A 57,671-nucleotide genomic window follows, 5' to 3' on the forward strand; every position below is an offset into this window, starting at 1 on the left:
TTAGTTTAAATATAGTTATCTAAATCCATTAATCGAAAGCGTAGTTTATCTTTGATGGGCATTCAAGCTTTATGTTTAATATTAGAAATAAATATTATTATTGTTAAACTAATTTATTGTTTATTCATCTAAATTTAATTGGACGGTTTTGGGGGGCTGTGCTCTTTAGGGTAGCGATGATAAAAGCGATACCCACAGCATTGCTTTTTTGTAAGGGGTTATTGTTTCAATGATTAAACTCGGTCCAACCGCTACATGGGCTTAAGCATTAGCAACAAATAAACGCAAATTTAATTGGCAGAATAGAATCAACCTTTCTCATAAAAAAGGTATCAAGTGAAGTGAAAACATTCTGTACGCTTAGCTTTGCTAGTGCTGATTTTAGTGGTTAATATCTTGGTTCGAATTTGGCTTAACGAATAACCCTTTAAAAACTATCTGAAATACCAATTGAGGTATGATCCAAACTAAATTGTTTTTCGCATTTAGAAAAATGTAAAACCTATATTGGCACGCTCAACCTTAGCTATGGTATAAATATCAAAAAATGACATAACTCACTAGCGATAGTGAGTATTTTTATAAAGTAGTTTGACATAATTTCCATCAATAGACCTTATTAAAGGTTATAAAATCATTGTATTTTGTCTGTAATTAATTAAATGTTAATACCAATATTCATGGCTTTTGCTTTGCAATAAATATCATAACCAACATAGACATCTAATATTGCCGTACCCACACTTTTAAAGAGTGTAATTTGCTGATCATTTTGCCGCCCATATTGTCTATTTAATACTAATTCTCCTAGTTCGATAAATTCTTCAGGTTTAACGAGGTTAGCTTGTATTGGGTCAATAATATCACCGGCTTCGCTAAATACACCTTCTTTCGTATCTAGGACTTTTAATGATGCTTGTTTAACAATGTTTTCCGGAATTTCATGCATTTCGGGTGTGTAAGAACCGATTCCATTAATATGTGTACCTGCTTGTACTAATGCACCATTAAAGGTTGCTTGATGTGATGTTGTAACAGTTGTAATAATATCGGCTTTGGCAATGTCTGCATCAAGATTTTGGGAATAATACATATTAGCACCAAAATGGGCAAATCGATGATTCATATCATAGATAAATTGCTGAGCTTTAGCTTTATTTAACCCATAAATTGCCACATTTTTCAATTTTCTTACGGTTAGCATGGCTTCTAACTGTGAGGCAGCTTGCCCACCAGTACCAATTAATACTGCGTTATCGCACTCTTTTTTAGCCAATAATTCGGTCGCGGCACCTTGTACGGCTCCGGTACGTAGTTGTGTTAAATAAGTACCGTCAATCATTGCACAGACTTCACCTGTTTGTGGCTCAAGGATAAAAACTTGTGCGGGAACGGCTGGTTTGCCTAATTGTGGATTAGCTGGGAAAATTGATACGACTTTTAAACCACAAATATCTAAATCTTTGATGTGGGCTGGCATAATCAGTGTTTGCCCATGCTGTGAACGGAAATGGTTACGTAAGGGGACATCACTTTGTCCTTCAGTGTAACTTTTCAAAGCTTGTTTATCCGCTTCGATAGCATCGCGCATAGTATAAATTTGCTGAATATCATTGGCACGGAGTATTAACATAGTTTTTCCTTGCTAAACGTTAGTGGTATCAGATAATAATTAATATGAAGCTATTTTTTATTTATAGGCAAATACTAACTTTAAGGTTTAAAGCTAAATTGCTACCAAAGCATATGCTAGGTTAAATTGAACGTCAAATAATAGTTTTTGCTGAAAAGTAATCTGATAATAAGTCATGATTTATCATTCACTTCACTGAAGAGATAATTTAAATTTTAACCATTTTCATTTATACTAATGCTCTATTTTCAGTTAGCCGATTATAATCTTAATAAAAGAGAATTATTATGGAAATCTTACGTGGCTCACCTGCATTATCGACCTTTCGTATAAATAAATTGCTTACTCTTTGTCATAATCAACACCTCCTTATTGAAAAAATTTATGCTGAATATGTACACTTCGTTGATTTATCTGCGCCATTAGAACGTGATGAAAAGTTGACCTTAAATCAGTTATTAAGCTATGGTCCTCATGCTGAACAACAGGAATTAACTGGACAGATTTTTGTGGTGATCCCAAGAATTGGTACAATTTCACCATGGTCTTCAAAAGCCACCGATATCGCACATAATTGTGGTTTAAAACAGATTAGACGAATTGAACATGGGATTGTTTACTGTATTGAAGGTGAATTGTTAACAGAGTCTCAATTCACTGAGTTCAGTGCATTAATTCATGACCGTATGATGGAAAGTGTATTAACGAATTTAGCGGATGCTGAACAATTATTTTCCTTACAGCAGCCAGCGCCATTAACTACAATTGATATTTTAACGCAAGGTCGCCAAGCATTGGAAGAAGCCAATAAACAATTGGGATTAGCGCTAGCAAGCGATGAAATTGAATACTTATTGGAAAGTTTTAATCAATTACAACGTAATCCGAGTGATATTGAACTGTATATGTTTGCGCAGGCAAATTCTGAGCATTGTCGGCATAAAATTTTTAATGCTGATTGGATAATTGATGGAAAACCGCAAACGAAATCATTATTTAAAATGATTAAAAATTCCTTTGAAAAAACACCAGAGTTTGTCTCTTCAGCATATAAAGATAATGCAGCGGTGATGGATGGCTCAATGGTGGGGCGTTTTTTTGCTGATAGTGATAATAATAGCTATCGATTTCATCAAGAATATGCTGATATTTTGATGAAAGTGGAAACACATAACCATCCGACTGCTATTTCACCTTGGCCGGGTGCGGCAACGGGGAGTGGGGGTGAAATTCGTGATGAAGGTGCAACGGGTCGAGGAGCGAAGCCAAAAGCGGGCCTAGTCGGTTTTTCCGTATCTAATTTACGGATCCCGAATTTTGAGCAACCATGGGAAGAGGACTTTGGTAAGCCTGATCGTATTGTTTCGGCATTAGATATTATGCTTGAAGGTCCTTTAGGTGGTGCAGCATTCAATAATGAATTTGGTCGTCCGGCATTGCTTGGGTATTTCCGCACTTATGAAGAAGAAGTGCAAAGTCATAATGGTAAGGAATTACGCGGTTATCATAAACCAATCATGTTAGCCGGTGGTATAGGTAATATTCGTAAGGAACATATTCAAAAAGGTGAATTTCCACCCGGATCAAAATTAATCGTATTAGGTGGTCCATCGATGAATATTGGTTTAGGGGGGGGAGCTGCCTCATCAATGACTTCCGGTCAATCAGACGAAAATTTAGATTTTGCCTCCGTACAACGTGATAATCCCGAAATGGAACGACGCTGCCAGGAAGTAATTGACCATTGTTGGCAATTGGGCGAAAACAATCCAATTTTATTTATTCATGATGTCGGCGCTGGGGGATTGTCTAATGCTATGCCTGAACTAGTGAGTGATGGCGGTTGTGGCGGACAGTTTGAATTACGCAAAATATTAAACGATGAGCAGGGAATGTCGCCGTTACAAATTTGGTGTAATGAATCTCAAGAGCGTTATGTATTAGCGATTGCACCCGAAAGTTTATCATTATTTGAGGCATTATGCCGGCGAGAACGGGCGCCTTATGCCGTTATTGGTGAAGCGACGGCTAAGCAAGATTTAGTCTTGCATGATGAATATTTTAACAATAATCCCATTGATTTACCGCTAGATGTGCTACTAGGTAAAACGCCTAAAATGTTACGTAATGTCACCTCACAACAGGCTACCGGTGATCATTTGGCGCTAGAAAAAATAGATATTGCTGATGCGATTAAACGAGTCCTTCATCTACCCGCTGTGGCAGAAAAAACCTTTTTAATTACCATTGGTGATCGCTCGGTAACTGGGATGGTAACGCGTGATCAAATGGTTGGACCTTGGCAGATTCCGGTTGCCGATTGTGCTGTTACATCTGCTAGTTTAGATAGTTATTATGGTGAAGCAATGGCGATGGGAGAACGAGCACCGGTAGCCTTACTCGATTTTGCTGCCTCTGCCAGATTGGCAGTTGGTGAGGCATTAACTAATATTGCAGGCAACCAGATTGGTGATATAAAACGGATAAAATTGTCGGCTAATTGGATGGCGGCGGCCGGTCATGCAGGTGAAGACGCAGGGTTATATGCCGCAGTAAAAGCCGTTGGTGAAGAACTTTGCCCTGCTTTGGGGTTAGCCATTCCAGTGGGTAAAGACTCCATGTCAATGAAAACAACATGGCATGAAAATGGTATTCAAAAAGAGATGACAGCACCATTATCTTTAGTGATTTCAGCATTTGCGCGCGTTGAAGATGTGCGAAAAACGGTTACACCGCAATTAACGACATCGGCTAATCGTTTATTGTTTATTGATTTAGGTTGTGGACAGCAAACCTTAGGAGCTACTGCATTAGCACAAGTTTATCGTCATTTAGGTAATCAAGCTGCCGATGTCCGAAATGTGGAAGTATTGGCGAACTTTTATCGAGCAATGCAACAGTTAGTGGAAAAAAGTCAGATTGTTGCTTATCACGATCGTTCTGACGGGGGATTGATTGTCACATTATTAGAAATGGCTTTTGCAGGGCATTGTGGTTTAGCCATAGATATTTCAGCTTTAGGCGATAATCCAATCACCGCATTATTTACTGAAGAGCTTGGTTGTGTTATTCAGGTTGCTGATAACGCTCTGAGGGATGTCAATCATTGTTTAGCTTCTTTTGGGCTGGCTGATTATGTTTATGATCTAGGTCAGGCAACGGTGGGCGATCAGATAACCATTATTCATAATCAGCAATTGATTTACCAACAAAAACGCAGCCTGTTAAGAACTGTATGGGCTGAAACAACGTGGCAAATGCAACGGTTACGAGATAATCCAGAATGTGCTGATGATGAACACTTTGCCAAACAGCGTGAAGAGGATCCAGGATTGAACGTTAAATTGACGTTTGATATTCATGAGGATATTGCTGCACCTTATATTGTAAAAGGTATTAAACCTAAAATTGCGATATTGCGTGAACAAGGTGTGAATTCTCATGTTGAAATGGCTGCTGCATTTTATCGTGCTGGATTTGCTGCGTTTGATGTTCATATGACGGATCTCTTATCAGACAGAACGCAATTAGATGATTTTCAAGCATTAGTTGCCTGTGGTGGTTTCTCTTATGGTGATGTTTTAGGTGCAGGTGGTGGTTGGGCTAAGTCAATTTTATTTAATCCTGCAGTGCGTGATGCCTTTGCGAGATTTTTCCAACGTTCAGATACCTTATCATTAGGAGTATGTAATGGTTGCCAAATGATGTCACACCTCAAAGAGTTAATACCTGGCGCTGAGTTATGGCCACGTTTTGTTCGTAATTTATCTGAACGTTTTGAAGCACGTTTTAGTTTAGTGCAAATTCAAAACAGTCCATCACTCTTTTTTGATGGTATGGCTCAATCGCATATGCCTATCGCGGTATCACATGGTGAGGGACGTGTTGAGGTTAAGGATAATGCACATTTAAATGCATTGGAACAATCACAGTTAGTCGCCGTGCGCTATATTGATCATTTTGCAACTGTTACCGAGGATTATCCAGCTAATCCAAATGGTTCGCCACGCGGTATTACAGCCGTCACTACGCCAGATGGTCGAGCAACGATTATGATGCCACACCCAGAGCGGGTGTTTAGAACGGTGAGCAATTCATGGCATCCTGATAATTGGGGCGAAGATAGTCCGTGGATGCGAATGTTCCGTAATGCGCGTAAACAATTAAATTAAAAATGGTAGTAAAAATAAAAGGGGCATCATTAAGATTAGCCCCTTTTTAATTGTAATCACCATGATTTGATAACAATCACTATTTACTAAAGGTAACTTCATGGCCATAGCTTTGGATAATTTGTTGAATACGATCCATAGTTTCACGTGGTGGTGGTTCGACTCCTTCCAACATATATTTATCGCCTAAGGTAGCCCATTTGTATGCCCCCATTTTGTGATAAGGAAGCATTTCGACTTTTTCAATATTTTGCATACCTTGAATAAATTTACCTAGACGATGGGCTGAATCATCATCATCAGACCAACCCGGTACAACCACATAACGAATCCATGTGCGTTTATTAATTTTTTGCAAATATTTGGCGAATTCTAAAACACGTTTATTCGATACGCCGACTAGTTTTTGATGAATATCATCGTTAAGTTGTTTAAGATCAAGCATAACTAAATCAGTTTGTTCCATTAAAGCATTGGTCGTTGCATCAATATTACGTGCATAACCATTAGTATCTAAACAGGTGCCAATACCTTGCTCATGACAGGCTTTAAACCATTGTGTTACAAACTCGGCTTGCAGCATGGCTTCACCACCTGAAGCAGTAACCCCGCCGCCATTGGGAATGATGAAATGTTTGTAAGTTACAATCTCTTTCATCAGCTCATCAACGGTAACTTCACGACCTGCTTTAAGATCCCAAGTATCGCGGTTATGGCAATACAGACAACGCATTAGGCAGCCTTGAAAAAAAACGATAAAACGAATACCGGGACCATCCACCGTACCAAAGGATTCATAAGAGTGAATCCGACCCTTTATCGCTTGTTTGGTTGTCATAATAATATTTTGTTGCTCCATAAATAATCTCTAATAATTGCTCACATTGTTGTAACTGAGACATTTTAACCTAGATAACTTTCGATATATATCAATTGTAACAATTAAATATGGGTTTTATTTTTCCCATACAATCTATTTTAAATGATCAATGTGGGATTTTTAACGCAGCCAATTGGGTTAAACAATAGATAACGTGAAGGTAAAATACATAATAGAGGAATAAAAAATAGTGCCCAAAAGGACACTATTTTGCTTTTTAATTACTTTATTGCAACGTTTAATAAAATGTTAAGTCAATTTATAGGAAAACCTAAAAAGTAGACTAATTAATATTTTATTCGTTTACATGCTGTGAAAAAGGTTAAATGGAAACACCATAGTTTGCAGCAACGGCAGCTAAACCACCGGCAAATCCCTGACCGACGGCTTTGAATTTCCATTCAGAACCATGGCGATATAGTTCACCGAATATCATAGCGGTTTCTGTTGAAGCATCTTCTGACAGATCGAAACGCGCTATTTCAACACCAGTATCATTATTAAAAATGCGAATAAAGCTATTACTTACCATACCGAAGTTTTGCTTACGCTTTTCAGCATCATAGATAGTTACACTAAATACCAGTTTTTTTACATCAGCTGGCACTTGCGTTAAGTTAATTTTAAGTTGTTCATCATCGCCGTCACCTTCACCAGTTAGGTTATCGCCCTGATGCTCAACTGAGCCGCACGGGCTCGTTTTGTTATTAAAGAAAATAAAATGAGAATCTGACAAGACTTTATCATTCTCGCTAACCATAAATAAGGAAGCGTCTAAATCAAATGCTTGTCCGTCTGTAACTCTTGCATCCCAACCTAAGCCAACCATAGCTACAGTCATAGTAGGTGCTTCTTTAGTTAATGATACATTGCCACCTTTAACTAATGATACTGCCATTTATAATACCTCCAGATTAAGATGCATTAATACCATATTGTTGACATACTGAAGCTAAACCACCGGCATAGCCTTGTCCAACAGCGCGGAATTTCCATTCACCATTATGACGATAAAGTTCACCAAATAACATTGCTGTTTCAGTAGAAGCATCTTCGGTTAAATCGTAACGAGCAACTTCAATTTGAGAATCATCATTAACTAAGCGAATAAATGCCCCTGTAACTTGACCAAAGCTTTGTTTACGAACTGTAGCATCGTGAATGGTTACCACAAACACTAATTTAGCAACATCAGCGGGAATTTTATCCAGTTTGATTTTAATTGATTCATCATCACCTTCACCTTCACCGGTTCTATTATCACCCGTATGTTCGACAGAACCATCAGCTGAACGTAAGTTATTATAAAATATGAAGTCTGAATCACTACGCACTTTGCCATTGTCAGCTAAAAGGAAAACTGAAGCATCAAGGTCATAATCTTGACCATCGGTAGCACGTACATCCCAACCTAATCCAATTAGGACATTCTTCATACCTGGATCAGTTTTACTTAAAGAAACATTACCACCTTTAGAAAGTGAAACACCCATTTTAAACTCCTTGTATTATTAAATTACATTTACTTATTTTCATCTTCTTGTTTAGAAGGGAATAAAAAACTGGCAATAATACCGATAGCTAATACAACTAATATGATAATTAGGCTTGCTGTAGCTGAAATACTATAACCATGATGCCATAAATGCTCTGAGGCATTTAAAAATAATTTAAAAGCAATAAAAAATAATATGACAACAACGGATTTTTCGAGATGCACTAAAAATCGTTTTAATGCTTCTAAAACAAAATATAAACTACGTAAGCCAAGAATGGCGAACATCATTGCGCTATAAATTATCAATGGTTCGCGACTTACCGCAATAACAGCTGGCACTGAATCAAATGCAAACATGACATCGGAAATTTCAATAACTGCTAAACATAAAAATAGAGGCGTGGCATAGATGGCAGATTTTGCTGTGCGATTTACCACAAGATCTTTATTTTCGGGTTTAGTTAATTCTTCATCGACATGTTGCCGATTAATAAAGAAATTGTGACCATATATTTTTGGCCAAACGGGGAAAAATCGTTTAACTAAACGATAAGCCAAATGTTGAGAATAATCTTCGATTTCTTCTTCATTATCATTACTTTTTAGCATCATTACTGCAGTCCACCCGACCACTAGTGCAAACGCTAACTCAACATATGAACCTAAACTAAGTAATCCCGTTCCTATAACTACAAAAATACCTCTAAATATAATGGCGCCTATAATGCCCCAATACAAAATTCGATGCCAGTATTTGCTTGGTATGGAAAACCAAGAGAAAATGGCCATCATCACAAAGAGATTATCAACTGACAACACTTTTTCTAAGGCATAACCGGTTAAAAACAAACTTCCGACCTCAGAACCAAAATCGTAAAAAAGATATGCTGCAAATAGCATGGATACGGCAATCCAAAACACAGACCAAAGTGCAGCACTTTTTAAACTAATTACACTATCTTTACGATGTGAAAAGAGATCAATAAAAAGGGCACCAACCAATAAAACTACAAATACAATGGCGGTTTGAATTGGGAAACCAAGAAATGTTGTTGTCATTTTCATCCTAACTTATTTATAAATTTATTTATTAGCTCTAAAACATCATATAGTTTACTATAATATTGTTTTAGAACGACTTTCTTACTTCTATTTATATTTTAATGATTTATAGGGATTTTAACACAATTAATTACTTAATTTATTTTCTCCCTGCACTCCATCTAAAACCCCAACCATAGGCATAATCTAATTCTCTTTGGCTACGAAAATAGCGATTAATACGTTCGACGTTTATTGCCCCATTATCATTTTTTAATCGTGCTATAGCACATAAGACATTGCTGTTATTGCCATCGGTGAGAAATGTTTCAATGATAGGTTGATCAGGTACATGAATGCGGACGACACCATCGGCTTGGCTCCAATTAGGCAGTCCTTCGTAAATAAAGGTGTAAATTAACACTTCATCAATATTATTCCAATGTGAGCCATTAATGTATATCCATTCACCATCTTGATTTGCACCAGTACGATCATCACCCATAAGTTCAACATAACATGGGGATTGAAATGAGCCAAAACAATTACCAAGCGCTTGAATCACATGAATACTCTGATCTTTTAACCTTACAAAGGCCGCTAAATCTAAGTCAATATTTGGAGATCGATTAAATAACTCTGATAAGAATCCTTTTTTCGTTGGCTGTTCTTGTTTGTTCCAGTTTAAGTTTATGCCAATTTTTCCATAATCATTTCTTTTCGAAAGACTGACGGATGTTCTATCTTTAGATAATGAAATTTTATTTAAATTTACACTACTGCTTGTGGTGGTATTATTTACTGTAGAAGTAGGAACGGGAGGCGTCGGTTCATCGATGACATTGACACCAAAATGTTCGGCTAAAGGTTTTAATCCACCATTGAATCCCTGTGCAATAAATCTAAATTTCCATTCGGTATTACGACGATAAATTTCTCCCATAATCAGCGCTTTTTCTTGTCGGTTGTTGATATCAACTTCACCAAGTGCGATGACTTCATTATTACAATCGAGTTGAATCGATAAATTTTTTAATTGACTAATTGGCGAGTATTGATCACAAGTAATAGTAAAAGCAATTTTTTGTACTTCGGCAGATAACTTTGTCAAGTCAACCCGAAACTCATGATTATTATTATGGGTTTGTTGCCAAATAATAGAAGCATCTTGATTTTTTGGTTGACCGTAAAAGATCATATCTAAATCATCTTTAACTTTATCATTGGCAAATAATCGAAATGCTGAGGCATCAACAGGTAAGCCAGAATTGATTTTAATATTGATTACACCTTGATTAAGGACTATATTAGCACCTAAAGATAGATTAATCATTGTATTACCACCTTTTTAATAATTTCTGAATACATATCTTCAACGGTTTCACCTGTACAAGGATAACCTTGGGCGATAAAATCCCATGAACCACCATTACGTTTTAATGTGGCAATAATAATTCCAGTATGCGGACCTTGCTCCGTTAATTGATAACGTGCTAATTCTTGATTATTTTGATCTAACACCCGACAAAAGGCATTATCGACTTCATTAAAAGTTTGCCCCCAGTAACTATTTACAGTAAATACCAAATATTCAACATTAAAAGGTAATCTCGCTAGTTCGACTAAAATAACTTCATCATCACCTTCACCTTCACCTGTTAAATTATCGCCAGTATGGATGACAGAACCGCATTCTGATTCGAGGTTATCAAACCATACAGAATCGAGCACATTTCCCATAACATCTATCATTACGCAACTAGCGTCTAAATCAATATCGATAACATCATAAGTATCATTGTTATCGTTATTATTTTTTGTGCCAAACAATTTAGTAAAAAAACTTTTGTTTACTGTTGTTATTGGCGTTACCGACTTTAGTGATTTTGCAGGATCCCAGCCAAGACCAAAATGGAGTCTATTTAATGTGGGTGATTGTTTTTTAAGCGAAACAGCTTGATTCTTACTTAGTGATACCATGTAAATTTCCTCTATCCCTAAAGTTTTCTGATTTTAATAGTATTTAAAATGATTATTTGCTGATGATAACATTTGATTAATAAATTCCAAAATATTTTGCTCGTTCTAAAATATCGGCTGCCCAACGGTGTTGGGTCGTCGGTTCACACATTGAGCCATTTACTTTGAAAACACCTTGTGTGGTGGCTAATATTTGTTGTGCTTCTGTGAATTCTTGTTGTGAAACACGATAGGCCTGATCAATGACTGTGAGTTGTGAAGGGTGGATAATGGTTTTTCCAATTAGACCATGGTTAATATCTAAGATCACCTCTTGCCTTAATAAATCATTATCGGAAAAATGTTCACAAACCGGGGCAGTGAGATAAAAATTATTTTGCGCAAAGACTGTCACTAACATTTTGATTAGGTAACCAATTGGTCCATCATAAAGCGTCATATTGCGATGACGGCGTAAACGCAGACCATTCATCAAATCATTTCCACCAATACGTAATACTAGAATTTTATCTCGACAGGGGTGAGCATTTAAAGTATCAGATAATTGCTGCATTTTGATAATATTATAGACATCTTGTGTTTCAAGCGTTGGCATCCAATAGAGTGATGTTGTGCGCAAAGCTTGCCACCAATCATCTAGACAATTTGCATCAAATTTTGGTAATACAAAACCCACCATATAGCTTAGGTTAACATTGGTAATAATCCATTTTGCCATGGCAATATTTCTGGGGCGTACAAAAATAAGCGGTAACTGATTACCAGATGGGTTATTTGTATAAAAACTGGCGACTTGTAACATGGTTTGCTGTAAATTGTGTTTAGCAAACAAAATATCTTCACTTTTAATCGCATCTTCTAGACAAATTATTATTGATTTAAGAGTCGGATATTTATTATTAATAATAATTTTTGTCAGATCGGGATGATTTGCCGGAATATATAAACTGGAACCAATATTCCATGGTGATATCGTCTTATTCATTAAGTAACCTTTTTTATAATAGTGACTGCACGATAATTACCCAATTGACTCTTATCTTCAATAATTTCAATATTTTTATTCTTAGCTAAATAAACTAAGAGTTCAACATCAGGATCATGAATATCTCGAACGAGGACATGATCGGGCACACGTCTAAGTACTGCTCTTGTTGCTTCAGCAATACCAGGTTTAATTCGGTTTAAATTTGAAATATGATATTTATCGGCTAAATGATGAATAACTTGTTGACTTTTTAAGCGTAATTTTTGTTTTTCATCTGGATTAAGGCTTAAAACAGGTAGTTGTTTTAAATCCATCTGGGAACGATGTTGATCAACGATATCGGCTATATATTGGCTGCATTCAAATCGAGTTAAATGATGGCATTCAATACAACCGTGTAAACCTTCATTCAACCAAATAGAACGAGAAATCATGCCCGATACGGGAGCACCCATGATTCCAAATGGGATAAGCCAATCATCATCACTGGCAGATGCCCAGGCATAACCACAGGGATCAGCTAAAACGACCAGTTTTGGACTGCCATGATAACCCGGTCTTTCGGCTAGTGATTGTTGTAATTGTTGGGTAATTGCACCTTTACCGGTCCAGCCATCTACAAAAACAATGCCTGCATGTCCATGTTTTTTTTCAATCCAATCCATTGCGGTGGTATCAATACCACGATCACGAATAATGCTAACACCATAATGATAGCTGGTTTTTCCCAGATCATTTAATGCTCTTTGCAACATGACACCAAGTGGCACACCGGCACGAACTAAGCTAACTAATACGATAGGTGTCGATATGTGTTGTGCTAAGAAAATGGCAAGTTGTAACACTTCTTTGGCTAATCGCGACCCTTCTTTTTGGATCGCTTTTTCAAAGAGATCTAAATGCCAACTGGTTGGTTCAGGTTCATGACTGATCATCTCTGAATAGTGCTTTTTGCCAGATTGGATTAATTTTTCTTTAAGTTCTACCGGTGTCGTTGCCATTTCCACACGTTTAAGTAAGAATTGTACGTCTTGTGTTTTATATGAACCAGAAAAGGGTTTAATATTCTCCATCATCACGCTTTCCCAAAAATTGATTGTTTAATGGTGTCACAAAACTGGCTTTTTTGTGGAATACAAAACCAATTGCATAATTGCATAAAACTAAAATCGCTCAAGCTATCTCCCATACCCAATATTGGGAAAATGCCTCTTTCACGTTTTAATTTATCGAGTAACCAAGCGGTTGCTTTACCTTTTTCTATTGGGGTGGGGATCCACGCAATGTTGTTACCATTGCGATGAATATAAAATCCTTCACTATCCAAAAGGGTTTCTAGCTCATCAGCAAATTGGTAAAGTTCTGCAATGTGATTACTATCACGATGTTTCATTACAAAATAGATAGGTACATCATCATATTCATAATTAATTCTTACCCATGCATTGAGTTTTTGTTGTTGCATCATCTGCTCAATCTGTTGTTGTAAAGTGATTAAACGCTGACGGTAAGGGTGCATGGCGTGGCAAATTTGTTGTTGCCAAGCTGTATCACAATGTCCATTGGGATCTATGATTACCGCGCCATGGGTGGTTATTGCCCAAGAACGAAACGGTAATTTGACCCGTTTTATTTCTTCAGTACCACGTGCTGTAACGGGAATAACATCAGCATATTGTAGTAGCCATTGTACTAATAAAAATTGCTCTTCGGTCATAAAACTGCGAGGCATGAGTGTTCGGTCAAGTGCAGCTATATGTTGAGCTGTAATTTGCCATTCTTGTTGCATTTTGCGCTTAGTTTGAAATAACGTATCATCTAAGTCAGTCAAAACAACTGGTCTGTTTGTTAATGGATTAGGCATAACAAATTACCTCAACATTAGATGAAATCGTTTTTAATTGTTGGATAAATGTGGGATCAATACTATCAACTGACGTTTCAATACATAAGCGGATTTTGTCAAATTGTTGATGAGCAATATTATAAATAAAGTTAGGAATACCTTGTCCATAATTATCCGCAAAGGATAGAGCAGATTTTATTGCCATTCCCTGTGCGATTGGGGAACGGGTGGTGGAAGCAAATAATACTTTCTCACCTTGTTGTTCTAAACGCTCTGCTAATAAAAATGGTTTCCACAGAAATTCCCCCGTGCCAATTACTAAAGTAGTTTTACCAGGATGAGCGGTAACATGGTGACCTAAATTATCTTGACTATGAGTGATACCTAATCGCCCCCAATCTTGTGGACCTACGATAATATTATGCTTTTGACTAGTAACATTAACCGCCGGCATGATAGGTGGTTTGGCATTTAAATTAGGTTGCCATGACCACTGGCCATTTAATAAAGCATAAGTTTGTATTGTAATATTATTATGGCTAAGTTGGTTTTGATTCCAATTGATAAGCGTTAATATAATGATATTTTCAATGTTTTTTAAATAATTGGTATCTAATAAGGCACTGATAAGATTTCTAAATGTGTTACCGGTCGTCATTTCATCATCAATTAATACTAACGTCTTGGCTTGATTCAGACACGATCGCATCGTTGGTTCTGTTGGCAAATAAATAAGATGATCAGTTGCATGGCTATGATTTTCTTTAAATTCACATAACAATTCAGCATCCATCGTATGGCGAGTTGACGTTAATAGAATTGCCTGTTCGAACTTGTTTTTTGCTTCATGGAATACTCCTGCAGCTAATCCAACAGCGGTTTCTGCCATACCGATGAATACTGCGTTACCAGCAATGTCATTCGGTAACATGTGGCTTAATTCGCGATAACTATTACGCATCTTAGCTGGCGAAACAGGAATATGTTTACCTAATATTTTACTGACAAATAAAAAGGCACGTTTAGGATTATTTCTTTCAGCAATATCAAACAGATCTTCTGCTGAAAATTTTCCTTTTTGATAATTGAATGAAAGTGTGCCTCTGATTAACTGTTTTTTATTATAATTCATAATGATATTGTGATTAGATTAGATAAATTTTCTGGATATTCATTTACAGAGGTTGCCGAAATCACCTCAGCGGTTTTGAAATGTTGCTGGCAGTAGGTTTGAATTTGTGCTTGGCTAAGGATATCGAGATGGAATAAGACCATCAAACCAGCTAAATTAACCCCACTATATTGGGTATAGCCTACACCACCAGATGGACGCATATTGATTTCTAATAGTAGTGGATGACCGGATTTGTCCATCCGTGTTTGAACATTGACTAGTCCATCTGCCTGCATGATATTTGCACAGCGACAAGCAAGTTCATAAGCGGGACCACTATTTTTAAGATATTGTTTTGACCCGTGCTTTTCTCTAGCTATGGCACATATTACTTCCCCCCGATTGACTACCATATCGACCGAATGTTCTGGCGAATGTAAATATGGCATTAAAACCATTGGTGGGAATGTATCTGCTGCGGCATAAAGCTGAAGATATACACTTGGTTTTACTACTCGTTGTTCAGGATGAGAAAATATTTTGGCTGCCGATACATTGTCATCAAAACGCCAAAAACCCATGCCATAAATACCGTGTACTGGTTTAATACATAATGAATCATAAGGAGGATTATCAATATGTTGTTGTAACTGTTCTAAATGTTCAATCAATATGGAAGGCACAACCGGTAATTGATGCTGTTGCATAAATAAGGCAAAATCCATTTTATTATTTGAGCATTTTAATAAATCTATATCACTTCCGCCGGTGATTAATTTCACACCCATTGCTTCAATTTGTGTTCGATGTTGTTCGAACCAAATAGCATTTTTCACAATATACATAACATCAATATGATATTGAGCAAGAACGTTGATAATAAAAGGTAACTTTTGGTGTTCTTCAGTTGGTTCAATGAAGGCAAAATCAGCAACAGATAAAATTTCATTGCGATTTTCGCGATGCGAAGCAAAAATTTCTATTGTCAGGTTTTGTTCTTTAATAAATTTCTTTACGGCTAAAATGATGTCTCGTTGAGACGAGAAACCTTCCATAAACCAAATTCTTTTTATTTTATTATCCATATTATCCTAAATGGTGTTGATAGATTTAATTAATATTTATTTTGCATTAATTTCGATAAATTGTTGTTGTTTGTTGGACCACATAAAGCCTTTTTTAGCTAATTTAAGCATCGGAATATCGCCGATGGTATCACCATAGGCATAGCAATTTTCAGTTTGAATTTGGGGATATTGTTTTAAAATTTGATCGACTTTTTCTTCACCATAACAATTCTGGCCTATCATTAATGGCGGTGTACCTAAAAAAGGCGTTGCAATGACATGGGTAAAGTGATTTTGTTTTGCCCATGGTACTAAATAAAGATTAATTGAAGCACTTACCAAAATGCATTCGTCGCCATTTTTAACATGTTTTTCTAATATAGCCATACCTTCAGGACGCATCATCCTCGGTAAAATTGAATCTATGAATTGCGTAACAAACTGCTCCAATTGCGTTGGTGTATATTTTGATAGATAAAGTAATAGGGCTTTATTTTTAACTTGTCCACGTAAATTTCTATTAAAGAAATAACGACAGATTAAAGGTAATATAAAGATCGATTTTAATATAAACCTCGGCCAACCGACAACAAATAAAAGAAAAGGTAATAATGAATCTTTAGTGGTTAAGGTACCGTCAAAATCAAAAAAGACTTTCATTTTTAATGTTAGATTCCTATTAATTTAAAATAAATGTATTCAATCAACTAATTATAATTAATTGTTTAATGATTGAAATTAATTAGTTAATTATATACTTCTAATAATAGATATAAAGATATTTTAATTGTCAATTAATTGGACAACAACTAAACGCCCACCATCTTCGCGTGATAATACAAACTGTGTACCATCTTGAAGCGCTATTTTATCTCCGGTAGCAATTATTGTTTTGTCAGGAAGCGACATTAAATGCTCAATACCTTCATTGACTAACCACCATTGATCTTTGTGCAATATGAAATAGCCGACTCTCTTTTTTAAGTTTTCAGCAAGTCGTTCATTAGGTGCGATCAATCGATTTACATGCCATGGAAATAACGATTGTCCACTCCATACCATTAAACGGTGGTCATCTGGGCGGTAGCTGCCGGTCATTCTGGATGAATAGAGGTTTAAAATAGGTAGTTTACCTTTATAAGGTGTACCACAATAGGGACAAGATGGCGCAGTTTTTCCTGAGAAAACATACCATTGTTGTTCACATTGTTTATTTTGACAGGGTTGAATTAAATCAATGGTTTTAACCAATGCGGTTTCCCATTCATCAGCAGTTGGTCTTTTGGCGGGATCATGAAGACCATCGATGAATGCACGTTCAAATAGTTTGGATAAATATGGACCAGTTATAGTATAAGGAATTTTCGTTGGGTCGCCCCATGGTAATGCCGCTGGGGAGATTTGTTTTATTTTAACAGCATTACTTTTGTCTGTCGGATGTTCAATAAATAAGGCTTTTTCGCCCATTGTCATCGATTCATCTCGCATTTCATCATTAATATCGTGTACCTTGCCACCTCTTAAAGGATGGCGATATAATAAATACATATAAATTAAAACCGCTAAAGCATGACGATCAGTTGTAATACTTGGCAATACCCGCTTAGGATCATCTTTGTTGAGATGGGCTGTTTTGACTACTTCTGGGGCGATAAAATCTGGGGTACCTACAACGTCAGGTGGAAATTTTCCAGGTACAACTAATCCATCGATATCAATGATACAGGCGTGACCTAATTCAGGGTCAATTAATACATTTTTATAACTTAAATCACTATGACATAAACCGGCAGCATGCATTCTTCTTACTGCACGCGATAATTGTAGACATATTTTTAAATAGGTCAGTAAGGTTCCTTTTTCACGTGGATCAAGAAATTTGTTACGATTGCTGGCACTGGCAAACCATTTGCCTTCTTTTTCTCGTCCTTTTATATTCAGGAAATCATTATTTTTCGAACCATATTTGAAAAAGAAATGTTTTTGATAAGTAGGGATAACGAGTCCTAATTGTCCCTGATGTTCAACAATATCAGTTGGCCAACAAAATAGATTGTACCAATAATCACCACCTTGCTGAGTAAAAATATTTTGGAAATAACGTCCAGTAATCATTTCAATCCGTTCACGCGATTGTTGATTTTGTGGTTTTTGATAAAATGCAATGACATAGGATTTATCAGGTGAAAAATAGACGTTTTTCATCGTTCCAGCACCGATAATTTCATCCACATAACTGACTTGTTTACCACTTTTAGTCACACAATTTATAATTTTAGCCATATATCTATTTCTTATATTTAGTACCGATTTATTCTATTAAATTACCATAACACAATTAAAGTTCGATCATCATGGTTGCCAGGAGAAGCAAACGTCATCCAATCTAATAATGCTTTTGATGGATCTGTTGCTGTTTCTAAATATGGGGTCAGCTCATTAGTTAATTGATACCATTTATCTTTATTATTTAGTTGAAAATCTGTTTCAAATTTTGGATCCGAAATACCATCCGTCATTAAGAAAAAATAATCAATATCTTGCCATTTGCCGATCCGAATACGATTGTAAAAATCGAGTTCACGCATAATCGTATTATCGAGGAATCGTGTTTGCCCAGCAAATTCGCCACTATCAGCTACGCTTAATAAGCGAAGGTTATCTTTATAACTAAATGCGGCTATTGCCCCATCACCGACGGAAAATGTTGCAGCAAAAAAGTCATTACCGAGCTTCAACGTTACTGCGGCTAAAACCGTTGTAGAATAGGTTTTAAAGGCATGGTTTGTTTTATCTGCTTCAACTTCAAGCTGTTTTATTGCTAGTACTGCCGCATCACGAAACCAATTTTTAAATTGTAGTCCTACTTGTTGTGTAGCAATATGATCCCATTGTGTAACAAGGTTCACTAATGATTGATTCTCTGTGTCTAAAAGCTGATGTTTAAGGTATTCACCTATGGTAGTAACAGCTAATTTTGACCCCTTTCTGGAGTTACTTGCACTCCCTGCACCATCAGCAACAATGGTAATATTCCATCCATTTGCTAAGTGTTCCACGAAAAAATCATCATCTCGAAATGAGCCAACGTGAGCATGAGAGCGCCCACGACGACTTGCCGCAGCAATTTTAATTTCAGTCGATTCAATATATTGATTGGCAAGGCTAGGTTTAAAATAGGGATCCTTCTCATCGGCCGGGATATCTTTCCATAAACTATTAGGGTCTGGATTAACAATTACCTCAATTTCTGTCGACTCAGTTGCATAGCCCTCGACCCGCCATTTAATTTGTAAAGTATAGGTTCCGGCCCTTTGCGGTGTTCCTGCAATGGTTTTGGTCGTATTATTATAATCAAGATTGAGATCGGTATGATTAAACAATACCTGTTCGATAATTAGATTAATATCTGCGGGAAACGATTTAACTTCAATGGCAGCTGAATAAGATTCAGCAACTTTTAGATTAGGTAGACAAAATTGTGGTGTATAACCCATTAATTGCGTGAATATTGGGAGATTAGATTGATTAATATTTTTTTCACTAATTGTCATGCTGTCTATGGCAGATACTATTGAGCTGTTGGTTTTATACTCGAGCCAATGTGTGATCGGTACTGCAAAAGGTAAACTAACTGAAAAATAATCATTTGATTCGCCATAGCCGTCTATTGTCTGTTCTAATTGCTGATGGATGTTGGTAATCAACTTAATAGTTTTATCAAGACTATTTTTAACTGATTCTTGTTGTATTAACTGTGCGATCTTATCTTGAGAAATCCCTGTAATAATTATAGCGATAATTTGTTGGTAAATCTCATCAGTTTTAGACATTATCCTTTTCCTCTTATCACATCAAAATCCTCGTCCGGGCTATCCATATTAAATTGTAACTGCTGTTCACACCACGGGCATATTGCGTCACCTGTATGGTCGATACATAAAAGATTTCCACAATTACAAACAGCAAAAGCGATATTGTTACCACAATGTGGGCAACCTGGTGCACCAATTAATTGATTTGTATTAACTAATAATGCAGTATTTTTATTATCACTCCAGTCAAAATATTCATTATCAACTGGATAACACCCATCTAACTTATATTTATGCTGGTGATTCAGATCAGTTACATTATTGGCAAGTGTATATTTGATCAAATACGGTTGTCTTACATTTGAGCATTTACCGACCAGAACAACACAATTTTCATCATAATACTGAGATGCTTTCGCATCAGAAAAACTAAGGACATTACTATAACTATTAATTGATGTGATATCTTGATTGATATTTTGGCTATGCGCAGAAACAGAAGAGGTTATCCATTTAATAAATTGTGCAAAATCGTCTTGGCTATTGTCATTAAATAATATTACCGTTTCTGTTAGCTGATGCAATATGCTCATATCAGCAGAATGACCAAGGCTAATCGCAATAAAATTGGCTTTATTAGCATATTGTTCTTGCCAAATTTTTATTTCTTCATGAACTTTATCCGTAGGACGACCATCAGTAATTAAGTAAACGATAGGTTTCCAGTCACCTTTGCTTTCCGATGTAGTTTTCTTAAGTGTTGTCTCCATCTGTTGCCGTAACTCACGTAAGGCTGCTCCTAATGATGTTCCTCCCCCAATAGGTAACATCGGGGGATAAAATGAAATCAAATCAATAAGTGGCACAATGGTTTTGGCTTTTCCGGCAAAAGCAATAACTGAGATATATACTGTTTCAAGCGCATGGGGATCGCGTCTTAAATCAGTCACGATTTTTTGGATCCCCTTTTTGAGTTTCTCCAGATTACCGCCTATCATTGATTCAGAACAATCCAAAAGAAAAAAAACCGGCAATCTTCTCATTTTTGTATACTCTATTATTATAAAACTAATTGTATTTCAGGAGGTGGTGCGGGTAAATTATCGGAATTATTATTTACTCCAGCACTGAGACTTCCAGATGCGACACTGGCGGATACCCATTTAAAAAACCCAGCAAAAGCACTTGAATCTAATGTTTCTAAAGCGACAACATGTGATGTCAGTAATTTTAAATGATCAGTATCGGCCTTTTTACCGATTGCACAGGCAATTATAGAAGCAATAGCAAAATTTTTGATGGATTTACATGCTTCAGTATACGCAAACATATCGGAAGGTTTGCCATCGGTCATTAAAAAAACCATTGGCCGCCAGTCACCTTTTTGCTCACTATTGGATTTTTTTATATCCCGATTCATACTGTGCATTAAGCACTCTAATGCTGCACCTGTGAAGGTCGCCCCAGCGTTAGCAACTGTTATATCTTGAAACTGAAACTGTTCCAGCGCGGTTAAAGGTACCACTTCTCTGGCTTCATTATCATAAGTAATGATTGAAATATAAGCACTTTCTAACGCATAGGGATCTTGTCTTAAAGCATTAAGCATTGATTGTATACCGACATTCACTGCGTAAATTGACTCGCCACGCATTGAACCTGATGTATCAATCACTAAATAAACGGGTAATCTTCTCATTATAAATAACTTTGTATATATGATACGAATGTATCGGAATCACTGGCTTGACCAATCGCTTTAAACTGCCAACCACTTGTTTCACGATTTAATTCTGCAAAAATCATTGAGCGTTTATGATTAAATTCAGAGCTAGTTGAGAGATCAAAACGAACCATTTCTAAACCTTTAGCGTCTACTGCTCGAATAAAGGCATTTTGGACTTCACCAAAATGTTGTTTTCGTTTAGTTGCATCATAAATTTGGACGATAAAGACGATTTTTTGATATGTGACATCAAGATCATTTAACTTCAAAATGATTTGTTCATCATCACCATCGCCTTCACCAGTACGATTATCACCTGTAAGCCAAACGTGTCCAGATTTGTGTCGCAAATTATTGAAAAAAATGATATCACCATTATCAAGGGTTTGTTTACCATTTTGTATACTCCCTAGATTGGCTATTTTACCATTGCTGTTGCATAGAAAGGCGACCACATCAAGATCATATTCCTCATTTCCACCACTAAATAGCGTTTGGATAAATGATTTTTTCTTTTCTGCAACATCCCAACCAAGGCCAATTGTGACGTTAGATAAATCATATTGGCTTTTTGATAAACTTACTCCTTGCCCCTTTTTCAAACTGACTGACATAATTTCCTCTCAATATTTGATTCGTGTTTTTTTAATATTATAAAACTATATTGACTTCAGGTGGTGGAGGAGGTAAGTCATCTAGACCAATTACTTCTTTATGGTTAGATTCTACTTTTTGACTTCCTGTTGAGATACTTGCTGAAACCCATTTAAAAAACGCTTTAATCGAATTTGAATCAGCTGTATCTAGCTGTAATACCACTTCTGTGATTTGTTTTAATACGTTGGTATCAACAGATTGCCCTGCAGCACAGGCGATGACCATCCCTTTTTTTACTTTTTCAAAGTCTTTTAAACCTTGTTGCCAATTGTCTGTTGGCATACCATCAGTCATAATAAATACTAATGGACGCCAATCACCTTTGGTTTCATAAGTTGTTTTAACTATTTCCTGTTCAATACATTTAGCTGTAAGTTCTAACGCTTGACCTAGAGATGTTGTTCCAGCAGCCTTTAACTCTGGTGTTTTGAAATTTAACAAATCAGTCAAAGGGATAATTTGTTTTGCAGAACTATCAAATGTGATAACGGAAATGTAGGCAGTTTCTAACGCATAGGGATCTTGCCTTAGTGTTGTTAGTAGAGTTTGTACTCCATTTTTTACGGCTTCTATTGCTTCCCCGTGCATAGAACCTGATGTATCTAATACGAGATAAACGGGTAATCGTCTCATCTATTTTGTCCTCTTAAAAGGAAATATATATTTATTCTATAATGTTATTATTATGCTGATGCGATGATTCGTTATATCAGTTTCAATTAATGAATAATCTGTTCTCTTTAGAAATACTAACATAGTATATTATTTCGATGATAACTTAACGATAATACAGTTGTCAGTTGAGCTTATTATTTATTATTGAGATTATTAATATCATTATTCGTGGTTTATTTGTAAAACAGATTCAATTAAAAACTTCATTCCGTTTGGCGAAATCTTAACATATTTTTTCATCCTAAATCCAATGTAATTTTATTCTTTTCTAAAGGATGTAAAGTCTTTTTTATGTTGTCATCATATAAATCGTTGATTGACATTATCTATATTACAGTAAGTTTAAATATAGCGTTAAAAATGGTTTTCAACATTTTAGGAATTGATAAAAAATTTATTGCTAACAATTTATTAATTGAAGACGAATTGTGAATTTAATTAGTAAAGTGTTACTTAAAATATTTATTAAAATTAGTAACTTATATTTTTGTAAGAATATGATTTGTTAAAACTCAAAACACCAGTAAGGAATGTTTAAGGAATTACTGAATGTGATAATGAGATCGGATTACTTATAAAAAAGGAGGAATTTTCATTCCTCCTATCTTGTTATTACTCACTTGAGTAGGTGTCTCTCTCAGACTAAGACATATTCTTTACCGAATATAGGCTATACAATATCCTTTCGGACATCGTATAACCCCCCTACTCGGATATTGTGAGGGGTAGCTAATTAAAGTTGTTCACTTTAATAGTTCACCTAATTTTTTGATTAAAAAATCAAATTGTTAGGTGAAGAAGTGCTCCCCTTGTCGCACCTACATTGATTGAGTGAAAGTACGAGTAATAACGTCTTTTTGTTGTTCTTTAGTTAATGAGTTAAAACGTACTGCATATCCAGAAACACGAATAGTTAATTGTGGATATTTTTCAGGATGTTCCATTGCATCTAATAATGTTTCACGGTTTAAAACGTTAACATTTAAATGCTGACCACCTTCAACAGTTGCTTCGTGGTGGAAGTAACCATCCATTAAACCAGCTAAGTTACGTTTACGTGCACTATCATCTTTACCTAACGCATTTGGTACGATAGAGAAAGTATAAGAAATACCGTCTTTAGCATAAGCAAATGGTAGTTTAGCAACAGATGTTAATGAAGCAACCGCACCTTTTTGGTCACGTCCGTGCATTGGGTTAGCACCTGGTCCAAATGGTGCACCAGCACGACGACCGTCTGGAGTATTACCTGTTTTCTTACCATATACAACGTTTGAAGTAATGGTTAAAACAGATTGTGTAGGAATTGCATTACGATAAGTTTTAAGTTTTTGAATTTTCTTCATGAAACGTTCAACTAAATCAACTGCGATATCATCTACACGTGGATCGTTGTTACCGAATTGTGGGTATTCACCTTCGATTTCAAAATCTACAGCTAAACCGTCTTCATCACGAATCGTTTTCACTTTTGCATATTTAATAGCAGATAATGAGTCAGCAGCAACAGATAGACCAGCAATACCACATGCCATTGTACGAATAACGTCACGATCGTGTAGTGCCATTAATGATGCTTCGTAGCTGTATTTGTCATGCATATAGTGAATTGCATTTAGTGCAGTTACGTATTGTTTTGCTAACCAATCCATAAAGTGATCTAAACGAGCAAATACTTTGTCAAAATCAAGGTATTCGTCAGTGATTGGATCTTCTTTTGGTCCAACTTGCATTTTAAGTTTTTCGTCCACACCGCCATTGATTGCGTATAGAAGAGTTTTAGCAAGGTTGGCACGTGCGCCGAAGAATTGCATTTGTTTACCAACAATCATCGGGCTTACACAACATGCGATTGCATAGTCATCGTTATTGAAGTCAGGACGCATTAAATCATCATTTTCATACTGTAATGAAGAGGTATCAATAGATACTTTAGATGCGAACTCTTTGAATCCACTTGGTAACTGTTCTGACCAAAGAATAGTCATGTTAGGCTCAGGTGATGGACCCATTGTATATAGTGTGTTTAAGAAACGGAATGAAGTTTTAGTAACTAAAGTACGTCCGTCAACACCCATACCTGCGATGGATTCAGTTGCCCAAATTGGGTCACCAGAGAATAATTCATCATATTCAGGAGTACGTAAGAAACGAACCATACGTAATTTCATAACGAAATGGTCAACAATTTCTTGAGCGTCTTTTTCAGTAATTAAGCCTGCTTCAAGGTCGCGTTGGAAGTAAATATCAAAGAATGTAGAAGTACGACCAAGAGACATTGCCGCACCGTTTTGAGATTTAACTGCCGCTAAGTAACCGAAGTATGTCCATTGCACCGCTTCTTGAGCTGTTTTAGCTGGTCCAGAGATGTCGTAGCCATATTTAGCTGCCATTTCTTTGATTTGACCAAGCGCACGATGTTGTTCAGCGATTTCTTCACGACGTTGCATAGTCATCGCTAAGTCAACACCATTTTCGAAATCAGCTTGTAATGAGTTGAATTGTGCAAATTTATCTTGCATTAAAAAGTCGATACCGTAAAGCGCAACACGACGGTAGTCACCAATGATACGACCACGACCATAAGCATCAGGAAGACCAGTGATAACACCTGATTTACGACAACGAAGGATATCCGGAGTATAGATGTCAAACACACCTTGGTTGTGGGTTTTACGATAGTCAGTGAAGATTTTTTTGACTAATGGATCAAGCGTTCTGTTGTAAGCTTTACAAGAATTCTCGATCATTTTGATTCCACCAAACGGGATAATGGCACGTTTTAATGGTTTTTCAGTTTGTAAGCCAACGATTTTTTCTAAATCTTTCTCAATATAACCTGCATCATGAGCAGTAATAGTTGAGATCACACTTGTGTCAAAGTCAACAGGAGCATGAGTTGAGTTTTCGATTTTAATGCCTTCCATAACTTTATTCCACAATGTTGTGGTCGCATCAGTTGCGCCAGCTAAGAAAGACTCGTCACCCTCATAAGGTGTATAGTTTTTTTGAATGAAATCGCGGACATTGACATTATTTTGCCAGTCACCCTCTTTAAATCCTTTCCAAGCGTTGGCTTGTACTTCGTTTAAATTACTCATATTTTTCACCTCAGTTTTTCTAAAAGCTTTACCTACTCTCTATTATAAATATGGGTAGATATTGTAAAATCAATGAGACTTACGTAAATAAAGTCCCCAGTAGGATAGCGCGATGGCTAATCCCCCTAAAATATTACCTATTGTAACAGGAATGAGATTATTAATAACAAAATGTTCAATTGTTAGACTGCTAAAAGCATTAGGAGTCAAACCAACTGATGTCCAAAATTCAGGTGTTGCATAATTGTGTATGACAATTCCCATAGGAATCATAAACATATTTGCAATGCTGTGTTCAAAACCACTTGCAACGAACATTGCAACGGGAAGAACCATTATTAACATTTTATCTAACAGTGAACGACCCGCATAACTTAACCAAACTGCTAAACATACCATTAGATTAGCTAAAAAACCTAAACAAACGGCTTCAATAAAAGTATGATGTAATTTATGGTCGGCGGTTTGTAGTACATTCAATCCCCATGCACCATTCACTGCCATATATTGACCGGAAAACCAAATAACGCCAACAAAGAACATGGCACCGATAAAATTACCAAAATAAACCAGCATCCAGTTGCGGAACATTTGGTACCAACTAACTTTATGCGTCATTTTCGGTAAAATTGTTAAAACCGTTGAAGTAAAAAGATCTGCGCCACAACAGACAACTAGCATTAAGCCTAATGAGAAGCACATTCCCCCAACAAACTTAACTAATCCATAAGGTGCATTGCCAGCACCGGTTGTTACTGTAATATAAAAAACAAAAGCTAAAGAGATAAATACACCAGCAGTAATCGCTGAATAGATAGTGGTTAAGGGGTGTTTATTAACTTTATAGTTTCCTATTTCTTCTGCGAGCGCAGTCATCTGTGCGGGAGACAAGGAATCAACAATTTTGTTGTCACTACTCAAAACTAACATCCTCAAAAAAACTATGGTTTTATGAGAGGCATAGTATACTCAAAATTAGAACTAGATCACCTTTTTTTTATGTTAAAAAAGAATAAAATGATAAGTTGTTATTTTATAACAATATTTACAAAAAGTTACTTATTGTTAGGCTAGTTTTGTATGATGGTTAACTTACTATGCTTATTTGGTAAATAAAGTGTAATAATATTATAAAATCTGCTTTACGTTTTGCTTTATATTAATTTAATCGACTATGAATACGATTCTAATCTGTACGATGATTTAAAATGGCGTATAATGAGGGCAATTTTTAACTTTATTTTCTAAATAATAAAAAATAGGTCATTTGAATATGTTAGATCCTAATTTACTACGTAATGAGTTAGAGCAAGTAGCACAAAAATTAGCACGACGTGGGTTTGCTTTAGATGTTGCTTTGATTCGTGAACTTGAAGAAAAACGTAAAGTTTTACAAGTAGAAACTGAAAATTTACAAGCAGAACGTAATGCTCGCTCCAAGTCGATTGGGGCGGCAAAAGCACGTGGTGAAGATATTACCGCTGTACGTGAAGAGGTCAATAAATTAGGTGAAAAATTAGATATTACTAAAAAAGAGTTAGAAAACTTACAAAACGAAATAAAGGATATTTATTCAACCATTCCCAATATTCCTGATGATAATGTTCCTGATGGCAAAGATGAAGCAGATAATGTAGAAGTGACCCGTTGGGGTACTCCACGGCAGTTTGATTTTCCGATTCAAGATCATGTTGCATTAGGCGAAAAATTTGGCGGATTGGATTTTGCAGCTGCTGTTAAATTGACAGGTGCCCGTTTTGTAGTAATGAAAGGTCAAATTGCTCGCTTGCATCGCGCTATTGCGCAGTTTATGCTAGATTTACATACCGAGCAACACGGTTATTCTGAAATTTATGTGCCTTATTTAGTTAATCAGGCCACGCTCTATGGTACTGGACAATTACCGAAATTTGGTAAAGATTTGTTCCATACAAAACCACTTGAAGAAGAGTCTGATTCGAGTAATTATGGCTTAATTCCTACTGCTGAAGTGCCCGTCACTAATTTAGTACGTGATGAAATTTTGGATGAAGACTGTTTACCAATAAGAATGACAGCTCATACGCCATGTTTCCGTTCGGAAGCGGGATCTTACGGTAAAGATACCCGTGGTTTAATTCGTATGCATCAATTTGATAAAGTGGAATTAGTACAAATTGTTAAACCTGAAGAGTCTATGCAGGCATTAGAAGAGCTAACGTTACATGCTGAAAAAGTATTACAATTATTAGAACTACCTTACCGTAAAATTGTATTATGTACAGGTGATATGGGATTTGGTTCGCGTAAAACATATGATTTAGAAGTATGGGTACCTGCGCAAAATACCTACCGTGAGATTTCATCTTGTTCGAATATGTGGGATTTCCAAGCGCGTCGTATGCAAGCTCGTTATCGTAGTAAAGCGGATAATAAAACCCATTTAGTTCATACATTAAATGGTTCTGGATTAGCCGTTGGTCGTACATTAGTAGCGATTATGGAAAATTATCAGCAAGCAGATGGTCGAATTAAAATACCGAATGTGTTGATTCCTTATATGAATGGTGCTGAGTATATCGGTTAACTATCATATTAAATAATGGCAATAGCGTTAATTATAAGATTAGCGCTATTTTTTTGCCTTTTTTCATTACTATTTATATGAATGAAAATGCGTTTAGCTGTAAGATTTGCTATTTATTCATATTTTCTATTAACGCTAATTATAATAATATAATATTCAATGAGTTAAGTTTAAATACTCACAATTTGGCATTTATCACGATTGAGAAATTTATGTATAAAGGAATACTGCTATCATTGACAGCTTCATGTTTGTTTGGGTTGGTCTATTACTATCCTGTCTTATTGCAACCTCTTTCAGTCATCGATATTTTTTGCTGGCGATTATTAATGTCATTTCCTGCAATTTTATTATTAGTCTTGCTTGAACGCCAATGGCATACCATTATCGAGCTTTGGCAGCGTATTCGACAACAACCACTATTTTTACTGGCGCTAATTTTTTCAGCTATGCTTGTGGCAATTCAAATGCTGATTTTTGTCTGGGCGCCATTAGCTGGTCGTGCTTTATCGACTTCCTTGGGGTATTTTATGTTACCTCTAACTATGGTTATCTGTGGTCGAGTTGTTTATAAAGAAAGGTTTAGTTTTTTTCAAAAAATAGCTGTAGCTTTAGCATTTTCGGGAGTTATTTTAGAAGTCTATTTAACAGGTGCTTTTTCCTGGGAAACTGTCATTATTTCGTTAGGTTATCCGATCTATTTTGTTTTTCGACGACATATGAAAATTGATGGTATTGCCGGTACATTTTCTGATTTCTTTTTTATCGCCTTAGCATGCTTAATTTATTTTATATTACAGTATCCTTTAACAAAAGTTGTGAATGATATAAGTCATTTTCCTGTGTTTATTCCGTTTTTAGGCGTGATAACGGCGATTGCTTTTGCGGCTTATTTTTCTGCTTGCCGAATGTTACCGTTGGGCATATTTGGTTTGTTAGGATATGTTGAGCCGATTTTATTAGCGATTGTTTCGATTGTATTTCTGCATGAAAAGATTTCACCTAATCATATGATTTCTTATGGTTTAATATGGGGTGCAGTCTGCATGCTTGTAATAGAAGGTGTCATTTCAACAATACGCAATATCAAACGTAAAAGATTTAACACATAAAACCCTATCTTACCTTGCAATAGTGAAGGAAGATAGGCGAAAGTTATACCGATTGAAAGTGTTATATATGTTGACGGTCAGCCAGTACTGAAGCTAAATCATTTGCCATTTTATGCATTAATGTTTCAGTAGTTGACCAGTTAATACAAGCATCTGTCACTGATATACCATATTTCATTTCATGTTTTGGTAATTCTGAAGATTGATTACCTTCATGCAAATGACTCTCGATCATTACACCAATAATAGATTGATTACCGTTTTTGATTTGTTCAATAATTGAATCAACGACCATAGGCTGGCGACGATAATCTTTATTAGAATTACTGTGGCTACAGTCAATCATTAAATTAGGTGTTAAACCAGAGTTCTTCATTTCTATTTCACATTGATTAACGTGTTGGGCATCGTAATTGGGGGTTTTACCGCCACGTAAAATCACATGTCCATGTGGATTGCCTTGTGTTTGTAGTATACTTACTTGACCAAATTGATTAATACCGACGAAGCGATGTGGCATTGATGCAGATTTCATCGCGTTGATTGCAACATCCAAGCTGCCATCAGTTCCGTTCTTAAAACCAACAGGCATTGAGAGTCCAGAAGCCATTTCACGATGGGTTTGTGATTCGGTGGTTCTGGCACCAATCGCAGCCCAACTGATTAAATCTGCAATGTATTGTGGTGTATTGGGATCAAGCGCTTCAGTAGCAATAGGTAAACCAATTTTAGTTATATCAAGAAGTAATTGACGTGCTTTTTTTAAACCATGATTAATATCAAATGTGCTATCCATATGGGGATCGTTAATCAAACCTTTCCAGCCTACCGTAGTTCGTGGTTTTTCAAAGTAAACGCGCATCACAATATACAATTGTTCGTTAAGTTCATCCGATAATTTTTTCAATTTTTTGGCATATTCAATAGCCGCTTTGGTATCGTGAATCGAGCACGGTCCAACCACAATTAATAAACGTGGATCTTTATGTTCTAAAATATTAACAATATGTTGTCGGGATGTGGCAATTTGATTTTCAAGTAGCTTATTAAGGGGAAGCAGCGTTTTAATTTCATCAGGTGTAATCAAGGGATCTTCCTTTTCAATGCGCACATTATTTAGTGTATCTTTTATCATGTTATTAAACCTCTAAATTCATTATTTGTTATTATTTTTTTACGGTAGTAAAAAAATATTTACAACATTACATTAGACATATAACCACAAAACCCTAATTTAGTAAATAAAATACCAAAAAATATTAAATATTTTTATATGTAACATTATCTTTACGATTTTAAATGAAATTAAGATAAAAGGATGTGTAATAAATGATTTGTCTTCATTGTGAACTGAAGTTGATTAAAAATGTATCTAAAATGTTATAACAAGTTGATTTGGTTAATAGTTTAACGATTTAACTGATAATGACATCATAGTTTAAATATTTTGATGAAAATGTGTGGTGTGAGTATTTACATACTCACTAACAGCATTCAATTGATTGTAGCACCAAATCTTGATTAACATCATCGACCACTTTCACATGACCAATCTTAGTTGGTAAGACTAAACGCAATTTTCCTGATAAGACCTTTTTATCACGTAGCATATGAGGAATATATGCAGTAGGCAGCATTGACTCTGGTTTAACCACAGGTAACTTGGCACGAATTAGTAATTGCTTGATACGAGTAATCTCATCATCACTGAACTGGCCCAGTAATTTTGCTGTGTGTGCTGCCATTAACATACCTACGCTAACAGCTTCACCATGTAACCAATTACCATAACCCAATTCGGCTTCAATCGCGTGACCATAGGTGTGACCTAAATTTAAGATCGCACGGATATCTTGCTCGGTTTCATCAGCAGCAACCACTTTAGCTTTAAGTTCACAACAATGGGCAATGCAATAGCGCATGGCACTGGGTTCTAAAGCCAATAAGTCGTCAATGTGATGTTCTAACCAAACAAAAAAATCATAATCTAAAATAATACCATATTTGATCACCTCAGCAAGACCAGCAGATAATTCCCTAGGTGGTAGCGTTTTTAAACACTTAAGATCCACTATAACCGCTTGTGGTTGATAAAATGCACCAATCATATTTTTACCCAATGGGTGATTGATGGCTGTCTTTCCACCAACTGAAGAATCCACTTGTGATAATAACGTTGTGGGGACTTGAATAAAACGGATGCCACGTTGATAGCAGGCGGCGGCAAAACCGACCACATCGCCGATAACTCCACCGCCGAGGGCAATCAAAACCGATTGGCGAGTATGATTATTGGCAAGTAATTGGCTTAAGATGGTATTCCAGGTTGCCATTGTTTTATATTTTTCACCATCAGGTACAATAACCGAATCAGTTTTAATACCATTTTGTTCCAACATAGTTGTCAGCGTTGGTAAATAAAGAGGGGCAATAGTATCATTGGTAGTGATTAATACTCGGTCACCAGCTTTTAATTGAAAGTGTGGAAAATCTAAAAGCGCATTTTCGCCAATGTTAATGGAATAACTACGTTCATTTAATGAAACTGTCAGTGTTTTTAACATGATATTTCCTGTTATGATTCAAACTAAGGCGATAGCCGATATTTTGACTATGTTAAACATAAAAAACTAGCAGCGCAACTTAGAATCATTTAAACTTAACGCTTATTTTTATTCGCATTATGAGTTATCTATGTCTTTTTCTTTTGTGTTGGCTCAGCAAAATTTTCGGGTTGGTGATATTGAAGGTAATACGACTCGAATTATTGAATTAATCAACCATCATCATCAACATGATTTATTGATCTTTTCTGAGTTAGCAATATGTGGTTATCCGCCAGAAGATCTGATTTACCGTAGCGATTTTAGGCAACGTTGTGAACAAGCTTTGCAAGAAATTAAGGCGGCAACTAAAGAATGTGGAGTAGTTGTTGGTCACCCATATTGGCAAAATACCGATGATAAAAATCCACAAATATATAATTCATTATCATTGATATATCAGGGTAAGATTTTATTGACTTACCATAAACAGTGTCTACCAAATTATGATGTGTTTGACGAAAAACGTTATTTTACTGCTGGCACTGAAAATGGCGTGGTGATGTTTAAAGGTAAAAAGCTCGGTTTATTGATTTGTGAAGATCTTTGGCAAGATTTGCCGGCTGCTCGATTGAAGCAAGAGCAAGTTGATTACATTATCAGTATAAATGCCTCACCGTATGATTATCAAAAACAAGCAATGCGCCAGCATCTTATTGAGAAACATGCTAAACAACATCAAATACCGATTATTTATGTTAACCAAATTGGCGGGCAGGACGAACTGGTTTTTGATGGCGGCTCTTTAGTTTGTAATAAGCAGGGGGTAATAAATTATCAATTTGCTTCGTTTGTGGAACAAGTCGAAGTTATTAATGAAATGATAATGGCTACAGCCAATTCAGTGGTTAAAGTAACTAATCATTTAGCCGATATCTATCAAGCATTAGTTTTAGCAACACGTGATTATGTTACGAAAAATGGTTTTAACGGTGTACTTTTAGGTTTATCTGGTGGTATTGACTCTGCGCTAACTTTAGCTATCGCAGTGGATGCATTAGGTAAGGATAAAGTTCAAGCAGTGATGATGCCATTCCGATATACGGCTGATATCAGTATTGCTGATGCGCAAGAAGAGGCGAATATTTTAGATATCGAATTTAATATTATTTCAATAGAACCTATGTTTGATGCATTTATGGTTCAATTAGCGCCAATGTTTACTGATACTATACGTGATACAACCGAAGAGAATTTACAAGCACGTTGCCGTGGCGTTATTTTAATGGCATTATCAAACAAACGTCGACAGTTGGTATTAACAACAGGTAATAAAAGTGAAATGTCGGTAGGTTATGCTACACTCTATGGCGATATGGCTGGAGGGTTTGATGTTTTAAAAGATGTGCCTAAAACTTTGGTGTTTGCACTATCTAAATATCGCAATACATTATCATACGTGATTCCTGAGCGAGTGATTAGTCGTCCGCCATCAGCAGAATTAGCACCTGATCAAAAGGATGAGGATAATTTACCGCCCTATGAAATTTTAGATGGTATTTTGCAAGGTTATATTGAGCAAGATCAATCAGTCGACCAATTGATTGCTCAAGGATATGATGAATCGACAATCAAACGTGTTATAAAATTAGTAGATATCAATGAATACAAACGTCGTCAGGCTGCTGTTGGACCTAAAATTACTTCTCGTAATTTTGGTAAAGGAAGACGTTATCCTATTACGTCAGGATTTGGAACTAAGAATTGGTAAATTTGAACATCTTAAGGATTAAAGAGAACTGATTATGAAAAAGATAGAGGCAATAGTTAAACCTTTCAAACTTGATGATATTCGTGAAGCCTTAGCAGATCAAGGTATTACAGGTATGACAGTGACTGAAGTTAAAGGGTTTGGGCGGCAAAAAGGGCATACCGAGCTTTATCGTGGAGCTGAATATATGGTCGACTTTTTACCTAAAGTAAAAATTGAGATCGTTGTGACAGATGATATTGTTGAAATGTGTATTGAAACCATTATGAAAACAGCGCAAACAGGTAAAATAGGTGATGGCAAAATTTTTGTTTATGATGTGGAACAAGTAATTCGCATTCGTACCGGTGAAATGGATGATGCAGCTATTTAACGTGGTCTTCTAATTTATTTAAATCAGGGCGGATCGTCGTTAGCAGTTCAGGCGGAAAAAAACCTTGTAATGAGCAGACTAAAAGGTTCATGTTTGGGGTTTTTTCCAACAGAAGTAATTTTTCTGCTGTACCTTGTGCAGGTATTGTCCTCACACCAATATTAGTATTAAGATTGTCATGCCAGGCTTCGATACTGTCATCTGAAAAGTGAATTTTCATATTGGAAGTATACATCGACTCTTCCTCAACTTCGGTCCATAATAAAAAATCTAATTTTGAACGAATATCCTGCAAAGAATTATCAACAGAAAACCCCCAAAAATAGTAATCACCATGTTCACCTAGCGCCAATGAATTATCATAATACCCCGTTAGTTTTAATGATTGATATAATATTGGTTTATCGAATTGAACATAATTATTGGCATTTTTTTTTCTATCGTTTACCGCTATATAAGCTCGATTAGGATTGATTTCTTTGATGGGCATTTGATCATCAAGATTTTGTTTAAATTCAAATAAATTTAAAAAAAATGAATCATCACATTGAATAAATGATTTAATAATAAAATCAATATAGTTTGATTGATCATTTGCATAAACAAAAGTTGAAAAAAAATAAAAACACAGTGCAAAAACTTTTTTCATTATCAAATTATTATCAATTTTTTATAAATCATATGTGAATTGTATTATCTTTAAGTATTAATAACAACCGTATTATTCTTCTAGTGCCGAATTAATTGATAAAATATAATTTTAGGTTATTTAACATTTGTTTTTATTCATTATTAAGTTATGTTAAATTTATGAAATAAATCACTTAATTAAGTAACATAATGTCATTTTTAGTTAACTGTGATTAATAGGAATAATATTGTTATTGAGTTTGCCAACTAGGGCTTGTGTTAAGTTTATTGTTCGGATAAACTGAGTCAGTTTTTAGTGATACAACTGACTATTGGTTAAAAAAACTAAAAAACTAAAAAACTATAAATACTAAAATATAATTAATCAATAATAGGATAATTCAATGAAAGAATATAGAGTCGTCATTTATCAGGAAGATATGCTCTCAACTTTACTTTTCGGTTCCGCCAAAGTAGATCCAATTAAATTTTCTAACTTTCTAAATCAACGGGCTAGGGAAGGATGGCGGGTTGTGACTATGGAAAAAGATCTACGTCGCATGTTACTATTTTGGAAACGTGAGGCATACGTTGTTATTATGGAAAAGGATAATTTATAAATAATCAATTTCAAATACGATTATTTGCTCTAAAATTTCTTAAATATAACATTCATTAAGAGAATAAACTAAAAATTAAATTAAATTCTTTTGTTGAAGTTAGGAAATAAATACTTGAGGGCGTGTGTTATGACTGATTGTGACATCTTCGTTTTGTTGTTAGTAATATTAATTCCTTTTGCGAAGCTGATAATCTATTTATTATTTAAAGATTGTAAGAGTGATAAAGAATTAAAAGAGAAAGGTTACTTAGAATAAGCTAAGTTATGATTTCTTTATCTTGATACATATAAGTAATATTTTATTCTGAATTTAGCAGAATACAGGTTTATAATCCTAAAAATTACAAAATGACTTATACATCTCTTTTATTGGATATGATGAGTTAGTTAGCTGTTAAACCTCTCGTTATTGAGGTTAGTCTTATAAATAAGTTATGACAATATTATTAGGTTAGTCATCAACGATGGCAAGATAAAGCTAAATCAACTCAATATTGAGTTATTAAAACAATTTGGACCTTTTAAAGTATATTAACCATTACATCAATAAAATAACAATATTTCTCTAAATATTTATTTTCATTGTACTGTGCTTTAAAAGGTTTTCATGTTTGTTTTTTCCAACAGCAGTAATTTTTTCCTGTACATTATGCCGGTATTGCCTTCACACTAATCATAGTATTTAAATTGTTATGCCAAGTTTCGATACTGTCATCTGAAAAGTAAATTTTCATATTATAAGCATACATCGACTCTTTCTTAACTTCGGTCCATAATAAAAAATCTAATTTTAAACGAATATTCTGCAAAGCATTATCAATAGAAAACCCCAAAAAATAGTAATCACCATGTTCACCTAGCGCCAATGAATTATCATAATAACCCGTTAGTTTTAATGATTGAGATAATATTGGTTTATCGAATTGAACATAATTATTGGCAATTTTTTCTATCATCTACCGCTCTATAAGCTTAATTAAGATTAATTTCCTTGATGGATATTTGATCTTTAACTTGTTGTTTAAATTAAAATAAAAGAATCTTCACATTAAATAAATGATTTAATAATAAAATCAATATAGTTTGATTGATCATTTGCATAAATAAAAGTTGAAAAAAAGCGCAAAAATTTTTTCGTCATAAAATCATTATTAATTTTTATTAAAGTATTTATGAATTGCATTATCTTTAAGTATTAATAACAACTGTATTATTCTTTTAGTAGCAAATTAATTAATTATAATTTTAGCTTATTCAATATTTGTTTGAATTTATGATTAGTTGTGCAATTTTATATATCATTTGGAATAGAGATCGCAAAAAGCAGTGTTCCTTACAACATTTGTTTTTATTCATTATTAAGTTACGTTAAATTAATGAAACCAATTACTTAATTAAGTAACATAAAGTCATTTTTATTAAATTGTGATTAATAGGAACAAAATATGGGAAATAACTATAAAAAAATAATAATTCATGTATTGACTGAGATTCTTCAATATAATGGTAAACTCATATCAACTAAAGCATTATTTGGTGGTTCCGGTATTTGTTATAATAATATTATATTTGGTTGGTTTTATAACGAGCAATTTTATATCCGTGGTCACGCCAGCTATTTGTCCATGATAACTGAGTTAAAGATGAAACCTCTCATTCTTGAGGTAGGTATTAGAAATAAGTTATTACAGTATTATCAAGTTACCAATGAACTATGGCAAGATGAAGCTAAATTAGCCAATATTATTCATATGGTTATTGAAACCTCCCAACAAGATAAATTATCAAAATGTCAGATTAAAGAAGCAAGAATTAAAGATTTACCCAATATGACATTATCTTTAGAACGTATTTTGTTTAAAGCAGGTGTTATTAATATTGAGTTATTAAAACAATTAGGACCTTTTAAAGTCTATTACCAATTACAACAACAAAATAACAACATCTCTCAAAATATCTTATTTTCTTTGTATTGTGCTTTAAAGGGTGTTCATGTTGCTATTTTGACAGAAGAGAAAAAATCGCAACTCATTAATGAATATAACGCTTTTCTTAGGAACAAAAATCATTATAAATAAAATCAGTAAATGAGAGATAAATCTTTAAATAATATCAACAACTGAAAATAAACTATCCTAATTTTGGTTTTTTAGCGATAGTGCTCTGTTGTTGATTATTTAAACTATCATTCTCCCGGTTTTATTACTATTTATTAGATGTTGTTTTATTAATTAGAAAATTAATTAATATAATAATTAAACCGATTGGAGCAATAATTATGGCTAATCCCCAGCATAAAAGTATCGTAAAAAATTTTATAATCATAAATAATTTTATATTTACCCATATTGCTGTTTTCTCACTGAAAATATAGTTCAAGATAGCTTCATAAGCATAACGTGAAAAAGGATAAAGTAATGTATTGATGCTGAAATTAAGCAATAACGGTACATTAATTTTTATACCAGAAATAGGTGTTAAAGCGAAAATATAAACGGCGATAAATATTACAATTCCAAATAAGAAATGTTGTATATATACACGGATATTTAACCCTAGAATGGTTTTCATTAGTTTTCCTTTCGTAATATTTAAATTTTAATAATATTTATTTATATAAGTTTTACTTATTTGATTTAAAAGTAAAAATTTTTCTAATAATTTTTATTACTATTATAGAAATTGTTACGCATTAATAAAGTATTTTTATTTTATTTTAGTCAAATTCATAGAGTTGCAGTTATAACAGTGCGATAATTGATTTGAAATTTAGCTACTGGAAATTGTTAGCGTAATATTATATAATGCGCCGTCGATTTCAGCCGTCTAATATTCATGTTCCTTGCTTTCATTGGGCTACGGCTGACCCGGACAGAAAGCTGATTAATCCGTAGGGAGCGATAATGCGTCATTACGAAATTGTTTTTATGGTTCACCCAGATCAAAGTGAACAAGTTCCAGGTATGATTGAGCGTTATACTGGTACATTGACTACTGCAGGTGGTACTATTCATCGTTTAGAAGATTGGGGTCGTCGCCAATTGGCTTATCCTATCGAAAAATTGCATAAAGCACATTATGTTCTTATGAATGTAGAAGCTACTCAAGAAGCGGTTGATGAGTTAGAAGATAACTTTCGTTTCAACGATGCAGTAATTCGTAGTTTAATTATGCGTACTAAACACGCTGTGACAGAAACATCACCAATGCTTAAAGCAAAAGATGATCGTAAAAATTCGCAAGAAGAATTTAACGAAACCAATATGGATGATGTAGATTCAGATGATGTTGAAGGTTCAGAAGAGTAATCAATGTCAAATCGTTTGGAGTTGTCCGGCCTTGTTTTAAAGACGCCCATACGAAAATTAAGTCCAAATGGTATCTCGCATTGTCAGTTTTATTTAGAGCATGTATCTGAACAAATTGAAGCCGAATTACCAAGACAATCGTGGTGTGTTATGCCAGTAATTGTTACAGGACAAAATGAATTAACTCACAGTATTAAAAAAGGTAGTAAAGTATTAGTAAGTGGTTTTATTAGTACACATAATAAACGTAGTAATATTCCACAACTTGTTTTACATGCCTGCGAAATTAAATTAATTGTTTAAATTTAGGAGAACCGCCAAATGGCTCGTTATTTCCGTCGTCGTAAATTCTGTCGTTTTACTGCAGAAGACGTGAAAGAGATTGATTATAAAGATATCTCTTTATTAAAAAGTTACATCACTGAAAGTGGTAAAATTGTGCCAAGCCGTATCACCGGCACATGTGCAAAATATCAACGTCAATTAGCTCGTGCAATTAAACGCGCTCGTTATTTGGCTTTATTACCTTACACTGATAATCATCAGTAATTAGCAACAGAGGAAGACAGAATGCAAATTATTCTACTCGATAAAGTTGCTAACTTAGGCAGCTTAGGTGATCAAGTTAATGTTAAAGCAGGTTATGCTCGTAACTTTTTAATTCCACAAGGTAAAGCAGTTCCAGCGACAAAGAAAAATATTGAATTTTTTGAAGCTAAACGTGCTGAATTTGAAGCTAAACTTGCTGATGTTTTAAAAGCAGCAGAAGCGAAAGCTATGCAAATTAATGCATTGGAAAAAGTTACTATCACATCGAAAGCGGGTGATGAAGGTAGATTATTCGGTTCAATTGGTACGCGTGATATCGCCGATGCGGTTAAAGCTCGCGGCGTTAATGTATCAAAAAGTGAAGTGCGTTTACCGAATGGTGTGTTACGTACTGTGGGTGAGCATGAAGTTTCATTCCAATTACACAGTGAAGTATTTGCCAAGATCATTATTGATGTTGTTGCTGAAGCGTAATAAATCATATTAATTATGATATATTGAAACCCGCAGAAATGCGGGTTTTTTATTATTGAGATATATTGAAGGAGAAAGTTATGCAGTTGGATTCAACTAAAGCAAAAGCAAGCTATGCAATTGGTTTACAAATTGGGCAACAATTAAAAGATTCAGGGTTAAAAGACCTCGATCTCAATGCCTTAAAACAAGGTCTTGAAGATGTTTTAACTGAAAGACAACCAGCGCTAGCTTTGGATGTGCTACATGATGCATTACGCCAAATTCATGAGCAAGCGATGGAAGCAAAAAAGAAAGAAGCTGATAAGGCTGCTCAAGCAAGTATTGATTTCTTAAAACAAAACCTCACTAAAGGCGGAGTCAAATCGACTGAATCAGGTTTACAGTATACAATATTGAAGCAAGGGAATGGTAATATTCCATCAGCTACGGATCGTGTTCGTGTTCATTATACCGGTCAATTAATAGATGGTACCGTTTTTGATAGTTCTGTGGAACGAGGTCAACCAGCAGAATTTCCCGTTAGTGGCGTGATTCGTGGTTGGGTCGAAGCTTTACAATTAATGCCTGTTGGTTCTAAATGGCGTTTATATATTCCACAAGAACTGGCGTACGGATCGCAAGGTGCTGGGGCATCTATTCCACCATATAGTGCATTAATTTTTGATGTTGAATTATTAGATATTCTTTAATTGATTTGTTGTAACGTGCGGAATACCGCACGATTATTTTCATTGTGGATTATAAATCATCAATACTTATAGTAATTACTAATATAAAAGAAACGTAACTCAACTTATTTATCGTGTTTCGTTATAATGTTGACAACTAGAGCTAATAAATAAAGAGAATATAAATATGAGTAAAGCTGAAATTCGTATTGCCGTTGCTGGGGCCGGTGGCAAAATGGGGCGCCAGTTAATACAAGCTGTTTCACATATGGATGGTGCCATACTTGGTGCTGCTTTTGAACGCACAGGATCTTCCTTGTTGGGGACAGATGCAGGTGAATTAGCTGGAATTGGTCAGTTAAATGTTAAAGTGACAGATCAGCTAACTAATGCGAAAGATCAGTTTGATGTTTTTATCGATTTTACACGTCCGGAAGGGACATTAGAATATTTAGATTTTTGCGTAGCTAATCAGAAAATGATGGTTATTGGGACTACCGGTTTTGATGAAGCTGGTAAGTTAGCAATCAAAAATGCTGCAAAAAAAATTGGAATTGTATTTGCAGCTAATTTTAGTGTTGGGGTTAATTTAGTGCTTAAATTGCTAGAAAAAGCAGCAAAAATTATGGGTGAATACGCAGATATCGAGATCATTGAAGCGCATCATCGTCATAAAGTCGATGCACCGTCGGGCACTGCCTTAGTAATGGGAGAAGCAATTGCTAAGGCATTAAATATTGATCTTAATCAACACGCTGTCTATTGTCGTGAAGGACATACTGGAGAACGACCAAAAGGATCGATAGGTTTTGCAACTGTTCGGGCTGGTGATATTATTGGTGAACATACTGCAATGTTTGCTGATATCGGGGAAAGAGTTGAGATTACTCATAAAGCATCCAGTCGAATGACGTTTGCTAATGGTGCCGTACGTGCTGCTATCTGGTTAAAATCTCAGCCAAAAGGTTTATACGATATGCGTGATGTGTTGGGTTTGAATAATTTATAATTGAAGATAGATTTTGCTGCAATGATGATACCTTTTTCCGATGAATATTGGATGCAATATGCATTAACCTTGGCCCGCAAAGCAGAAGCCCATGGCGAAGTACCAGTGGGTGCTGTTATTGTGTTAGACAATAACATCATCGGGGAAGGATGGAATCAGCCAATAATAAATCATAATCCCACGGCACATGCCGAAATTGTTGCGATTGAGCAGGCGGCTAGTTATCTTAAAAATTATCGTCTACTTGATACTACGTTATATATCACTTTAGAGCCTTGTGCTATGTGTGCTGGCGCGATTATACATAGTCGTATTCATCGAGTAGTATTTGGCGCCACTGATTTTAAAACCGGTGCTGCCGGCTCATTTATGAATATACTTGACCATCCTGGAATTAATCACCGACCAGAGATTAAATCAGGTATATTAGCTGTTGAATCTGCTCAACTTCTTAGCGATTTTTTTAAACGTCGTCGGTTCGAAATTAAGCAGAAAAAGTTACTCACTCGCGAAATCCAGTGAGATTAAGTCAAATTTTTCATCAATGTGTTTTTGACGAAGTTCACTTTCTAGTAAGTAACCAACTAGGCTCATATAATACTGTTGAATACTATCAACAAAATGTACCGCTTGATAACCACGAGCAAAACCGTATTTCAGATCGGTATAATATTCTTCTTCACTTAATAGCGGTAAGATCTGGCGAACATCTTGCCAACTATCAGGATTTTTATTCAATTTGATAGCTAAACTGCGCGCATCCCATAAATGCCCCATGCCCATATTGTAAGCAGCTAAGGCAAACCAAATGCGTTCTTCATTAGGAATGGTATCTGGGATACGGTTAATAATTTGTTTTATGTAAATGGTGCCACCTTTGATACTTTGTTCGGCATCTAAACGGTTTTTAATACCTAGTGAATCGGCAGTGGGTTTAGTTAGCATCATCATTCCCCTAACTCCAGTGGATGAAGCTGCTTTGGGATTCCAATGTGATTCTTGATAAGATATTGCGGCAATTAATTTCCAATCTAATTCATATGAGGAAGCATATTTTTCAAAAAAAGCTTGATATTTGGGTAAAGTTTGTTTTATTGCTTGTATAAAACGTTGTGTATCAACGTAATCGAATTTATTCATATGATTAAAATAGTGATATTCTAATTTTTGAATAGTTCCGTCTTTATAAGCTTTTTTGATAAAATGATTAAATTTATCGCGTAGCGAATGGTCTTGTGATTTTGGGAAATACCAATTTTGAGACCAATTATCATCTACTGTAAAGGCTACTGTTAATAATGGATAAATACGTTGCATAATAGCAATGGTATTGTGATTGGCTATGGTGTAGTCAATTTTTTTATCAACGACGAGTTTGAGTAGTTCTTCTTGATTAAGAATATCCGATTCATGCCAATTTAATTCACTGTATTGTGTACTTATGTTTCTTAAAATATAGCTTTGCGATGAATATTTTGGAATAGTTAAATTACCTTTGATGTCCACAAAAGAGTATGGTTTAGCGGAACCCTTTAAATATACCAATTGTTGTACGATCGGGTGGAAAGCTTCACTAGCATCAAAATTAGTTAATTCTTCGGGATACCCTTTAATTTGCGCTGCGAGCAAATCAATCTTACCATCACGGCTTTTTTCGATTAGTTCAGGAAGCGTGTTAGCGAAAATAATTTTCAGTTTAACATTCAGGGAATCAGAAAATTTTTTAAGTAGAGCATATTCAAATCCACCGACTACATTAGGATTCCGATAATCGACGTAAAGTGTAGTTAGTGAACGTAGCATTCCTACCCGAAGCTCTTTTTGTTCCGAAATTTTTTGTAGAATGGTACTTTGCGGTTGAATTTCTTTAGCACGGATTTTTTCTTTAAAAAAAAGGGCAAAAACGATAGCTAAAATAATTAAAATAATTGTAACTAGGCTACCACTCCATAGGGCGACTTTTTTAATCAAACAGTAATTATCCGGTTAGTAAAAATCGCCGCATTATAGCATGTTACTTTTTCACCGCAAATTTAATATATAGTCATATCTCAAAGCATAAATAACAAAATTAATTTAATCAATTAGTTATTTTATATAAATCAAATAACAATTTTGTAAAGAAGCAACCTATAAAAATACTAATTAATTATATTTTATAAAGTTATTGATTTAGCTAATCAACCCAATTCTCGCCTAAAATTATTCATAATTGCACATTTTGTGCTTAAAAATTCATACAATTTAATCGATGTTGTATATTGAACAAATTTTGATTTTAGTTTAAATTATGTTTAATATATAAAACAAAGAGGTTAATATGATGAGTTATAATTATTTAAAAACATCAATAAAGCGGAAAAACTTATCTTTACAAACCGTCGCTGAAGCTTGCAATATGACCAAAGGTTATTTAAGCCAGCTGATTAATGATAAAGTTAAAATGCCCAGCGCGCAAAAACTAGAAGCTTTGCATCAATATCTTAACATAGAGTATCCAATAAAAGATAAAAAAGTAGGCGTGATTTTCGGTAAGTTTTATCCATTGCATACAGGTCATATTCACCTTATTCAACGTGCAATAGGTCAAGTTGACGAGCTATATATTGTGCTTTGTTCTGATACTCAACGTGATGAAAAATTATTTAAAAATAGTGCCATGTCACATCAACCAACGCTTAATGATCGTTTACGTTGGTTACTGCAAACATTTAAATATCAAAAAAATATCCATATTGAAATTTTAAAAGAAGATGGTATCCCAAGTTATCCAAATGGTTGGCAAGAATGGAGTAATCGAGTTAAGTTACTATTTAAAGAAAAGGGGATTAATCCTAATTATGTTTATTCAAGTGAACCACAAGATGTCAATATGTATAGTCAGTTACTTAACCTTGAAACTATTTTGATCGATCCTGAACGCAGTTTTATGAAAGTTAGTGGAACTAAAATTCGGCAAGCACCTTTGCAAAATTGGCAATATATTCCTACTGAAGTTCGTCCATTTTTCGTTAGAACGGTTGCAATTTTAGGTGGTGAATCGAGTGGTAAATCGACTTTGATTAATAAGTTAGCGAATGTATTTAATACAACTAGTGCATGGGAATTTGGGCGTGAATATGTATTTTCCCATCTCGGTGGTGATGAAAGGGCTTTGCAGTTTTCTGATTATGACAAAGTTGCTTTAGGTCAAGCACAATATATTGATTTCGCTATTAAATATGCTAATAAAGTAGCATTTATTGATACAGATTTTATAACAACACAGGCTTTTTGTAAAAAATATGAAGGTAAAGAACATCCATTTGTGCAAGCAATGATTAATAATTATCGTTTTGATTTAGTCATTTTACTTGAAAACAATACCCCTTGGGTTGCCGATGGCTTAAGAACATTAGGTAGTGTTTCGCAGCGAAAGGATTTTCAAAAATTACTGATAAGTTTATTAAATAAAAATAAAGTTAAGTATACAACTATTAACTCATCTGACTATGATGAACGTTATTTACAATGTATTGAACTGGTATCTAAGCTCATCGAACATTCATAATAAGGAATACATATGACTCATTTAATTCTACTTATTGGACGTAGTAAAATTTATCCATATATTTGTCTGGTACTCGTGACTTTAGCTTTTTTATCAACTAATCCTCTACAGGATTTTGATCAACGTTACGCTATCTCTTTTGTGGGATCCATGTGTGGTTTATTGTGTGTAATATTATTAGCTAAACGAAAAAATAGCGGTAATGTTTTGGGTATGATGGCGGCATTTGGCGAAAGTACTGCCAATTTTCTCGGTAATAATATAGGAGCAGCGTTACCTTCTATATTTTATTTTTTGTCACATGTCTATGGGTTAGTGAATTGGCGTAAAAATCAAGATACGGATAAAGCCGTAAAAGTTAGACAATTAAAAGAAAATCATTTTTTAACAATTTTATTTTTCTTGATTATAGCTGCTTTTTTAAATGTTTTTTTAACAACTGAATTGGAAGCAAAAAATACTGAATATCAATTAATTGCAAATTGTTTTATATTCGGCTTGGGGCTGATTGCTCAATTGTTATTAATGATGCGTTTTTCATTTAATTGGTATTTATGGATTCTCCTTAATGTTTTGACCATCGGTTTGAATATTTATACTCATAATCCAATTATTGCTACGCAATATTTAATATACTTGTTTAATGCCATTTATGGGGTGATTGAATGGAAAAAGAGCCAAAAATAAGTTAACACTTTTTATTTTTATCGTCCGAATAAACGAATTCTAAGCTAGCAAAAACTCGGTATAATAAAATTTATACCGAGCGCCAGCCAGTAATAATAATTAAACTACCTACTAAAATCATACTTGCGCCAATTAAGTCAAAAGCCGTTAATTTTACATGATCGACTAAGCGTAACCAAACTAACGAAGTTATAATATAAATGCCACCATAGGTGGCATAAATTCGACCGCTTGCTTCTGGATGCAGTGTTAATAACCAAGTAAAAATCATCAGGCTAATGGCTGCTAAAACTAAAATCCAAGCTGATGTTATGTGCTTAATCCAAAGATAGACAAAATAACAACCGGTGATTTCAGCCAATGCAGTTACTAAAAATAATAATATAACTTTAACCATGCAATATCTTCTCATTTATGTATAATTTAGGTGTTCTATCAAAATAAACGTATTATGTTGTTATAAGATATAAAATCACAATTGTTTGTTACTGTGCATTAAATATTAATGGGTTGCTAAAGTTTCTCTTATTAGATGCAACATGTATAGTAATACAGAAATAAATGATCAAAATAAAAATTTAAGGGAATAAACGATGCATTTGTATATTTTTTTTATTATTGGATGTGTGATATCCATTTTTGGTTATCAAGTTATAGTGGCTTATATAATAGGCTTAGCCTTTGTTTTTTCTATCATTGTTGGGATTTTGATCGATAGTTGGAAAAGAAAAAATCAAGTATTGGTTGAAAGTTCTAAAGATCGTCTTATTTTTGATATTAATGGCTTTCCAGTCGAAGAAGATGTAAACAGTTTAATCAATATATTTGCTGACGATGAACAAGTATTGGCATCTAAATTTATAAAATTATTTAAACTAAAACTCTTTTTCTTAACTATGGTAACTGCTTATAGCGTTTATCAACTAATTAATATCTATAGCGCTACTATAGATTATCAACAAGATTATATGCAATGGGGAATACTAATAATAGGTTGTTCATTTACCCTTTATTTAATATATCGTTTAATTAACTGCTTATCCATTTTAAATTCTGTTCATAAATTGCGTTGGCACATTGATTATCATGATTCTGATCATCAACGTTACTACGCGGCCTATTTTTCTTGCGCAAAAGCGTCACAATCTAATTATTTTATACCTCTCTTAGCTTTGGTGTTTAAAATTTAAGTGTTGTAAAGGGTGAGCCATTCACCCTTGTATATTGATTATTACTGATTTACATCGACAATGATGCGACCTCGGATTTGGCCTTGCAATAATTTTTCGCTTGTAGGGATGACTTGTTTTAATGAAATTGTTTTGCCAATGGTGTCCAATAATGGTGCATCTAGGATAGTTGCTAAATGCTGCCAAGCTTCAACACGATCAGCATAAGGGCGCATAACACTATCGATACCGATAAGGCTAATACCGCGTAAAATAAAGGGCGCTACACTACTAGGAAAATCCATACCTTGTGCTAAACCACATGCGGCAACTACACCACCATATTGTGTGCTTGCGCAAACATTAGCTAGCGTTTGACTACCTACACAATCGATGGCAGCTATCCAACGTTCTTTCATTAATGGTTTACCCGGTTCAGACAATTCATGACGATCAATAATTTCGTTAGCACCTAATTGCTTTAGGTAAGCACTTTCATTTAGTCTACCGGTAGCAGCAATTACATGATAGCCCAATTTAGCTAAAATCGCGATCGTAAAACTGCCTACACCACCATTTGCACCCGTGACTAAAATTTTTCCTTTTTTCGGTGAAATGCCATGTTTTTCAAGAGCGATAATTGCTAACATTGCCGTATAACCGGCTGTACCAATTGCCATACATTGCTTACCGGTCAAATTTTGTGGTAATGGAATGAGCCATTGGCCATTCACTTTAGCAAATTGCGCTAGGCCACCCCAATGTTTTTCCCCTACTCCCCAACCATTAAGTAATATTTTATCGCCCTTTTTGTATTGTGATGTTTGGCTGTCGATTACTGTCCCGACGAAATCAATGCCTGGCACCATAGGGAATTGTCGTACAACTGGGCTTTTACCTGAAATGGCTAAGGCGTCTTTATAATTCAATGACGAATAGTCTACCTGAACAGTGACATCACCATCAGGTAATTGGGATGGTTGAAGCTGAGTGAGGTTGGCGCGATAGCCTTTATCATCTTTCTCGATAAGAATTGCATTGAACATGGTGTTTTCCTTTTATAACAAGTCATTAATGGGAATGATCTGTACCTAGATTTGGTTTGTAATCTAAGTTGTTTAGAAAATAGTTGATAAATATTGTCATCGGTTCGGCATTTTTAATTAATTTTGCACGCATGACAGCGCCTTCCCAGCCAATCCAAAAAGAGTAGGCTAAGGTTTGACTATTGAGTGATTGTGCTATATCACCATTTAATTGTGCTTCAGTTAAACAATTAGCTATACAATGTTGCCAATCCAGAAAAATTTCATTTAACCGTTGCCGAAAACTATGGGGTATGGTGCTAATTTCTTGCCCTAAATTGCCCACTAAACAACCACGGTTAAAATGGTATTTTTCCATACCTTGTTTTGCATCAAGATAAAATTGATAAATCCGTTCTAGAGGTGAAATGGTCTGATTATTGAGATATTTATTGAGTTTGTGAGCAAAATAACTTGCGTAATTTTCTAAGATTGCGTGTCCAAAGGCCTCTTTATTTTCAAAATAATAATAAAATGATCCTTTGGGTATACCAACACGTTTTAAAATACTGTCGATATCTGCAGTCATATATCCGCGTTCGGTGATTAATTCAACCCCACTACGAATCAAAGCTTGTTTGGTATCTTGATGATCATGCGTTGATTTAGGAGGTCTTCCTCGCTTAGGTTTTTGTTGTATCACTTTCATCATAAAATTTCTCAAAACATTTTTTAATAATATAGACTGATTGTCTACAAAAATAAAGTCTTCACATTTTTTTTATTTGATGATTAATGATAGTAAGTGGATAAGATGTGATAATAGAGAGGTTCTGTTAATTAAAAAAATCATTGTGTTAAATTAAATAACATCTTATTAAAACTTCCCTAATAAGATATAGGGAAGTTTTATTGATAAAGAGATAGACAATTAAAAATTATTTTTTGAGGGCATTCGCTTGATATAAAGCAAATAAGCTAATGAAGCCAATGGCAATTAAATAATAACTTGGCGCAAGATCACTTTTAGTTAATCTAATTAATATTGTACAAATCATAGGTGCAAAACCGCCAAAAATTGTTACTGAAACATTGTAACTTAACGCCATGCCAGTAGCCCTTGTTTTGACTGGGAAAATGTCTGCCATCATAGAAGGTACGGTTGCAAAATAAATTGATTTTAATAAAGCTAACCAGCTAATTAACAAAATTAACGATGTTGGACTGATAAAATCGACGGTAAGAGCAAAACCGGGATAAACTGTGACGAGTAATAAAACCAAGGATGCAAACATTAATGGAATACGACCGACTTTTTCTGCCAATAAACCAACTAATGGAGTAACAAAAGTTAAAATTATACCCGCTACTAACGTTGCCGTATATGCAGTTGAGCTATCTAAATGAAGGTTTTTCGTCGCATAAGTAGGCACATATTGTAACATATAGTTAATAGCAGTTGAAATCATCATTAAACCAACGGCGATGAAGAACAATGATTTTTGATTGAGAATGATCTCTATTAAAGGGTATTGAGTTTTTTCGGCTTTTTCAAAGGTTGGCGATTCATCAATGTAACGTCGAATATAGAGACCAACCGGACCAATTAATAGTCCAAAAGCAAAAGGAATTCGCCAACCCCATTCACTTATTTCAGATTCAGTTAAAGTGTTAGTTAAAATTAAACCAAATAACGCTGCAAGTAAAGTACTAACACCTTGTGTGGCAAATTGCCAACTGGCAATAAAGGCTTTACGTTCGGGAAAATGTTCAATTAAAAAAGCGGTCGAACTACCAAATTCACCACCAGCAGAAAATCCTTGAATAAGACGCGCAACAATCATCAAAATTGGCGCTGTTAATCCGATAGTTTGATAGGTTGGCATGATAACAATCATTAAACAACCAATCATCATTAAAATCATTGATGCCAGTAATGATGCTTTACGACCATGTTTATCAGCATAATTACCTAAAAACACGGCTCCAATTGGTCTGATAAGAAATGAAATACCAAAAGAAGCAAAAGTCATAATGAGTGATAATGTTTCATCGGTATTAGGAAAGAAAGCCTTAGCAATGTAATTGGCAAAAAAAGCATAGACAGCAATATCAAACCATTCCAAAGCATTACCAATACATGTAGCAAATAATGTTTTATATAGATTAGGTTTTTGGGGTGAATTTTTTTCAGTGTTTATGGACTGCATAAATTGTATTCCTTATTTTTTATTTTTTTCTTGGTGATGCTTATGTTGAAGTAATAATTCATTACCTCGTTCACCAAGATCCCAAAATAGTCGAGCCATTATGTTTAATCCCTCATAGGCTATTGATTTGAGCATATGTTCATTAACAGCATGTTGACCGCACGCCGGATAAGAGTGAGGAATCCAAAGGGTTGGTAAGCCTAAAATATCGGCAAAGATATCATTTGGTAATGATCCACCTAAATTAGGTAATAAAGCCGGTTTTTTATCCGTCGCTTGTTGAATAATACTTAATGCCCAATCAACCAGTGGGTCAGTTGGATCAAAGCGTGTTGCAGCAGTGATACCACACGATTCAACTTCGACATTATTAAAACCATGTAAGTTAAGATGTTTTTTAATATTGTTAATAATATTTTTGGTATCAGTGCCAACCACAAAACGGAGCTGGCAAGTAGCCGATGCATTAGGGGGAATTGCATTCACGGGTTTTGCCGGATTTCCTGCTGTGTAAGCCAATACCTCTAAACTATTCCATGAGAAAAGCCGTTCAGCAGGGGTAAGGCCGGGTTCTCCCCAGTTGATGTCAATATCAGGATCACCTAATTGCCCAGCTGGTTGGATATCACTTAAAATATGGCGGATAGCTGGGCTTAATGCCGGTGGTCTTAAACCATCGACAAGTATTCTGCCTTGTTTATCTACTAAACATGCTATCGCATTTGCTAACTGTGTTGCCGGATTGGACAACAAGCCCCCCCAATTACCCGAATGGTAACCTTGTTCACGACTATTTATCGTAAGTTTGAAATTAATACAACCACGAGATCCTAAGAATAACGTCGGTTGATCAGCAGATAAACGTGGACCATCAGAAGCAATGAAAAGATCGGCTTTTAATTGATCTCGATACTGTTCGGCAATTTTTGCCAAACCGGGTGATGAGATTTCCTCTCCCATTTCAAATAATACTTTGCAGTTAAATCCTAATTTTTTACCCCGAGCAAGATATACTTGCTCTAAAGCTGCAAAGTTAATGGTATGTTGACCTTTATTATCTGCTGTACCGCGACCATACCAGCGATCGCCTTCTTCAATCAATTGCCAGGGTTCTAGTCCTTTACGCCAATGTATTGCATCACCAAATACCACATCGCCATGACCATAACATAAAACAGTTGGTAGTGTAGGACTTTCGATACGCTCGGCAATCAAAAAGGGACAGTTTTCTGTTTCGGGATTATCAATTTGGGTAGTGGTAAAACCCATAGAATTTAATTCAGGTTGAATAACTTGTTGTAAGTATTCAACTAAACTCTGTGGTCTGGGTTGTTGCTGACTTTCAGTTTGATAACCAATCCTATGAGCAAGTCGTTGTTTGAATGTATTGTTATTAAAAATAAGTTGTAAATTTTCTAATAAACAATTGAGTTTAATATTTTGTTCCATCGTGTTTTAACTGCTTATCTTATTTTATGGTGAGTAAAGACTCCTTTTAAAACAAATATACTACAATAAGTAAGGTAAATAAAAAATAAAACCATTCATTGCATAAATTTGTTTTATTATCTTGAGGCAAAAATTAGCGCTAGAAATAATACTTGATTATGTCATTGTGTTGTATATTAAATGGGCAACATTACCATAAATAATAATTTTTGAATAGGCATAAAATGATTATGCTTTACAAAATAATTAGCATAAAATAAACAAAATATCTAGATAAAAATACTAAAAATAGTGGTATTTGGTATCAATCTGAATCCAACATTGGATAGTGATTTTGATTATTAATATCTTACTTTATTTTGCTTTTTAAGATTTAAATAAAGTTAAAGGATATTTTAATGAAAAGTGGGCTGATTTCTCTATTTACTATCATTGTTGTTGAAGTTTGAGTTTCGCTTTTAAGCTATCAGTATACATATTAGATAAACTTTATTATCAACTTTAAGATTTAAATAAGGATATTATTAGGATATTACGATGAAACAGTTAAATAGAAAATGGCTTATTCTTTTCCTTACCGTTGTTGTTGCTGGAACCTTAATTTGGTTTCTAACTAAAGATGACGGCTTTGGACCTAATTTTATTAGTGGCAATGGTAGAATTGAAGGTACTGAAATTAATATTTCTACCAAGCTTGCTGGTCGAATTGAACAAATTAAAGTTCAAGAAGGTGAATTTGTACAAGTAAATCAACCACTGGTTATTATGCAAACCGATACTTTAAATGCGCAATTAAATGAAGCTAAAGCACAGTTATTGCAAGCAATGAGTAATGAAGAAAATGCGAAAGCGCAACTTGGTCTTAGCATAAGTGATAAAGCAGCTGCTGAAGCAATTGTTAATCAACGTGAAAGCGATCTTGATTTAGCTATCAAACATTTAGCACGTACAGAAAAGCTATATAAAACTGGTGCTTTGTCAGTACAACAGTATGATGATGATAATGCGAAAATGGAAAGTGCCAAAGCGGCTTTACAATCTGCAAAATCACAAGTTGATTCAGCGCAAGCTTCTGTTGAATCGGCTCAAGCGAATATCCAAAGTGCTGCTGCAGCAATAAAAGTTGCTGAAGCCAATATTACGCAGATTCAAGCTGATATTGATGATAGTACATTGGTTGCGCCAGTGGGCGGGCGTATTCAATATCGTATTGCGCAACCGGGTGAAGTGTTAAGTGCTGGCGGTAAAGTGCTTAATTTAGTCAATCTTTCTGATATTTATTTAACATTCTTTTTACCAGAAACTGTAGTAGGTAAAGTAGCTATTGGTGATGAAGTCAGAATCGTTTTAGACGTAATTCCGAATAAATCAATCCCCGCATATGTCTCATTTGTTGCAAGTGTCGCACAATTTACGCCAAAAACAGTTGAAACTAAAGATGAACGTCAAAAATTAATGTTCCGCGTTAAAGCACAAATCAAGCCAGAGTTACTTAAATGTTTTATTAATCAGGTCAAAACAGGATTACCGGGTGTTGCGTGGGTAAAATTAGATTCTAATGTTGCATGGCCGCAAGAGTTATCGGATTTAGCTGCATGTCCAAACCAATAATGGAGTGTGGTTATGTCAGAGCCAAAACAAGATTTAGTTAATGCTTTAGCTAAAATAGATAACGATTATGTGGTGAAGGTGGAAAACACCACACTTTGTTACAAAGATGTGCGGGCTTTGGATAATATTAGCTTAAATTTTCCATCACGCTGTATGATTGGTTTAATTGGACCAGATGGGGTGGGAAAATCAAGTTTATTGTCATTAATTGCTGGCGCACATGTTATTCAAGATGGTAGTGTTTATGTGCTTGATGGTAATATGGCTGATAAAGGTCATCGTAAATCGATTTGTACACGCATCGCTTATATGCCACAAGGGTTAGGTAAAAATCTTTATCCAACTTTATCAGTTGAAGAAAACCTCCAATTTTTTGCCCGTTTATTTGGACATGATGCACAAGAACGCCGGCGTCGTATTGATGAACTCACGTTAAGTACGGGACTGTATCCATTTTTATCTCGTCCAGCAGGTCGCTTATCAGGTGGAATGAAGCAAAAAGTGAGTTTATGTTCTGCGTTGATTCATGATCCTGATCTTCTTATTTTAGATGAGCCAACCACTGGCGTGGATCCGCTTTCTCGAGCCCAATTTTGGGAGCTGATTAACAAGATTCGTAAGCAGCGTCCACAAATGAGTGTAATTGTTGCCACTGCCTATATGGATGAAGCACAGAATTTTGATTGGTTAGTTGCCATGTATGCGGGGAAGATTCTTGAAACAGGGACACCTCAGCAATTACTGACACAAACAGGTAAAACCAATCTGGATGACGCATTTATCCAATTAATGCCTGAAAATGCTAAACAAGGTTACCAAGCGGTTGAAATTCCACCATTAGAGGGGGGCGATAAAGCGCAAATAGCAATAGAAGCAAAAGGGTTAACTAAAAAATTTGGTAATTTTATCGCAGTTGATCATGTCAATTTTTCGATTCAACAAGGAGAAATATTTGGTTTTTTAGGATCCAACGGCTGTGGTAAATCAACTACTATGAAAATGTTAACAGGGTTATTACCAATATCAGAAGGAGAAGCTTGGTTATTTGGTAAACCTGTGGATGCGAATGATATTAATGTTAGAAGGCATCTAGGTTATATGTCGCAAGCATTTTCATTATATAGTGAACTTACTGTTGAACAAAACTTAGTATTACATGCACGTTTATATGGAATCAAGGAAGCTAATATCCCGCAACGAGTAAGCGAATTAGTAAAGCGATTTGGTCTTGAAGAACATCGACAAAGCTTACCGGATAGTCTACCGCTGGGGGTGAAACAGCGTTTATCGTTATCTGTAGCTGTGGTTCATAATCCAGAAATTTTGATTTTAGATGAACCGACCTCTGGGGTTGACCCGATTGCACGTGACGATTTTTGGCGCTTAATCATTGAATTGTCGCGTAAAGATAAAGTCACAGTGTTTATAACCACCCATTTTATGAATGAGGCAGCACGCTGTGATCGTATCTCATTGATGCATGCTGGAAAAGTATTAGCGAGTGATACGCCAGCTAATATAATAGCTGCGAAACAAGCACAAACACTCGAACAAGCTTTTATCAGTTATTTGGTTGAGGCTGGTGCTGATGATTCTGCTAAGCAAGTTGAAAGTCAAAGTTCCGGTGATAAGGAGCATATTGAACGTCCTAAAGAGAAAAAAAATGACCAACAAAGTAAAATTCCAGGCTTTAGTTTGACTCGGATGGTCGGATGTTTATGGCGTGAAGCATTAGAATTATCTCGCGATCCATTACGGGCTGTATTAGCGCTACTTGGTTCAGCTATATTGATGTTAGTAATGGGATATGGAATTACTTTAGATGTTGAGGATTTACATTTTGCTGTATTGGATCGAGACCAAAGTGGTCTAAGTCATAATTACACGCTCAATTTATCGGGTTCAAAGCGCTACTTTATTGAGGAAAAACCGTTGATTGATTATAAGGATATGGATCAGCGTATGCGTAGCGGTAAAATTTCTCTCGCAATAGAAATCCCACCTAACTTTGGTCGTGATATACAACGTGGTGATCCAGTAGATATTGCTATTTGGATTGATGGCGCTATGCCACTACGGGCAGATACAATTAAAGGTTATGTGCAGGGTATGCATTTAGCATGGCTTAATGATCAGGCGCGAGAAAAATTAGGTCAACAAATTGCCGGATTAGCAAATGTTGAAACTCGATATCGCTATAATCCTGATGTAAAAAGCCTACCTTCCATGGTGCCTGCGGTTATTCCTATTTTGTTATTAATGATTCCGGCAATGTTAGCGGCTTTATCGGTTGTACGAGAAAAAGAGATGGGTTCAATTATCAATCTTTATGTTACGCCAGTCACACGGGCAGAATTTCTACTCGGTAAGCAAGTTCCCTATATTGTATTATCAATGTCGAGTTTTTTTATTTTGCTATTTATGGCAATTACTATCTTTAATGTTCCAATTAAAGGGGGAATATTTACGCTCTGTATCTCAGCCTTAGCATATTGTATTATTGCAACAGGAATGGGATTGCTTGCTTCGACTGTAACACGTAGCCAAATTGCGGTTATTTTTCTGACCTGTGTCGGTACTATGTTACCTGCAATTCAGTTTTCTGGGTTGCTTAATCCAGTTTCTTCATTAGAAGGCTCCGGGCGCTATATTGGTGAAGTTTATCCAACGGCTCATATGCTGATTATTTCGCGTGGAGTCTTTAATAAAGCGTTGCAATTTGCTGATTTACATACTTCAATATTTTCCTTATTGATCACCATTCCGATTATATTAGGGATGAGTATTCTTTTACTAAAAAAACAGGAAGGATAGCCCTATGCAAAGTGTGATTAATATTTTTCGATTAGGGGTTAAAGAGTTATGGGGATTGTTGCGTGATCCAATCATGTTGATCTTGATAGCTTACTGCTTTACCATTGATATTTATACCGCTGCTACGGCAACCTCTGATTCTTTGAATCGGGCAACCATTGCGGTGGTTGATGAAGATGATTCTCCTCTGTCGCGGCAAATTACTTCCGCTTTTTATCCACCGATGTTTATGCCTCCAGTAAAAGTTTATTCAATGAAGGAAGTTGATGCTGGTATGGATACCGATAGTTATACCTTTTCATTAAATATTCCACCTAATTTCCAACGAGATGTATTGAATAATATGCGTCCTGAAATTCAATTAAATGTTGATGCTACAAGGATGGGGCAAGCTTTTGTGGGTAATGGTTATATAACTCAAATGATTAATGATGAAGTTAATCAATTTGTTAATCGTTATCGCTCAACCGCTTCATCAGCTGTGAATATTCAAGTTAGAGCGATGTTTAATCCTAATTTAACTCGTTCATGGTTTGGTTCGGTAATGGAAATAATCAACATTGTGACAACGTTATCTATTATCTTAACAGGGGCTGCCTTGATGCGTGAACGGGAGCATGGCACCATTGATCATTTATTGTCAATGCCTGTTACTCCCTTTGAAATTATGATATCAAAAATTTGGTCAATGGGATTGGTGGTATTAATATCGACATGGGGTGCGTTAATGCTGGTAGTGCAGTGGTGGCTAGAAGTTCCTATTGCTGGCTCGGTGGTACTATTTTTGATTGGCGCATCATTACATTTATTTGTAACTACGTCATTAGGTATTTTTCTGGCAACGGTTGCTCGTTCAACTGCGCAATTTGCTATGTTGTTGATCTTGATCTTACTACCATTACAGATGTTATCTGGTGGTTCGACACCACGTGAAAGTATGCCTGAATTGGTACAAAATATAATGATGTTCGCCCCGACTACTCATTTTGTCGAATTAGGACAAGCTATTTTATATCGTGGTGCGGGTTTGAATGTCGTTTGGGTTTCTTATGCCTGGTTACTTGGTATTGGCATTGTTTTCTTTACTTTTTCATTAATGCGTTTTAGAAAAGCAATAGCCGGTATGGGGTCGTAATGAAATTTATCATTTAGTTAGTAAATAGATCATTACATTAATAGTGCAAAAACTTTTGATAAATCATCAGGTGTTACCAAAACGTATAAATAGATTAAGTTAATATGAACTAATCCTAAATTTTAATAAGGGTTGTAATCTACCAAAATAATTGATTATAACCCTCTTATTTTCTACCATAATAGTAACACGTTGTAGAT

Annotated in this window: 52 protein-coding genes; 20 read left to right on the plus strand and 32 right to left on the minus strand. The window is 35.1% G+C overall.

The window, feature by feature from the left end:
- Window positions 1-658 precede the first annotated feature (658 nt).
- Window positions 659-1,633, minus strand: a complete 975-nt coding sequence (locus tag JMI89_RS04800) for an ornithine cyclodeaminase family protein (protein ID WP_187754423.1) — start codon at window positions 1,631-1,633, stop codon at window positions 659-661.
- A 287-nt stretch (window positions 1,634-1,920) separates the two neighbouring features.
- Between JMI89_RS04800 and purL the strand changes: the two genes are divergently transcribed.
- The gene (gene purL / locus JMI89_RS04805) at window positions 1,921-5,805 is read left to right on the plus strand and encodes a phosphoribosylformylglycinamidine synthase (protein WP_220679460.1); all 3,885 of its coding nucleotides are present in this window, start codon (window positions 1,921-1,923) and stop codon (window positions 5,803-5,805) included.
- A gap of 79 nt (window positions 5,806-5,884) precedes the next feature.
- Here the strand turns inward: purL and pflA are convergent, their stop codons facing one another.
- The 20 genes from pflA to focA form a co-directional block, all read right to left on the minus strand.
- Window positions 5,885-6,664, minus strand: a complete 780-nt coding sequence (pflA, locus tag JMI89_RS04810; RefSeq protein ID WP_220679461.1) for a pyruvate formate lyase 1-activating protein — start codon at window positions 6,662-6,664, stop codon at window positions 5,885-5,887.
- A 343-nt stretch (window positions 6,665-7,007) separates the two neighbouring features.
- Complete coding sequence (locus JMI89_RS04815) at window positions 7,008-7,583, minus strand: TerD family protein (protein WP_187754424.1); 576 nt, start codon at window positions 7,581-7,583, stop codon at window positions 7,008-7,010.
- A 16-nt stretch (window positions 7,584-7,599) separates the two neighbouring features.
- Window positions 7,600-8,178, minus strand: a complete 579-nt coding sequence (locus JMI89_RS04820; protein ID WP_187754425.1) for a TerD family protein — start codon at window positions 8,176-8,178, stop codon at window positions 7,600-7,602.
- 29 nt (window positions 8,179-8,207) lie between these two features.
- Window positions 8,208-9,242: a TerC/Alx family metal homeostasis membrane protein gene (locus JMI89_RS04825; RefSeq protein WP_187754426.1), complete on the minus strand. Its 1,035-nt coding sequence runs from the start codon at window positions 9,240-9,242 to the stop codon at window positions 8,208-8,210.
- A gap of 142 nt (window positions 9,243-9,384) precedes the next feature.
- Window positions 9,385-10,554 carry a TerD family protein gene (locus tag JMI89_RS04830; RefSeq protein ID WP_370633719.1) on the minus strand — a complete coding sequence of 390 codons (1,170 nt, stop codon included), beginning with the start codon at window positions 10,552-10,554 and terminating at the stop codon, window positions 9,385-9,387.
- Window positions 10,554-11,204 (minus strand): TerD family protein, encoded by a 651-nt coding sequence (locus tag JMI89_RS04835; RefSeq protein WP_220679463.1) that lies wholly within the window; start codon window positions 11,202-11,204, stop codon window positions 10,554-10,556. The genes JMI89_RS04830 and JMI89_RS04835 overlap by 1 nt, the downstream gene beginning before the upstream one ends.
- 76 nt (window positions 11,205-11,280) lie before the next feature.
- Window positions 11,281-12,189, minus strand: a complete 909-nt coding sequence (locus tag JMI89_RS04840; RefSeq protein WP_220679464.1) for an HpcH/HpaI aldolase/citrate lyase family protein — start codon at window positions 12,187-12,189, stop codon at window positions 11,281-11,283.
- Window positions 12,189-13,265: a cysteine protease StiP family protein gene (locus JMI89_RS04845; RefSeq protein WP_187754823.1), complete on the minus strand. Its 1,077-nt coding sequence runs from the start codon at window positions 13,263-13,265 to the stop codon at window positions 12,189-12,191. Before JMI89_RS04845 ends, JMI89_RS04840 begins: the two co-directional genes overlap by 1 nt.
- Window positions 13,266-13,267: 2 nt before the next feature.
- A complete protein-coding gene (locus tag JMI89_RS04850; protein WP_220679466.1) occupies window positions 13,268-14,056 on the minus strand; it encodes an HAD family hydrolase in 789 nt (262 codons plus the stop codon).
- Window positions 14,049-15,170, minus strand: coding sequence for a phosphoribosyltransferase domain-containing protein (locus tag JMI89_RS04855; protein ID WP_187754431.1), 1,122 nt, complete (start codon window positions 15,168-15,170; stop codon window positions 14,049-14,051). Before JMI89_RS04855 ends, JMI89_RS04850 begins: the two co-directional genes overlap by 8 nt.
- On the minus strand, window positions 15,167-16,237 hold the full coding sequence (locus JMI89_RS04860) for an ATP-grasp domain-containing protein (protein ID WP_220679467.1): 1,071 nt from the start codon (window positions 16,235-16,237) through the stop codon (window positions 15,167-15,169). The genes JMI89_RS04855 and JMI89_RS04860 overlap by 4 nt, the downstream gene beginning before the upstream one ends.
- 36 nt (window positions 16,238-16,273) lie before the next feature.
- Complete coding sequence (locus tag JMI89_RS04865) at window positions 16,274-16,879, minus strand: HAD family hydrolase (RefSeq protein ID WP_220679468.1); 606 nt, start codon at window positions 16,877-16,879, stop codon at window positions 16,274-16,276.
- Window positions 16,880-17,002: 123 nt separating this feature from the next.
- Window positions 17,003-18,502, minus strand: a complete 1,500-nt coding sequence (locus tag JMI89_RS04870) for a helix-hairpin-helix domain-containing protein (RefSeq protein ID WP_187754433.1) — start codon at window positions 18,500-18,502, stop codon at window positions 17,003-17,005.
- 41 nt (window positions 18,503-18,543) lie between these two features.
- Window positions 18,544-20,052, minus strand: coding sequence for a PP2C family serine/threonine-protein phosphatase (locus JMI89_RS04875; RefSeq protein WP_220679469.1), 1,509 nt, complete (start codon window positions 20,050-20,052; stop codon window positions 18,544-18,546).
- Window positions 20,052-21,077: a TerY-C metal binding domain-containing protein gene (locus tag JMI89_RS04880; RefSeq protein ID WP_187754435.1), complete on the minus strand. Its 1,026-nt coding sequence runs from the start codon at window positions 21,075-21,077 to the stop codon at window positions 20,052-20,054. Before JMI89_RS04880 ends, JMI89_RS04875 begins: the two co-directional genes overlap by 1 nt.
- Before the next feature lie 17 nt (window positions 21,078-21,094).
- Window positions 21,095-21,733 carry a VWA domain-containing protein gene (locus JMI89_RS04885; protein ID WP_187754436.1) on the minus strand — a complete coding sequence of 213 codons (639 nt, stop codon included), beginning with the start codon at window positions 21,731-21,733 and terminating at the stop codon, window positions 21,095-21,097.
- Window positions 21,733-22,374, minus strand: a complete 642-nt coding sequence (locus JMI89_RS04890; RefSeq protein WP_187754437.1) for a TerD family protein — start codon at window positions 22,372-22,374, stop codon at window positions 21,733-21,735. Before JMI89_RS04890 ends, JMI89_RS04885 begins: the two co-directional genes overlap by 1 nt.
- A 37-nt stretch (window positions 22,375-22,411) precedes the next feature.
- Window positions 22,412-23,050 (minus strand): VWA domain-containing protein, encoded by a 639-nt coding sequence (locus JMI89_RS04895; RefSeq protein ID WP_187754438.1) that lies wholly within the window; start codon window positions 23,048-23,050, stop codon window positions 22,412-22,414.
- Between the two features lie 860 nt (window positions 23,051-23,910).
- On the minus strand, window positions 23,911-26,193 hold the full coding sequence (gene pflB / locus JMI89_RS04900) for a formate C-acetyltransferase (protein ID WP_187754439.1): 2,283 nt from the start codon (window positions 26,191-26,193) through the stop codon (window positions 23,911-23,913).
- A 69-nt stretch (window positions 26,194-26,262) separates the two neighbouring features.
- Window positions 26,263-27,114 carry a formate transporter FocA gene (gene focA, locus JMI89_RS04905; RefSeq protein WP_187754440.1) on the minus strand — a complete coding sequence of 284 codons (852 nt, stop codon included), beginning with the start codon at window positions 27,112-27,114 and terminating at the stop codon, window positions 26,263-26,265.
- A gap of 352 nt (window positions 27,115-27,466) precedes the next feature.
- Here focA and serS point away from each other — a divergent pair, with 352 nt between their 5' ends.
- Both serS and rarD read left to right on the plus strand, forming a co-directional pair.
- A complete protein-coding gene (gene serS, locus JMI89_RS04910) occupies window positions 27,467-28,759 on the plus strand; it encodes a serine--tRNA ligase (protein ID WP_187754441.1) in 1,293 nt (430 codons plus the stop codon).
- Between the two features lie 212 nt (window positions 28,760-28,971).
- Window positions 28,972-29,871, plus strand: a complete 900-nt coding sequence (gene rarD / locus JMI89_RS04915) for an EamA family transporter RarD (RefSeq protein ID WP_220679470.1) — start codon at window positions 28,972-28,974, stop codon at window positions 29,869-29,871.
- Between the two features lie 61 nt (window positions 29,872-29,932).
- On the opposite strand, the gene JMI89_RS04920 is transcribed toward rarD, so the two are convergent.
- Window positions 29,933-31,006, minus strand: a complete 1,074-nt coding sequence (locus JMI89_RS04920; protein ID WP_220679471.1) for a 3-deoxy-7-phosphoheptulonate synthase — start codon at window positions 31,004-31,006, stop codon at window positions 29,933-29,935.
- Window positions 31,007-31,355: 349 nt separating this feature from the next.
- Window positions 31,356-32,435 (minus strand): 3-dehydroquinate synthase, encoded by a 1,080-nt coding sequence (gene aroB / locus JMI89_RS04925; RefSeq protein WP_220679472.1) that lies wholly within the window; start codon window positions 32,433-32,435, stop codon window positions 31,356-31,358.
- Window positions 32,436-32,565: 130 nt separating this feature from the next.
- Here aroB and JMI89_RS04930 point away from each other — a divergent pair, with 130 nt between their 5' ends.
- Together JMI89_RS04930 and glnB are read left to right on the plus strand one after the other, a co-directional pair.
- Window positions 32,566-34,185, plus strand: a complete 1,620-nt coding sequence (locus tag JMI89_RS04930; RefSeq protein WP_220679473.1) for an NAD+ synthase — start codon at window positions 32,566-32,568, stop codon at window positions 34,183-34,185.
- A gap of 34 nt (window positions 34,186-34,219) precedes the next feature.
- On the plus strand, window positions 34,220-34,558 hold the full coding sequence (gene glnB / locus JMI89_RS04935) for a nitrogen regulatory protein P-II (RefSeq protein ID WP_187754446.1): 339 nt from the start codon (window positions 34,220-34,222) through the stop codon (window positions 34,556-34,558).
- On the opposite strand, the gene JMI89_RS04940 is transcribed toward glnB, so the two are convergent.
- The gene (locus tag JMI89_RS04940) at window positions 34,551-35,207 is read right to left on the minus strand and encodes a hypothetical protein (protein ID WP_187754447.1); all 657 of its coding nucleotides are present in this window, start codon (window positions 35,205-35,207) and stop codon (window positions 34,551-34,553) included. The two genes, glnB and JMI89_RS04940, sit on opposite strands and share 8 nt — an antisense overlap.
- 385 nt (window positions 35,208-35,592) lie before the next feature.
- Here JMI89_RS04940 and JMI89_RS04945 point away from each other — a divergent pair, with 385 nt between their 5' ends.
- Window positions 35,593-35,808, plus strand: a complete 216-nt coding sequence (locus tag JMI89_RS04945) for a DUF4177 domain-containing protein (RefSeq protein WP_187754448.1) — start codon at window positions 35,593-35,595, stop codon at window positions 35,806-35,808.
- Window positions 35,809-36,457: 649 nt separating this feature from the next.
- On the opposite strand, the gene JMI89_RS04950 is transcribed toward JMI89_RS04945, so the two are convergent.
- Window positions 36,458-36,766, minus strand: coding sequence for a hypothetical protein (locus JMI89_RS04950; protein ID WP_220679474.1), 309 nt, complete (start codon window positions 36,764-36,766; stop codon window positions 36,458-36,460).
- A gap of 489 nt (window positions 36,767-37,255) precedes the next feature.
- On the opposite strand from JMI89_RS04950, the gene JMI89_RS04955 reads away from it, so the two are divergent.
- Complete coding sequence (locus JMI89_RS04955; protein ID WP_220679475.1) at window positions 37,256-37,888, plus strand: TfoX/Sxy family DNA transformation protein; 633 nt, start codon at window positions 37,256-37,258, stop codon at window positions 37,886-37,888.
- 127 nt (window positions 37,889-38,015) lie between these two features.
- Here the strand turns inward: JMI89_RS04955 and JMI89_RS04960 are convergent, their stop codons facing one another.
- Window positions 38,016-38,381, minus strand: a complete 366-nt coding sequence (locus tag JMI89_RS04960) for a hypothetical protein (RefSeq protein ID WP_187754451.1) — start codon at window positions 38,379-38,381, stop codon at window positions 38,016-38,018.
- Window positions 38,382-38,713: 332 nt separating this feature from the next.
- Here JMI89_RS04960 and rpsF point away from each other — a divergent pair, with 332 nt between their 5' ends.
- The 7 genes from rpsF (at window position 38,714) to tadA (ending at window position 42,343) form a co-directional block, all read left to right on the plus strand.
- Window positions 38,714-39,118 carry a 30S ribosomal protein S6 gene (gene rpsF, locus JMI89_RS04965; RefSeq protein ID WP_187754452.1) on the plus strand — a complete coding sequence of 135 codons (405 nt, stop codon included), beginning with the start codon at window positions 38,714-38,716 and terminating at the stop codon, window positions 39,116-39,118.
- A 3-nt stretch (window positions 39,119-39,121) separates the two neighbouring features.
- The gene (priB, locus tag JMI89_RS04970; RefSeq protein WP_187754453.1) at window positions 39,122-39,421 is read left to right on the plus strand and encodes a primosomal replication protein N; all 300 of its coding nucleotides are present in this window, start codon (window positions 39,122-39,124) and stop codon (window positions 39,419-39,421) included.
- A gap of 18 nt (window positions 39,422-39,439) precedes the next feature.
- Window positions 39,440-39,667: a 30S ribosomal protein S18 gene (rpsR, locus tag JMI89_RS04975; protein WP_039103572.1), complete on the plus strand. Its 228-nt coding sequence runs from the start codon at window positions 39,440-39,442 to the stop codon at window positions 39,665-39,667.
- A 21-nt stretch (window positions 39,668-39,688) separates the two neighbouring features.
- Complete coding sequence (rplI, locus tag JMI89_RS04980; protein WP_187754454.1) at window positions 39,689-40,141, plus strand: 50S ribosomal protein L9; 453 nt, start codon at window positions 39,689-39,691, stop codon at window positions 40,139-40,141.
- Window positions 40,142-40,221: 80 nt separating this feature from the next.
- On the plus strand, window positions 40,222-40,833 hold the full coding sequence (locus JMI89_RS04985) for an FKBP-type peptidyl-prolyl cis-trans isomerase (RefSeq protein WP_220679476.1): 612 nt from the start codon (window positions 40,222-40,224) through the stop codon (window positions 40,831-40,833).
- Between the two features lie 166 nt (window positions 40,834-40,999).
- The gene (dapB, locus tag JMI89_RS04990) at window positions 41,000-41,821 is read left to right on the plus strand and encodes a 4-hydroxy-tetrahydrodipicolinate reductase (protein WP_220679477.1); all 822 of its coding nucleotides are present in this window, start codon (window positions 41,000-41,002) and stop codon (window positions 41,819-41,821) included.
- 21 nt (window positions 41,822-41,842) lie between these two features.
- Window positions 41,843-42,343 (plus strand): tRNA adenosine(34) deaminase TadA, encoded by a 501-nt coding sequence (tadA, locus tag JMI89_RS04995; protein ID WP_220679781.1) that lies wholly within the window; start codon window positions 41,843-41,845, stop codon window positions 42,341-42,343.
- On the opposite strand, the gene mltF is transcribed toward tadA, so the two are convergent.
- Window positions 42,320-43,792 carry a membrane-bound lytic murein transglycosylase MltF gene (gene mltF / locus JMI89_RS05000; RefSeq protein ID WP_220679478.1) on the minus strand — a complete coding sequence of 491 codons (1,473 nt, stop codon included), beginning with the start codon at window positions 43,790-43,792 and terminating at the stop codon, window positions 42,320-42,322. The two genes, tadA and mltF, sit on opposite strands and share 24 nt — an antisense overlap.
- Window positions 43,793-44,141: 349 nt before the next feature.
- On the opposite strand from mltF, the gene nadR reads away from it, so the two are divergent.
- Together nadR and pnuC are read left to right on the plus strand one after the other, a co-directional pair.
- Window positions 44,142-45,371, plus strand: coding sequence for a multifunctional transcriptional regulator/nicotinamide-nucleotide adenylyltransferase/ribosylnicotinamide kinase NadR (gene nadR, locus JMI89_RS05005; RefSeq protein WP_220679479.1), 1,230 nt, complete (start codon window positions 44,142-44,144; stop codon window positions 45,369-45,371).
- 12 nt (window positions 45,372-45,383) lie between these two features.
- The gene (gene pnuC, locus JMI89_RS05010; protein WP_187754459.1) at window positions 45,384-46,058 is read left to right on the plus strand and encodes a nicotinamide riboside transporter PnuC; all 675 of its coding nucleotides are present in this window, start codon (window positions 45,384-45,386) and stop codon (window positions 46,056-46,058) included.
- Between the two features lie 70 nt (window positions 46,059-46,128).
- Here pnuC and JMI89_RS05015 read toward each other — a convergent pair whose 3' ends face one another.
- The gene (locus tag JMI89_RS05015; RefSeq protein ID WP_187754460.1) at window positions 46,129-46,455 is read right to left on the minus strand and encodes a YnfA family protein; all 327 of its coding nucleotides are present in this window, start codon (window positions 46,453-46,455) and stop codon (window positions 46,129-46,131) included.
- A gap of 196 nt (window positions 46,456-46,651) precedes the next feature.
- Between JMI89_RS05015 and JMI89_RS05020 the strand changes: the two genes are divergently transcribed.
- Window positions 46,652-47,248: a hypothetical protein gene (locus JMI89_RS05020; RefSeq protein ID WP_187754461.1), complete on the plus strand. Its 597-nt coding sequence runs from the start codon at window positions 46,652-46,654 to the stop codon at window positions 47,246-47,248.
- A 41-nt stretch (window positions 47,249-47,289) separates the two neighbouring features.
- On the opposite strand, the gene JMI89_RS05025 is transcribed toward JMI89_RS05020, so the two are convergent.
- The 4 genes from JMI89_RS05025 to JMI89_RS05040 all read right to left on the minus strand — a co-directional run bounded on the left by JMI89_RS05025 (window position 47,290) and on the right by JMI89_RS05040 (window position 51,911).
- A complete protein-coding gene (locus JMI89_RS05025) occupies window positions 47,290-48,273 on the minus strand; it encodes an MDR family oxidoreductase (protein WP_220679480.1) in 984 nt (327 codons plus the stop codon).
- Window positions 48,274-48,298: 25 nt separating this feature from the next.
- Entirely contained in the window at window positions 48,299-48,964 is a 666-nt protein-coding gene (locus tag JMI89_RS05030) for a TetR/AcrR family transcriptional regulator (protein ID WP_220679481.1), read from the minus strand.
- A gap of 226 nt (window positions 48,965-49,190) precedes the next feature.
- Window positions 49,191-50,462, minus strand: coding sequence for an MFS transporter (locus tag JMI89_RS05035; RefSeq protein WP_220679482.1), 1,272 nt, complete (start codon window positions 50,460-50,462; stop codon window positions 49,191-49,193).
- Between the two features lie 12 nt (window positions 50,463-50,474).
- A complete protein-coding gene (locus JMI89_RS05040) occupies window positions 50,475-51,911 on the minus strand; it encodes a M20 family metallopeptidase (RefSeq protein ID WP_187754464.1) in 1,437 nt (478 codons plus the stop codon).
- Between the two features lie 537 nt (window positions 51,912-52,448).
- Between JMI89_RS05040 and JMI89_RS05045 the strand changes: the two genes are divergently transcribed.
- The 3 genes from JMI89_RS05045 to JMI89_RS05055 are packed head-to-tail and all read left to right on the plus strand — an operon-like array spanning window position 52,449 to window position 57,471.
- Window positions 52,449-53,522, plus strand: a complete 1,074-nt coding sequence (locus JMI89_RS05045; RefSeq protein WP_187754465.1) for an HlyD family secretion protein — start codon at window positions 52,449-52,451, stop codon at window positions 53,520-53,522.
- 12 nt (window positions 53,523-53,534) lie between these two features.
- The gene (gene rbbA / locus JMI89_RS05050) at window positions 53,535-56,336 is read left to right on the plus strand and encodes a ribosome-associated ATPase/putative transporter RbbA (RefSeq protein WP_187754466.1); all 2,802 of its coding nucleotides are present in this window, start codon (window positions 53,535-53,537) and stop codon (window positions 56,334-56,336) included.
- 4 nt (window positions 56,337-56,340) lie between these two features.
- Entirely contained in the window at window positions 56,341-57,471 is a 1,131-nt protein-coding gene (locus tag JMI89_RS05055) for an ABC transporter permease (protein ID WP_187754467.1), read from the plus strand.
- Window positions 57,472-57,671 lie beyond the last annotated feature (200 nt).

It is taken from the genome of Frischella sp. Ac48 (assembly GCF_019641635.1).
Classification (GTDB): domain Bacteria; phylum Pseudomonadota; class Gammaproteobacteria; order Enterobacterales; family Orbaceae; genus Frischella; species Frischella japonica.

What these genes read in the sequence shown, in the direction of transcription:
- JMI89_RS04800 (WP_187754423.1), bottom strand. Translation starts at nt 1,633, where the DNA reads ATGTTAATACTCCGTGCCAATGATATTCAGCAAATTTATACTATGCGC.
- purL (WP_220679460.1), top strand. Translation starts at nt 1,921, where the DNA reads ATGGAAATCTTACGTGGCTCACCTGCATTATCGACCTTTCGTATAAAT.
- pflA (WP_220679461.1), bottom strand. Translation starts at nt 6,664, where the DNA reads ATGGAGCAACAAAATATTATTATGACAACCAAACAAGCGATAAAGGGT.
- JMI89_RS04815 (WP_187754424.1), bottom strand. Translation starts at nt 7,583, where the DNA reads ATGGCAGTATCATTAGTTAAAGGTGGCAATGTATCATTAACTAAAGAA.
- JMI89_RS04820 (WP_187754425.1), bottom strand. Translation starts at nt 8,178, where the DNA reads ATGGGTGTTTCACTTTCTAAAGGTGGTAATGTTTCTTTAAGTAAAACT.
- JMI89_RS04825 (WP_187754426.1), bottom strand. Translation starts at nt 9,242, where the DNA reads ATGACAACAACATTTCTTGGTTTCCCAATTCAAACCGCCATTGTATTT.
- JMI89_RS04835 (WP_220679463.1), bottom strand. Translation starts at nt 11,204, where the DNA reads ATGGTATCACTAAGTAAGAATCAAGCTGTTTCGCTTAAAAAACAATCA.
- JMI89_RS04840 (WP_220679464.1), bottom strand. Translation starts at nt 12,189, where the DNA reads ATGAATAAGACGATATCACCATGGAATATTGGTTCCAGTTTATATATT.
- JMI89_RS04845 (WP_187754823.1), bottom strand. Translation starts at nt 13,265, where the DNA reads ATGGAGAATATTAAACCCTTTTCTGGTTCATATAAAACACAAGACGTA.
- JMI89_RS04850 (WP_220679466.1), bottom strand. Translation starts at nt 14,056, where the DNA reads ATGCCTAATCCATTAACAAACAGACCAGTTGTTTTGACTGACTTAGAT.
- JMI89_RS04855 (WP_187754431.1), bottom strand. Translation starts at nt 15,170, where the DNA reads ATGAATTATAATAAAAAACAGTTAATCAGAGGCACACTTTCATTCAAT.
- JMI89_RS04860 (WP_220679467.1), bottom strand. Translation starts at nt 16,237, where the DNA reads ATGGATAATAAAATAAAAAGAATTTGGTTTATGGAAGGTTTCTCGTCT.
- JMI89_RS04865 (WP_220679468.1), bottom strand. Translation starts at nt 16,879, where the DNA reads ATGAAAGTCTTTTTTGATTTTGACGGTACCTTAACCACTAAAGATTCA.
- JMI89_RS04870 (WP_187754433.1), bottom strand. Translation starts at nt 18,502, where the DNA reads ATGGCTAAAATTATAAATTGTGTGACTAAAAGTGGTAAACAAGTCAGT.
- JMI89_RS04875 (WP_220679469.1), bottom strand. Translation starts at nt 20,052, where the DNA reads ATGTCTAAAACTGATGAGATTTACCAACAAATTATCGCTATAATTATT.
- JMI89_RS04880 (WP_187754435.1), bottom strand. Translation starts at nt 21,077, where the DNA reads ATGAGAAGATTGCCGGTTTTTTTTCTTTTGGATTGTTCTGAATCAATG.
- JMI89_RS04885 (WP_187754436.1), bottom strand. Translation starts at nt 21,733, where the DNA reads ATGAGAAGATTACCCGTTTATTTAGTGATTGATACATCAGGTTCAATG.
- JMI89_RS04890 (WP_187754437.1), bottom strand. Translation starts at nt 22,374, where the DNA reads ATGTCAGTCAGTTTGAAAAAGGGGCAAGGAGTAAGTTTATCAAAAAGC.
- JMI89_RS04895 (WP_187754438.1), bottom strand. Translation starts at nt 23,050, where the DNA reads ATGAGACGATTACCCGTTTATCTCGTATTAGATACATCAGGTTCTATG.
- pflB (WP_187754439.1), bottom strand. Translation starts at nt 26,193, where the DNA reads ATGAGTAATTTAAACGAAGTACAAGCCAACGCTTGGAAAGGATTTAAA.
- serS (WP_187754441.1), top strand. Translation starts at nt 27,467, where the DNA reads ATGTTAGATCCTAATTTACTACGTAATGAGTTAGAGCAAGTAGCACAA.
- rarD (WP_220679470.1), top strand. Translation starts at nt 28,972, where the DNA reads ATGTATAAAGGAATACTGCTATCATTGACAGCTTCATGTTTGTTTGGG.
- JMI89_RS04920 (WP_220679471.1), bottom strand. Translation starts at nt 31,006, where the DNA reads ATGATAAAAGATACACTAAATAATGTGCGCATTGAAAAGGAAGATCCC.
- aroB (WP_220679472.1), bottom strand. Translation starts at nt 32,435, where the DNA reads ATGTTAAAAACACTGACAGTTTCATTAAATGAACGTAGTTATTCCATT.
- JMI89_RS04930 (WP_220679473.1), top strand. Translation starts at nt 32,566, where the DNA reads ATGTCTTTTTCTTTTGTGTTGGCTCAGCAAAATTTTCGGGTTGGTGAT.
- glnB (WP_187754446.1), top strand. Translation starts at nt 34,220, where the DNA reads ATGAAAAAGATAGAGGCAATAGTTAAACCTTTCAAACTTGATGATATT.
- JMI89_RS04940 (WP_187754447.1), bottom strand. Translation starts at nt 35,207, where the DNA reads ATGAAAAAAGTTTTTGCACTGTGTTTTTATTTTTTTTCAACTTTTGTT.
- JMI89_RS04945 (WP_187754448.1), top strand. Translation starts at nt 35,593, where the DNA reads ATGAAAGAATATAGAGTCGTCATTTATCAGGAAGATATGCTCTCAACT.
- JMI89_RS04950 (WP_220679474.1), bottom strand. Translation starts at nt 36,766, where the DNA reads ATGATAGAAAAAATTGCCAATAATTATGTTCAATTCGATAAACCAATA.
- JMI89_RS04955 (WP_220679475.1), top strand. Translation starts at nt 37,256, where the DNA reads ATGGGAAATAACTATAAAAAAATAATAATTCATGTATTGACTGAGATT.
- JMI89_RS04960 (WP_187754451.1), bottom strand. Translation starts at nt 38,381, where the DNA reads ATGAAAACCATTCTAGGGTTAAATATCCGTGTATATATACAACATTTC.
- rpsF (WP_187754452.1), top strand. Translation starts at nt 38,714, where the DNA reads ATGCGTCATTACGAAATTGTTTTTATGGTTCACCCAGATCAAAGTGAA.
- priB (WP_187754453.1), top strand. Translation starts at nt 39,122, where the DNA reads ATGTCAAATCGTTTGGAGTTGTCCGGCCTTGTTTTAAAGACGCCCATA.
- rpsR (WP_039103572.1), top strand. Translation starts at nt 39,440, where the DNA reads ATGGCTCGTTATTTCCGTCGTCGTAAATTCTGTCGTTTTACTGCAGAA.
- rplI (WP_187754454.1), top strand. Translation starts at nt 39,689, where the DNA reads ATGCAAATTATTCTACTCGATAAAGTTGCTAACTTAGGCAGCTTAGGT.
- JMI89_RS04985 (WP_220679476.1), top strand. Translation starts at nt 40,222, where the DNA reads ATGCAGTTGGATTCAACTAAAGCAAAAGCAAGCTATGCAATTGGTTTA.
- dapB (WP_220679477.1), top strand. Translation starts at nt 41,000, where the DNA reads ATGAGTAAAGCTGAAATTCGTATTGCCGTTGCTGGGGCCGGTGGCAAA.
- tadA (WP_220679781.1), top strand. Translation starts at nt 41,843, where the DNA reads ATGATGATACCTTTTTCCGATGAATATTGGATGCAATATGCATTAACC.
- nadR (WP_220679479.1), top strand. Translation starts at nt 44,142, where the DNA reads ATGATGAGTTATAATTATTTAAAAACATCAATAAAGCGGAAAAACTTA.
- pnuC (WP_187754459.1), top strand. Translation starts at nt 45,384, where the DNA reads ATGACTCATTTAATTCTACTTATTGGACGTAGTAAAATTTATCCATAT.
- JMI89_RS05015 (WP_187754460.1), bottom strand. Translation starts at nt 46,455, where the DNA reads ATGGTTAAAGTTATATTATTATTTTTAGTAACTGCATTGGCTGAAATC.
- JMI89_RS05020 (WP_187754461.1), top strand. Translation starts at nt 46,652, where the DNA reads ATGCATTTGTATATTTTTTTTATTATTGGATGTGTGATATCCATTTTT.
- JMI89_RS05025 (WP_220679480.1), bottom strand. Translation starts at nt 48,273, where the DNA reads ATGTTCAATGCAATTCTTATCGAGAAAGATGATAAAGGCTATCGCGCC.
- JMI89_RS05030 (WP_220679481.1), bottom strand. Translation starts at nt 48,964, where the DNA reads ATGATGAAAGTGATACAACAAAAACCTAAGCGAGGAAGACCTCCTAAA.
- JMI89_RS05035 (WP_220679482.1), bottom strand. Translation starts at nt 50,462, where the DNA reads ATGCAGTCCATAAACACTGAAAAAAATTCACCCCAAAAACCTAATCTA.
- JMI89_RS05040 (WP_187754464.1), bottom strand. Translation starts at nt 51,911, where the DNA reads ATGGAACAAAATATTAAACTCAATTGTTTATTAGAAAATTTACAACTT.
- JMI89_RS05045 (WP_187754465.1), top strand. Translation starts at nt 52,449, where the DNA reads ATGAAACAGTTAAATAGAAAATGGCTTATTCTTTTCCTTACCGTTGTT.
- rbbA (WP_187754466.1), top strand. Translation starts at nt 53,535, where the DNA reads ATGTCAGAGCCAAAACAAGATTTAGTTAATGCTTTAGCTAAAATAGAT.
- JMI89_RS05055 (WP_187754467.1), top strand. Translation starts at nt 56,341, where the DNA reads ATGCAAAGTGTGATTAATATTTTTCGATTAGGGGTTAAAGAGTTATGG.